This window comes from Leisingera sp. McT4-56, assembly GCF_020514995.1.
In the GTDB taxonomy this organism is placed as follows: domain Bacteria; phylum Pseudomonadota; class Alphaproteobacteria; order Rhodobacterales; family Rhodobacteraceae; genus Leisingera; species Leisingera aquaemixtae_A.
This window is the reverse complement of sequence record NZ_JAJALF010000011.1, coordinates 1-53,360: the sequence shown is the minus strand read 5'-3', so window position 1 is coordinate 53,360 and position 53,360 is coordinate 1. Positions and strand designations below refer to the sequence as shown.

Annotated in this window: 54 protein-coding genes, 1 other RNA gene and 1 riboswitch (1 of these 56 running past the window's edge); of the genes, 29 read left to right on the top strand and 26 right to left on the bottom strand. The window is 65.6% G+C overall.

Translation table 11 applies throughout. The annotated features are described in order from the left end of the window. Positions 1–162 carry the 3' portion of a hypothetical protein gene (locus LHL23_RS13615; RefSeq protein WP_226430255.1) on the top strand. It extends 384 nt beyond the left edge of the window, so 162 of the gene's 546 nt are visible here — the last part of the coding sequence; its start codon lies beyond the left edge, outside the window; its stop codon occupies positions 160–162. Between the two features lie 57 nt (positions 163–219). On the opposite strand, the gene LHL23_RS13610 is transcribed toward LHL23_RS13615, so the two are convergent. The 4 genes from LHL23_RS13610 to ald all read right to left on the bottom strand — a co-directional run bounded on the left by LHL23_RS13610 (position 220) and on the right by ald (position 4,168). Continuing rightward, a complete protein-coding gene (locus tag LHL23_RS13610) occupies positions 220–1,026 on the bottom strand; it encodes a mechanosensitive ion channel family protein (protein WP_226430254.1) in 807 nt (268 codons plus the stop codon). 196 nt (positions 1,027–1,222) lie between these two features. Beyond that, on the bottom strand, positions 1,223–2,134 hold the full coding sequence (locus LHL23_RS13605; protein WP_226430253.1) for a hypothetical protein: 912 nt from the start codon (positions 2,132–2,134) through the stop codon (positions 1,223–1,225). Positions 2,135–2,309: 175 nt separating this feature from the next. Then, positions 2,310–2,906 (bottom strand): LysE family translocator, encoded by a 597-nt coding sequence (locus LHL23_RS13600; protein WP_226430252.1) that lies wholly within the window; start codon positions 2,904–2,906, stop codon positions 2,310–2,312. 143 nt (positions 2,907–3,049) lie between these two features. Further along, the gene (ald, locus tag LHL23_RS13595; protein WP_222479882.1) at positions 3,050–4,168 is read right to left on the bottom strand and encodes an alanine dehydrogenase; all 1,119 of its coding nucleotides are present in this window, start codon (positions 4,166–4,168) and stop codon (positions 3,050–3,052) included. Between the two features lie 138 nt (positions 4,169–4,306). Here ald and LHL23_RS13590 point away from each other — a divergent pair, with 138 nt between their 5' ends. Next, the gene (locus tag LHL23_RS13590; protein ID WP_222479880.1) at positions 4,307–4,765 is read left to right on the top strand and encodes an Lrp/AsnC family transcriptional regulator; all 459 of its coding nucleotides are present in this window, start codon (positions 4,307–4,309) and stop codon (positions 4,763–4,765) included. Positions 4,766–4,822: 57 nt separating this feature from the next. Here LHL23_RS13590 and LHL23_RS13585 read toward each other — a convergent pair whose 3' ends face one another. Then, positions 4,823–5,662 carry a CPBP family intramembrane glutamic endopeptidase gene (locus LHL23_RS13585; RefSeq protein ID WP_226430251.1) on the bottom strand — a complete coding sequence of 280 codons (840 nt, stop codon included), beginning with the start codon at positions 5,660–5,662 and terminating at the stop codon, positions 4,823–4,825. 243 nt (positions 5,663–5,905) lie between these two features. Between LHL23_RS13585 and ppk2 the strand changes: the two genes are divergently transcribed. Continuing rightward, a complete protein-coding gene (gene ppk2, locus LHL23_RS13580; RefSeq protein WP_222479876.1) occupies positions 5,906–6,823 on the top strand; it encodes a polyphosphate kinase 2 in 918 nt (305 codons plus the stop codon). A gap of 67 nt (positions 6,824–6,890) precedes the next feature. On the opposite strand, the gene LHL23_RS13575 is transcribed toward ppk2, so the two are convergent. Then, positions 6,891–7,922 carry a CAP domain-containing protein gene (locus tag LHL23_RS13575; protein ID WP_226430250.1) on the bottom strand — a complete coding sequence of 344 codons (1,032 nt, stop codon included), beginning with the start codon at positions 7,920–7,922 and terminating at the stop codon, positions 6,891–6,893. 712 nt (positions 7,923–8,634) lie between these two features. Beyond that, positions 8,635–8,841 (bottom strand): 30S ribosomal protein S21, encoded by a 207-nt coding sequence (rpsU, locus tag LHL23_RS13570; RefSeq protein ID WP_005614280.1) that lies wholly within the window; start codon positions 8,839–8,841, stop codon positions 8,635–8,637. Positions 8,842–8,960: 119 nt separating this feature from the next. Between rpsU and LHL23_RS13565 the strand changes: the two genes are divergently transcribed. From LHL23_RS13565 to LHL23_RS13555, 3 genes are all read left to right on the top strand, one after another. Beyond that, entirely contained in the window at positions 8,961–9,662 is a 702-nt protein-coding gene (locus LHL23_RS13565) for a COQ9 family protein (RefSeq protein ID WP_226430249.1), read from the top strand. Between the two features lie 152 nt (positions 9,663–9,814). Beyond that, a complete protein-coding gene (locus tag LHL23_RS13560) occupies positions 9,815–10,630 on the top strand; it encodes a methyltransferase domain-containing protein (RefSeq protein WP_222479870.1) in 816 nt (271 codons plus the stop codon). 138 nt (positions 10,631–10,768) lie between these two features. Then, complete coding sequence (locus LHL23_RS13555) at positions 10,769–11,752, top strand: NAD(P)H-quinone oxidoreductase (RefSeq protein ID WP_226430248.1); 984 nt, start codon at positions 10,769–10,771, stop codon at positions 11,750–11,752. A gap of 71 nt (positions 11,753–11,823) precedes the next feature. On the opposite strand, the gene LHL23_RS13550 is transcribed toward LHL23_RS13555, so the two are convergent. From LHL23_RS13550 to LHL23_RS13540, 3 genes are all read right to left on the bottom strand, one after another. Then, positions 11,824–12,681 carry a DUF2189 domain-containing protein gene (locus tag LHL23_RS13550; RefSeq protein ID WP_226430247.1) on the bottom strand — a complete coding sequence of 286 codons (858 nt, stop codon included), beginning with the start codon at positions 12,679–12,681 and terminating at the stop codon, positions 11,824–11,826. Positions 12,682–12,970: 289 nt separating this feature from the next. After that, positions 12,971–13,507: a hypothetical protein gene (locus LHL23_RS13545; RefSeq protein WP_226430246.1), complete on the bottom strand. Its 537-nt coding sequence runs from the start codon at positions 13,505–13,507 to the stop codon at positions 12,971–12,973. Positions 13,508–13,581: 74 nt separating this feature from the next. Beyond that, on the bottom strand, positions 13,582–14,226 hold the full coding sequence (locus LHL23_RS13540; RefSeq protein WP_226430245.1) for a ribonuclease T2: 645 nt from the start codon (positions 14,224–14,226) through the stop codon (positions 13,582–13,584). 146 nt (positions 14,227–14,372) lie between these two features. Here LHL23_RS13540 and LHL23_RS13535 point away from each other — a divergent pair, with 146 nt between their 5' ends. Both LHL23_RS13535 and LHL23_RS13530 read left to right on the top strand, forming a co-directional pair. Then, the gene (locus tag LHL23_RS13535; protein WP_222479860.1) at positions 14,373–15,140 is read left to right on the top strand and encodes a DUF1013 domain-containing protein; all 768 of its coding nucleotides are present in this window, start codon (positions 14,373–14,375) and stop codon (positions 15,138–15,140) included. Positions 15,141–15,452: 312 nt separating this feature from the next. Continuing rightward, entirely contained in the window at positions 15,453–17,600 is a 2,148-nt protein-coding gene (locus tag LHL23_RS13530; RefSeq protein WP_226430244.1) for a hybrid sensor histidine kinase/response regulator, read from the top strand. 24 nt (positions 17,601–17,624) lie between these two features. Here LHL23_RS13530 and LHL23_RS13525 read toward each other — a convergent pair whose 3' ends face one another. Then, complete coding sequence (locus LHL23_RS13525; protein WP_226430243.1) at positions 17,625–18,512, bottom strand: LysR substrate-binding domain-containing protein; 888 nt, start codon at positions 18,510–18,512, stop codon at positions 17,625–17,627. A gap of 138 nt (positions 18,513–18,650) precedes the next feature. Here LHL23_RS13525 and LHL23_RS13520 point away from each other — a divergent pair, with 138 nt between their 5' ends. Together LHL23_RS13520 and ltaE are read left to right on the top strand one after the other, a co-directional pair. After that, entirely contained in the window at positions 18,651–19,328 is a 678-nt protein-coding gene (locus LHL23_RS13520; RefSeq protein ID WP_226430242.1) for a hypothetical protein, read from the top strand. After that, the gene (gene ltaE / locus LHL23_RS13515) at positions 19,325–20,374 is read left to right on the top strand and encodes a low-specificity L-threonine aldolase (protein ID WP_226430241.1); all 1,050 of its coding nucleotides are present in this window, start codon (positions 19,325–19,327) and stop codon (positions 20,372–20,374) included. The genes LHL23_RS13520 and ltaE overlap by 4 nt, the downstream gene beginning before the upstream one ends. Before the next feature lie 36 nt (positions 20,375–20,410). Here the strand turns inward: ltaE and recR are convergent, their stop codons facing one another. Further along, positions 20,411–21,010, bottom strand: a complete 600-nt coding sequence (gene recR / locus LHL23_RS13510) for a recombination mediator RecR (RefSeq protein WP_226430318.1) — start codon at positions 21,008–21,010, stop codon at positions 20,411–20,413. 136 nt (positions 21,011–21,146) lie between these two features. Here recR and LHL23_RS13505 point away from each other — a divergent pair, with 136 nt between their 5' ends. Beyond that, positions 21,147–21,650, top strand: a complete 504-nt coding sequence (locus LHL23_RS13505) for a GNAT family N-acetyltransferase (protein ID WP_226430240.1) — start codon at positions 21,147–21,149, stop codon at positions 21,648–21,650. 61 nt (positions 21,651–21,711) lie between these two features. Here the strand turns inward: LHL23_RS13505 and LHL23_RS13500 are convergent, their stop codons facing one another. After that, the gene (locus LHL23_RS13500; protein ID WP_222479849.1) at positions 21,712–22,056 is read right to left on the bottom strand and encodes a YbaB/EbfC family nucleoid-associated protein; all 345 of its coding nucleotides are present in this window, start codon (positions 22,054–22,056) and stop codon (positions 21,712–21,714) included. A gap of 280 nt (positions 22,057–22,336) precedes the next feature. Next, the gene (locus LHL23_RS13495) at positions 22,337–24,193 is read right to left on the bottom strand and encodes a DNA polymerase III subunit gamma/tau (RefSeq protein ID WP_226430317.1); all 1,857 of its coding nucleotides are present in this window, start codon (positions 24,191–24,193) and stop codon (positions 22,337–22,339) included. A 143-nt stretch (positions 24,194–24,336) separates the two neighbouring features. On the opposite strand from LHL23_RS13495, the gene LHL23_RS13490 reads away from it, so the two are divergent. Continuing rightward, positions 24,337–24,879: a protein-tyrosine phosphatase family protein gene (locus tag LHL23_RS13490; RefSeq protein WP_226430239.1), complete on the top strand. Its 543-nt coding sequence runs from the start codon at positions 24,337–24,339 to the stop codon at positions 24,877–24,879. 108 nt (positions 24,880–24,987) lie between these two features. Here LHL23_RS13490 and LHL23_RS13485 read toward each other — a convergent pair whose 3' ends face one another. Further along, positions 24,988–25,392 carry a hypothetical protein gene (locus LHL23_RS13485; protein ID WP_226430238.1) on the bottom strand — a complete coding sequence of 135 codons (405 nt, stop codon included), beginning with the start codon at positions 25,390–25,392 and terminating at the stop codon, positions 24,988–24,990. A 108-nt stretch (positions 25,393–25,500) separates the two neighbouring features. Next, positions 25,501–25,721, bottom strand: a riboswitch (cobalamin riboswitch). An 18-nt stretch (positions 25,722–25,739) separates the two neighbouring features. Then, positions 25,740–26,360: a TetR/AcrR family transcriptional regulator gene (locus tag LHL23_RS13480; RefSeq protein WP_226430237.1), complete on the bottom strand. Its 621-nt coding sequence runs from the start codon at positions 26,358–26,360 to the stop codon at positions 25,740–25,742. A gap of 70 nt (positions 26,361–26,430) precedes the next feature. Here LHL23_RS13480 and LHL23_RS13475 point away from each other — a divergent pair, with 70 nt between their 5' ends. Continuing rightward, positions 26,431–27,309, top strand: coding sequence for an alpha/beta hydrolase family protein (locus LHL23_RS13475; protein ID WP_226430236.1), 879 nt, complete (start codon positions 26,431–26,433; stop codon positions 27,307–27,309). A 23-nt stretch (positions 27,310–27,332) separates the two neighbouring features. Here the strand turns inward: LHL23_RS13475 and LHL23_RS13470 are convergent, their stop codons facing one another. Then, positions 27,333–27,800: an SRPBCC family protein gene (locus LHL23_RS13470; protein ID WP_222479837.1), complete on the bottom strand. Its 468-nt coding sequence runs from the start codon at positions 27,798–27,800 to the stop codon at positions 27,333–27,335. A 69-nt stretch (positions 27,801–27,869) separates the two neighbouring features. Then, complete coding sequence (nudC, locus tag LHL23_RS13465; protein ID WP_222479834.1) at positions 27,870–28,853, bottom strand: NAD(+) diphosphatase; 984 nt, start codon at positions 28,851–28,853, stop codon at positions 27,870–27,872. Between the two features lie 262 nt (positions 28,854–29,115). Between nudC and LHL23_RS13460 the strand changes: the two genes are divergently transcribed. Further along, the gene (locus LHL23_RS13460) at positions 29,116–31,044 is read left to right on the top strand and encodes a 5'-nucleotidase C-terminal domain-containing protein (protein WP_226430235.1); all 1,929 of its coding nucleotides are present in this window, start codon (positions 29,116–29,118) and stop codon (positions 31,042–31,044) included. Positions 31,045–31,107: 63 nt separating this feature from the next. After that, an RNA gene (ffs, locus tag LHL23_RS13455) (signal recognition particle sRNA small type) lies at positions 31,108–31,206 on the top strand. 211 nt (positions 31,207–31,417) lie between these two features. Here the strand turns inward: ffs and LHL23_RS13450 are convergent. Continuing rightward, positions 31,418–32,251 (bottom strand): prephenate dehydratase, encoded by an 834-nt coding sequence (locus tag LHL23_RS13450; RefSeq protein ID WP_222479832.1) that lies wholly within the window; start codon positions 32,249–32,251, stop codon positions 31,418–31,420. Positions 32,252–32,369: 118 nt separating this feature from the next. On the opposite strand from LHL23_RS13450, the gene LHL23_RS13445 reads away from it, so the two are divergent. Further along, positions 32,370–32,879, top strand: a complete 510-nt coding sequence (locus LHL23_RS13445) for a c-type cytochrome (protein WP_222479830.1) — start codon at positions 32,370–32,372, stop codon at positions 32,877–32,879. 86 nt (positions 32,880–32,965) lie between these two features. Here LHL23_RS13445 and LHL23_RS13440 read toward each other — a convergent pair whose 3' ends face one another. Beyond that, complete coding sequence (locus LHL23_RS13440) at positions 32,966–33,190, bottom strand: putative hemolysin (protein WP_226430234.1); 225 nt, start codon at positions 33,188–33,190, stop codon at positions 32,966–32,968. Positions 33,191–33,420: 230 nt separating this feature from the next. Between LHL23_RS13440 and LHL23_RS13435 the strand changes: the two genes are divergently transcribed. From LHL23_RS13435 to LHL23_RS13420, 4 genes are all read left to right on the top strand, one after another. Next, entirely contained in the window at positions 33,421–35,346 is a 1,926-nt protein-coding gene (locus LHL23_RS13435) for an extracellular solute-binding protein (protein WP_226430233.1), read from the top strand. Between the two features lie 9 nt (positions 35,347–35,355). After that, the gene (locus tag LHL23_RS13430) at positions 35,356–36,441 is read left to right on the top strand and encodes a microcin C ABC transporter permease YejB (protein ID WP_226430232.1); all 1,086 of its coding nucleotides are present in this window, start codon (positions 35,356–35,358) and stop codon (positions 36,439–36,441) included. Between the two features lie 3 nt (positions 36,442–36,444). Further along, complete coding sequence (locus LHL23_RS13425; RefSeq protein ID WP_226430231.1) at positions 36,445–37,551, top strand: ABC transporter permease; 1,107 nt, start codon at positions 36,445–36,447, stop codon at positions 37,549–37,551. Between the two features lie 142 nt (positions 37,552–37,693). Next, positions 37,694–39,283: an ABC transporter ATP-binding protein gene (locus LHL23_RS13420; RefSeq protein ID WP_226430230.1), complete on the top strand. Its 1,590-nt coding sequence runs from the start codon at positions 37,694–37,696 to the stop codon at positions 39,281–39,283. Positions 39,284–39,555: 272 nt separating this feature from the next. Here the strand turns inward: LHL23_RS13420 and hemN are convergent, their stop codons facing one another. Continuing rightward, positions 39,556–40,911: an oxygen-independent coproporphyrinogen III oxidase gene (gene hemN / locus LHL23_RS13415; RefSeq protein ID WP_226430229.1), complete on the bottom strand. Its 1,356-nt coding sequence runs from the start codon at positions 40,909–40,911 to the stop codon at positions 39,556–39,558. Positions 40,912–40,973: 62 nt separating this feature from the next. Between hemN and fnrL the strand changes: the two genes are divergently transcribed. Next, complete coding sequence (gene fnrL / locus LHL23_RS13410; protein WP_065269692.1) at positions 40,974–41,714, top strand: transcriptional regulator FnrL; 741 nt, start codon at positions 40,974–40,976, stop codon at positions 41,712–41,714. Positions 41,715–41,736: 22 nt separating this feature from the next. On the opposite strand, the gene LHL23_RS13405 is transcribed toward fnrL, so the two are convergent. Then, a complete protein-coding gene (locus LHL23_RS13405) occupies positions 41,737–42,609 on the bottom strand; it encodes a LysR family transcriptional regulator (RefSeq protein ID WP_226430228.1) in 873 nt (290 codons plus the stop codon). A 117-nt stretch (positions 42,610–42,726) separates the two neighbouring features. On the opposite strand from LHL23_RS13405, the gene glyA reads away from it, so the two are divergent. Then, a complete protein-coding gene (glyA, locus tag LHL23_RS13400; protein ID WP_226430227.1) occupies positions 42,727–44,046 on the top strand; it encodes a serine hydroxymethyltransferase in 1,320 nt (439 codons plus the stop codon). Between the two features lie 188 nt (positions 44,047–44,234). Then, positions 44,235–44,492, top strand: a complete 258-nt coding sequence (locus tag LHL23_RS13395; RefSeq protein WP_226430226.1) for a GlsB/YeaQ/YmgE family stress response membrane protein — start codon at positions 44,235–44,237, stop codon at positions 44,490–44,492. 81 nt (positions 44,493–44,573) lie between these two features. On the opposite strand, the gene LHL23_RS13390 is transcribed toward LHL23_RS13395, so the two are convergent. Further along, the gene (locus tag LHL23_RS13390) at positions 44,574–45,413 is read right to left on the bottom strand and encodes a universal stress protein (protein ID WP_222479810.1); all 840 of its coding nucleotides are present in this window, start codon (positions 45,411–45,413) and stop codon (positions 44,574–44,576) included. Between the two features lie 205 nt (positions 45,414–45,618). On the opposite strand from LHL23_RS13390, the gene ccoN reads away from it, so the two are divergent. Genes ccoN through ccoP form a run of 4 tightly spaced genes read left to right on the top strand, consistent with a single transcriptional unit; the run spans position 45,619 to position 49,056 of the window. Further along, complete coding sequence (ccoN, locus tag LHL23_RS13385; RefSeq protein ID WP_222479808.1) at positions 45,619–47,229, top strand: cytochrome-c oxidase, cbb3-type subunit I; 1,611 nt, start codon at positions 45,619–45,621, stop codon at positions 47,227–47,229. Positions 47,230–47,243: 14 nt separating this feature from the next. Continuing rightward, positions 47,244–47,972: a cytochrome-c oxidase, cbb3-type subunit II gene (gene ccoO / locus LHL23_RS13380; protein WP_222479806.1), complete on the top strand. Its 729-nt coding sequence runs from the start codon at positions 47,244–47,246 to the stop codon at positions 47,970–47,972. Between the two features lie 11 nt (positions 47,973–47,983). Further along, positions 47,984–48,190, top strand: coding sequence for a cbb3-type cytochrome oxidase subunit 3 (locus tag LHL23_RS13375; protein WP_222479804.1), 207 nt, complete (start codon positions 47,984–47,986; stop codon positions 48,188–48,190). Beyond that, positions 48,187–49,056 (top strand): cytochrome-c oxidase, cbb3-type subunit III, encoded by an 870-nt coding sequence (gene ccoP / locus LHL23_RS13370; protein WP_226430225.1) that lies wholly within the window; start codon positions 48,187–48,189, stop codon positions 49,054–49,056. The genes LHL23_RS13375 and ccoP overlap by 4 nt, the downstream gene beginning before the upstream one ends. A gap of 77 nt (positions 49,057–49,133) precedes the next feature. Here the strand turns inward: ccoP and LHL23_RS13365 are convergent, their stop codons facing one another. Further along, positions 49,134–49,697, bottom strand: coding sequence for an outer membrane protein (locus tag LHL23_RS13365; protein WP_226430224.1), 564 nt, complete (start codon positions 49,695–49,697; stop codon positions 49,134–49,136). Between the two features lie 421 nt (positions 49,698–50,118). Between LHL23_RS13365 and LHL23_RS13360 the strand changes: the two genes are divergently transcribed. Further along, positions 50,119–51,102, top strand: a complete 984-nt coding sequence (locus tag LHL23_RS13360) for a calcium/sodium antiporter (protein ID WP_226430223.1) — start codon at positions 50,119–50,121, stop codon at positions 51,100–51,102. A gap of 25 nt (positions 51,103–51,127) precedes the next feature. Here the strand turns inward: LHL23_RS13360 and LHL23_RS13355 are convergent, their stop codons facing one another. Both LHL23_RS13355 and LHL23_RS13350 read right to left on the bottom strand, forming a co-directional pair. After that, positions 51,128–51,820, bottom strand: coding sequence for a DUF2270 domain-containing protein (locus LHL23_RS13355; RefSeq protein ID WP_222479796.1), 693 nt, complete (start codon positions 51,818–51,820; stop codon positions 51,128–51,130). Between the two features lie 234 nt (positions 51,821–52,054). Continuing rightward, positions 52,055–52,255: a hypothetical protein gene (locus LHL23_RS13350; protein WP_226430222.1), complete on the bottom strand. Its 201-nt coding sequence runs from the start codon at positions 52,253–52,255 to the stop codon at positions 52,055–52,057. 97 nt (positions 52,256–52,352) lie between these two features. Here LHL23_RS13350 and LHL23_RS13345 point away from each other — a divergent pair, with 97 nt between their 5' ends. Next, positions 52,353–53,225, top strand: coding sequence for a LysR family transcriptional regulator (locus LHL23_RS13345; RefSeq protein WP_226430221.1), 873 nt, complete (start codon positions 52,353–52,355; stop codon positions 53,223–53,225). The last annotated feature ends 135 nt before the right edge of the window (positions 53,226–53,360 follow it).

Below are 53,360 nucleotides of genomic sequence, written 5' to 3'. Positions count from 1 at the left end.
GCAGCGCAGTGGGCCTTTGTGGATGAAGACGGGATGACAGTGCTGTGCGGCATGCCGCCTGCTGAGCCGGACGACAGGCGGCAGGAGCGGGCCCGCGCGGCCCGCACCCGCCAGGCGGAGGCCAAGGCCAGAACCGCCGCCCGGACGCCCCAGGACAGGTAAGCGCCCCGCCAAAGGCGGGATGCGGCCCCGGCAGGGGCCGAAGCCGGGCGGGGGCCCTCAGCCCGCTTTCTTGATTTCCACCGAATGCGGATAGGGGATCGAGATGCCCTTGGCATCGAAGGCTTCCTTCACACCCTGGGTCAGGGCGAATTTCAGCTCCCAGTAATCCTCGGCCTTGCACCAGACCCGCGCGGTCAGATCGACCGAGCTGTCGCCCAGATTGGTGACCCGGACCCAGGGTTCCGGATCCTGCAGCACCCGGGAATCGGCATTGGCCGCAGCCAGGATGATTGCCTTGGCAGTCTCGGCGCTGTCGCCGTAGTCGATGCCGAACACCATGTCGACGCGGCGGGTGGGGTGGTGCGAGAAGTTGGTGATGACAGAGCCCCAGGCCTGGCCGTTGGGAACGATGATCTGCACGTTGTCGGGCGTCGCCAGTTCAGTCACGAACAGGTTCACGTCCTTCACCGTGCCGGCGGTGCCGCCGATGTCGACATACTGGCCGATCTTGTAGGGGCGGAACAGGACCAGCATGAAGCCCGCTGCCAGATCGCTGAGCGTGCCCTGAAGCGCCAGGCCGATGGCCAGGGTGGCGGCGCCCAGCATCGCCACCAGGCTGGTGGCCTCGATCCCGAAGATGTTGAGGATGGCAACCAGCACTACCGCCAGCAGCGCCCAGCGGATCATGCTGGCGGCGAAATTGCCCAGCGTCGGGTCGATCTGCGGTGTCTTGTTGATGCGGTTGCGCACAGCGGCGCTGATCCAGCCGGTTGCGATCCAGCCGAGGATCAGCACCACCAGCGCCTTGACCCCTGCCACCAGCAGCGGCCACAGCGCGCCCGCCTGTTCGATAAGTTGTTCCATGTCCGCTGTCCCTAACGGTTTTTCTTGTGCGCCGGACTGTCGTGCAAGCAGAGCGCTGTGGCAATAGGGCGCAGCGGGGAAAGATCACGCGGATGCGGCTCAACCCTTTGGGGTGGAGCTGGACAGGATGCGGTGAACGATGCGTGCGCTGCCGCCCGGAGCCGGGCGGCAGGGTGGCCGGGCGCCCGCCTGCAGGTCAGGCGAGGTCGAACTCTTCCGCGTCCAGCTCTTCCTCGCCGGCCGGTTCCGGCTCTGCATAGTCGTCCAGGCTCAGCGCCGCCATCAGGTCCTGGCCGGACAGATCCTCAGTCCCTTCGAGCGCATCGTCATAGGCCGCCAGCAGCTCATCAGCGTCCTGGAAGCCGCCTTCCGGCGCCTCGATGCGGAACAGCTCTTCCGGATAGCCGTCCTCGCCGGTGCCATAGAAGACCACGCCCTGCACCGCGGCCAGATCGCCGCCGACCTCATCGGACAGGAAAAAGCTGAGGTAGTTCTCGAACACCGGCTCGGTGCCTTCGGGCAGGGCCAGGTTGCCATAGGGGTTCGGATCGGGCTCTTCGTCCAGAATGTAGGTGCCGCCCTGCGGGTCGCCGGACGCCGTGAACACCTCGCCGAAGAAGACCTTTTCAAAAGTGGGCTCTTCCGGGTCCTCCGGCTCTTCCGGTTCATCGGGGTCGTCGCTGACACCCTTGATGGAGCCTGCGTCGGTGCTGGTGGAGGTGGCGCGGATACCGAAGATGTCGATCTCGTCCAGGCTGCCGATGTCCAGGGAGACGGTCAGGGTGTCGCCGGTCTGCAGATAGGTTTCCTTGTCCTCGCCCTCCGGGCCAAGGCCGGGATCGCTGAGCGCTGTGGCCTCGTCCCACTGAACCTTCTCGCCGTCAAGACTGGCGCCGTTCATGTTCAGCGGCCCTTTTAGGGAGGCGCTGGAGCCGGAGAAATCATCGTCGCCGAAATAGATGGCGTTCACGTCCATGGCGCCTTCATCGACAGTGATATCGGCGAAAAACGCACCGTTTTCCTCATAAACGGTGACGGTGTAGGCGAGGCCATCCACCTCGTAGGTAAAGACTTTGGAGCTATCGGGCATCGGTGTGCTTTCAGTCATGACCGGAAAAAGCTGAACGGCCTTGCCCTGCCGGCCGGTGCTGTCCGGGCATGCCGCGTTTCACAAAATTGCCGCATTTTTAACAAAATTGGGGCGATCCAAAAACCGCTTGGCCGGGAACAAATCCTGCCGATTGTTGCTGCTGGGTGAACAGAGGATGCCCCGCCTTCCGGCCTCAGGACAGCAGCATCCAGACCGCAACCCCGGCCAGAATGACACCGAACAGGACGTTCAGGCTGCGGGCGCCGCCGGAGGTCCGGAACAGTTTTGCAAGGCTGCCGCCCGCCAGGGCCCAGACCGTGAAGGCCAGCAGGTTGTTGAGGGTGAACACGGTGGTGATCCACAGCACAGGCGCCGCGGTTCCCGGTGCATCCGGTTCCAGAAACTGCGAGAACATCAGGGCGATGATCACATACGCCTTGGGGTTCAGCACCAGCAGTGCGGCCCCGCTGGCAAAGCTGGCCGGCTGCGGCGCCTGCGCGCCCTTCAGCACTTCGGCCCGCAGCAGCTTCCAGGCCAGCCACAGGACATAGAGGGAGCCTGCCGTCTTCAGCACGGCAAAGAGTTGCGGCGCCCGGTCCAGCGCTGTGACGAAGCCAAAGCCGATTGCTGCCGTCACCACCCAGGTTGCCAGGTGGTACCCGGCATTGGCGGGCACCGTTGCAGCGAATCCGAAGCGCGCGGCATTGGCTGCAAAGAACAGGTTGCCGGGGCCGGGGCTGTAGGCGAGCGGGAACAGGAACAGGATCAGGGCGGCGGTTGTCTGGAGCATCTGGAAAACCTCTTGGTGCGGTTCCAGAAATGGCTTTTCTGCCGGCCGGGTCGATCCGGTTCTTGCGCAAAGGCAGGCAAGCAAAAAAGCCCCGCCGGATTGGCGGGGCTTTGCTGTCTGTTTTCACTGTCCGCGGCGCGGGCTTACTGCTTGAGCGCCTGCTCCGGCGCCAGCACGTCGAGGCCCAGGGCCTCGCCGACGGCGGCGTAGGTCAGCTTGCCGGCGTGCACGTTCAGGCCGTTCAGCAGGTGGCGGTCATCCGCGCAGGCCTGGCGCCAGCCCTTGTTGGCCAGGTTCAGCATGAAGGGCAGGGTGGCGTTGCCCAGGGCCTGGGTCGAGGTGCGCGCCACGGCGCCCGGCATGTTGGCCACGCAGTAGTGCATGATGCCGTCGACTTCATAGATCGGGTCGGCGTGGGTGGTTGCCTTGGAGGTCTCGAAGCAGCCGCCCTGGTCGATCGCAACGTCCACCAGCACCGCGCCCGGCTTCATTTCGGACAGCTGTGCGCGGGACACCAGTTTCGGGGCTGCCGCACCGGGGACCAGAACCGCGCCGATCACCATGTCGGCGTCGCGCACCAGTTCGGCGGTGGCGCCGGCGGTGGAGTACTGGTTCTTGAAGGTGCGGCCGAACACGTCGTCCAGGTATTTCAGGCGGGTCAGCGAACGGTCGAGGATGGTGACATCCGCGCCCATGCCGGCTGCGATTTTGGCTGCATGGGTGCCGACGACACCGCCGCCGATCACCACTACCTTGGCCGGGGCCACGCCGGGGACGCCTCCCATCAGCACGCCGCGGCCGCCGTTGGCCTTCTGCAAGGTGTAGGAGCCAACCTGCGGTGCCAGGCGGCCGGCCACTTCCGACATCGGCGCCAGCAGCGGCAGGCCGCCGCGGTCGTCGGTGACGGTCTCGTAAGCGATTGCAGTACAACCGCTTTCCAGCAGGTCGTGGGTCTGTGCCGGATCGGGTGCCAGGTGCAGGTAGGTGAACAGCAGCTGGCCTTCGCGCAGCATCTTGCGTTCAACCGCCTGCGGTTCCTTCACCTTGACGATCATGTCGGCGGTGGCAAAGATTTCCTCGGCGGTGTCCAGGATCGCGGCACCGGCGGAGACATAGTCCTCGTCGGTGAAGCCGGCGCCGAGGCCCGCGCCTTGCTGGATGACAACCTCGTGGCCGCGCAGGACGGCCTCGCGGGCCGCGTCCGGGGTCATGCCGACGCGGAATTCCTGCGGTTTGATTTCGGTGGGGCAGCCGATTTTCATGTGAGTATCTCCTCAAACTCTCTGCGGTCATATTGCCGCAGGCAGCGCAAAATGTGCTGCTTATTTGGGCAGAATAAAAACATGCGTTTCGAAGAATCTTCGCGTAATATAGCGGAACACAGCAAGGATCTTCGCAAAATGTCGCTGGACGAAACAGATCGTCGCATTCTCTCGGTGCTTCAAAAGCAGGGGCGCATCTCCAACGCGGACCTGTCGGAGCGGGTGAACCTGTCGGCCTCGGCCTGCCACCGCAGGGTGCAGCGGCTGGAGGCGGAGGGCTATATCCGCGACTATGTCGCGCTTCTGGATGCGCGCAAGATGAACGTGCCGTCGACGGTGTTTGTCGAGATCACGCTGCAGGGCCAGGCGGATGAGGTGCTGGACGCCTTCGAGAAGGCGGTGGCGCGGATCCCGGACGTGCTGGAGTGCCACCTGATGGCGGGGACCGCGGACTACATCCTCAAGGTGGTGGCGGAGAACACCGAGGATTTCGCCCGCATCCACCGCCAGCATCTGGCGCGGCTGCCGGGGGTGGCGCAGATGCAGTCGAGCTTTGCCCTGCGGACGGTGTTCAAGACCACGGCGCTGCCGGTCTGAGGCGGGATTTCGGGTGGTGGCACGCGTGCACCCCCTGTGCACCGGCTTGGGTGGCAATCAGGCCGGGCCGGGGTAGGTGAACAGCAGGAGGTGGGTGAGGTTGAACGCGAAATGCATCATCACCGGCACCCGGAACCGGCCCGCCCCCCAGTAGCCCAGCCCGCAGGCGAGCCCCAAAAACGTTGCGAATGCGGCCACCGCAGGCCCGGCGCCGATATGGGCGAGGCCGAACAGCAGACTGGCGGTGGCGATGCCCGCGGCTGGCCCGAAGCGGCGGCAAAGGCCCTGCTGCAGGTAGCCGCGGAAGAAGGCCTCCTCTGCCAGGCAGGTGAGCAGCAGGTTTGAGGCCATCCACAGGAGGGTCCACTCGGGCAGGCCGGGGTCCAGTCGCAGCGCGCCCGTCAGCAGGGCCAGCGGCAGCAACGCGGCGAGCAGCAGCAGGCCAGCGGCCAAGGCGGGGCGCCCCGCCGGGTCATTGCGTTGCAGCAGGGCGGGCCAGGCCAGCAGCAGTGAGAAGAACACCAGCGGTTTGTCGATGTTCAGATGCAGCGAGTAGGGGGCGCTGGCGGGGGTGGCCCGGACCTGGTCGAGGACAGACAGGTTCTGCACCCCCGGCAGCAGATGCGCGCCAAGGGCCAGCGACCACAGCACCAGCACGGCGTGGCCGATCAGCCCGGCGGGCCCGCGGGTTCTGGGAATGAAGGCGGCAAACAGCAAGCCTGTAACCAGCGCCATCAGCGCCAGCGGCGTCAGATGCCCGGACGCAACCGCGGCCCCGGCAAAGGCCGCAAGCAGGGCGAAGGCCAGCCCGCGCCGCCCGGCCCAGCCCGCGGTAAGCGCCGCCATCAGGATCAGCCAGGGCCAGGTTTGGGGCAGGGAGGTCAGAACAAAGCTCATGGCTGCAGATAATCCGCTCATCCGCCTGGTTTCCAGCGGGTTGTGCAGGTGGCCCGCGGCTTTTGCGCTTGAACCCGGCCGGGAATTCCGCTTGCCTTGGAGAAGGATGCTGCCGCGAGGCCATCAGGGGCCGGCGGTGCAGATGCAACCGCCAGCCGCCCGGCCCCCCGCGTGACATCACTCCGTCATATGGCGCTGCTAGAAGGCGGCGTTTGCACCACCTGACAAGGAAGGAACCCGTCTGTGACCCGCGAATATGAGACCGCCTCTCTGGACTGGCTGGAAGCGGAACTGCAGGACACGCTGGACGAAGACATCGAGATCGAGTTTTCCGAGCCGATGCTGAGCCAGGAGATCCGCAAGATCTACCGCGAGCAGCACCCGGAGATGCTCGACCGGCAGGTCTATTTCCGCAACCTCTTGCGGCTGCAGGCGGAGCTGATCAAGGTGCAGGACTGGGTGCAGCACACCGGCGCCAAGGTCTGTATCCTGTTCGAGGGCCGCGATGCGGCGGGCAAGGGCGGGGTGATCAAGCGGATCACCCAGCGGCTGGACCCGCGGGTGGCGCGGGTGGTGGCGCTGCCGGCGCCTAACCGCCGCGAGCAGAGCCAATGGTTCTTCCAGCGCTACGTGCCGCATCTGCCGGCAGGCGGCGAGATCGTGCTGTTCGACCGCTCCTGGTACAACCGCGCCGGCGTCGAGCGGGTGATGGGTTTTGCCAGCGACGACCAGGTGGAACAGTTCTTTCAGGACGTTCCGGAATTCGAGCGGATGCTGGTGCGGTCGGGCATCATCCTGCTGAAATACTGGTTCTCGATCACGGACGAGGAACAGCAGCTGCGGTTCATGATGCGCATCCACGACCCGATGAAGCAGTGGAAGCTGTCGCCGATGGACCTGGAAAGCCGGATCCGCTGGGAACAGTACACCAAGGCCAAGGAGGAGATGTTCAAGCGCACCAACATCCCCGAGGCCCCCTGGTATATCGTCGAGGGCAACGACAAGAAGCGCGAGCGGCTGAACTGCATTGAGCACCTGCTGACCAAGATCCCCTATGAAGAGGTGCCGGGCGAGAAGGTGGATCTGCCGGACCGAAAGTACAACCCGGACTATGAACGCCAGGTTCTGCCGGATGAGCTGTATGTGCCGAAGATTTACTGAGGGCTGATGCAAATGCTGAAAGGGGCGCGCCGCGGCGCGCCCCTTTGCTGTTTGCCCGGTGGGGATGTCAGAACAGGAAATCGCCTGACTGAAGCTGCTGCTCGGTGATGCCTGCCAGCAGCATGCTGTCGCCGTCGCCGTCGGTGATCAGCACCCCGTCAGCGGTCTGGCGGGTATGGTTGCTCATCAGGTCGCTGTAGCTGCTGATGCCGGTGGCCGCGCCCAGATCGATGACCTCGCCGCTGGCGTTCGGGTTGAAGTCGGTGACGGTATCGCTGCCGCTGCTGAAGACGAAGATATCACCGCCGTTCTTGCCGGTCAGCCTGTCGTTGCCGCTGCCGCCGTCCAAGGTATCTTTACCATAGCCGCCAAACAGCTTGTCATTGCCGCTGCCGCCGTTCAGGTCGTCCGCGCCGCCGTTGCCGCGCAGGATGTCGTTGCCCGAACCGCCGTTCAGCCCGTCACTGCCGGCCTTGCCCAGCAGTTTGTCGCGGCCGTCATTGCCGCTGAGGCTGTCGCCGCCGCTGCTGCCGGTCAGGGTGTCGTTGCCGGCCAGACCGTCCAGGCTGCCTGCGCTGCTGAGGGTCAAACTGTCATCGCCGGCGGTGGCGCCGCTGCCTGAGCCGCCGCCCGAACCGCCGGTGTCGAGCTGCAAGGGGGCGCTGGTCCTGGCGAAGTTCTGGGTCACCATCACCGCGTCCCAGCCGTTGAAGTTGCCCTGTTCGATGCCGATGCCGATCACCTCGACATTGGCGTTCAGGATGTTGGCGCGGTGGCCGGGGCTGTTCATCAGCGAATTGTGCAGGTCGATGACATCATCGGCCAGGCCGGGCGCGCCGCGCTCGCTTTGCCAGGCAATGTTTTCGGCCCAGGTCCAGCTGCCGGAAAAGACAAAGCCTGCGTCTTCCATGCGGTCGCCTGCGCTGGAGCCGCCCGCGCCGGTGTGGGAAAACACATCCTGCTGCAGCATCCATTCGCTGTGATCTTCGGAGGAATCGTTCAGCCGCAGCTCCAGCTGAACCGGGTTCAGCCCGCGCGAGGTGCGCTCTGCGTTGATCAGCTCGAGCATTTGCCGCTCGAGATCGCTTGCCTGTGACATCGTTTACTGCTCCGTGAGTGTTGCGCAGTCCGGTTACCGGAAACTGGCGGGGCCGGAAGCTCAGGGCCGGGAAAAGGCGGATTTACGGCAAAGCTCTGCCCGAAGTGCAGGGATGGGTACGCGGATTCCTGCGCGTTGCAGCTGTCTGGCGGCCTGGCGCCGGGGTCATGGCGGGCCGGGCGGAGGCCCGCCGCAAGGATCGGCAGCCGAATGGTAAGAGATTCGGCAGCGGCGCGGGCGGCAGGCTGGCGGGGCCGGCAGTTGGGAAAAGCGCCCGGACGCCGCCGGGGGGTGGCAGCGTCCGGAAGAAAGGGAAACCCGGGAGGCGAGCCTTGTTTGCAGGGACCAAGACCGGCGCCGGTAATCGGGGGGAAGCGCCGCCTGCCCAGGGTTTCAGGAAACCGGGTGTTCCAAGCCCGGCCGGCGGGGCAAGGGTTAGGGAAACGCAACCGGCCTGCCCAGCCGTGCTCTCTTAATAGCAGAGAGGCGGCATGAAATACACCCTAAAGATGTAATTCGAATTAATTCGCTATCGTTGCCTGTGCGCCTTTGGGTGCAACCCGCTAGGCCAGGGCGGGGCGCGGAGCTAGCCGAACGGGGTGCCGAAAATGACAAACCCCCGGGCGGGGCCGCGGGGGTCGTCTGAACGTATGTTCCGGCGGATCGGGAAGACCTGCCTTAGTGCTGTCCAAAGCTGGAGAGCCAGGTGTGCTTACAGCAGACCTTCGCGCTGGGCTTTCTTGCGTGCCAGTTTACGGGCACGGCGGATCGCTTCAGCTTTCTCGCGCGCTTTTTTCTCGGACGGCTTTTCGAAATGTTGCTTGAGCTTCATTTCGCGGAAGACGCCTTCACGCTGCAGCTTTTTCTTCAGGGCACGGAGCGCCTGATCGACGTTGTTGTCGCGAACACTAACCTGCATGTGGTATTCACCACCTTTCTAAGTTTTGAGTTGCAAGGAAATTGCAGGAAGTGGCCGTATAGCAAAGCGCGTATATTTTGTCTAGTAGGGTGTCAGGACGCTGCCAGCGGGAGGCTGAGATGAGTGAAGACCACGATCACGCACAGGATGACATCAAGGAAAAGCTGCTGGACGCGGCATTGATGCATGTGCCGTTTGACGGCTGGTCAGAGGTGACCTTCCGCGCCGCCTGCCACGATGCCGGCGTGCCGGAGGTGCTGGCCCATGCGGTGTGCCCGCGCGGCGGCGTCGATCTGGCGCTGGCCTATCACGCGCGCGGCGATTCGCGGATGCTGGAGCGGCTGGAGAGCGAGGACCTGTCGGGGCTCAGGTTCCGCGACAAGGTGGCGGCAGCGGTGCGCTTCCGGCTGGAGGCGGTCGATGACAAGGAAGCGGTGCGCCGCGGCACCACCCTTTTGACCCTGCCGCAATACGCAGGCGACGGCGTCAAGGCGATCTGGAACACCTGCGATCTGATCTGGGAGGCGCTGGGCGACGGCTCGGATGATCTGAACTGGTACACCAAGCGCGCTTCGCTGGCCGGTGTCTATTCCGCCACCGTGCTCTACTGGCTGGGCGATGACAGCCTGGACCACCAGGCGACCTGGGACTTCCTCGACCGGCGCATCGACAATGTGATGGATTTCGAGAAGCTCAAAGCCGGGCTGCAGAAGAACCCGCTGCTGAAACCCCTGCTGGCCGGGCCGAACTGGCTGGCGGAGCAGATCAAGCCGCCGAAGGCGCGCGATGATTTGCCGGGGTCGCTGAACCCGCGGCGGTAAGACCGTATCAGCCGGGCGGACTTGCCGCCTGCCGCTGGATGCAAAACTTGCTTCACCGGCCCGCGGGTGCTGCTGTGGACAGATTGCCGCTGTCATTCCAGAATTGGTGCCAAGCTCCCTTTGCTTGGCGTTCCAATCGGAAAGGAAGACCTATGGCGGATATATTTCAGTCGCTCGATCAGCTCGACAGTGAAAAACTGCAGATGGTCGTTGACCGTCTTGAGTACCGGGGAACCTATCCGGCGTTTGTCGCCATGCGCGAACGGTACTTTGACTCCTTGCCGCTGGAGCAGTGCCGTGAAGTGCTCGACATGGGGTGCGGAACCGGCGTAGTCACGCGGGCCTTGGCCGAAAGACTTACTGACGAGGCAAGTCTGACAGGGACCGACTTCTCCGCCGGGCTTATCGAGGTGGCCCGCCGCCTGGCAGCCGCAGAAGGCCTCGGCGGCCGGATCTCTTTCGAAGTTGCCGACAGTCACGGCACCAGGGAAAACCAGAACCAGTATGACCTCGTCGTAATGCATACACTGCTCAGCCACGTCACCAGCCCTGCCCAGGTCTTGAAGGAGGCCGCCCGCGTGACCGCGCCCGGAGGCCATGTCGTGGTCTTTGATGGCGACTACGCATCAATCACATTCGGCGCCGGCGATCCGGACTTGAACGATGCAGCGCTGCAGGCTCTGTTGAAGACAGTTGTTGCCCACCCGCGTGCGATGCGCCAGTTCCCCGAACTGGTCCCCGTGGCAGGACTGGAACTGGTGGGTTTTCTGCCTGAGATTCTCGCCGAGGCAGGCAAGGCGGAGTTTTTCGAGAGCATGCTGGACAGCTACAGGCCTTCGATGGTGGCGGCGGGGCATATCGGCGAAGAGGACGCACGGCGGTGGTCGGAGACGCATCACGCTGCCTCTGAGGCGGGAACCTTTTTCGGATCCTGCAACTTCGTGTCCTATATCCTGCGCAAGCCCTGACAACGGGGAAACCGTCCTGCTGATAAAGGGTCCCCGGACCGGGCTGTCCGCAAAGCGCACCAACTGCGGCGCCTTTGCTGTTTGCGCGCATCGGGGCTGATGCTAGGCAAGAGGCAAGGATCAGGAGGAAATCAGCCGATGACAGAGATGATGCGCGCGGTGGAGATCACCAAACCCGGCGGGCCGGAGGTGCTGCAGCTGTGTGAGCGCCCGGTGCCGCAGGCGGGCCATGGCGAGGTGGTGATCAAGGTGGCCTATGCCGGTGTGAACCGCCCCGATGCGCTGCAGCGCGCAGGTGCTTATGATCCGCCCAAGGGCGCCAGCGACCTGCCGGGGCTGGAGGCCTCGGGCGAGGTTGTGGCGGTGGGCGCAGGCGTCAGCGGCATCGCGGCGGGCGATCAGGTCTGCGCGCTGCTGCCCGGCGGCGGCTATGCGGAGTACGTGGCAACGCCCGCGGCCCATTGCCTGCCGGTGCCTGCGGGGCTGGACCTGAAACAGGCGGCCTGCCTGCCGGAAACCTTCTTTACCGTCTGGTCCAACGTTTTCACCCGCGGCGGGCTGAAAGCCGGGGAGCGGTTCCTGGTGCATGGCGGCTCATCCGGCATCGGCACCACCGCGATCCAGCTGGCCAAGGCGTTCGGTGCGCGGGTGTTTGCCACCGCGGGGTCGGATGAGAAATGCCAGGCCTGCCTGGATCTGGGCGCGGAGCGGGCGATCAACTACCGCGACGAGGATTTCGTCAAGGTGCTGCGGGACGAGGGCGGCGCCGATCTGGTGCTGGACATGGTTGGCGGCGACTACATACCGCGCAACGTCAAGGCGATGGCCGAGGACGGGCGGCTGGTGCAGATCGCCTTTCTGCAAGGGCCGAAGGTGGAGCTGAACTTTGCCCTGATGATGGTCAAGCGGCTGACCCTGACCGGTTCCACCCTGCGTCCGCAAAGCGATCTGGCCAAGGCGCAGATCGCTCAGGACCTGCGCGAAGCGGTCTGGCCGCTGATCGAGGCGGGCAAGGTGGCGCCGGTGATGGACAGCGAGTTCGCGCTGGAGGAAGCGGCAGCGGCCCACGCCCGGATGGAAAGCTCCGGCCATATCGGCAAGATCGTTCTGAAGGTCGGCTGATCTTCAGGGATGGCGTTCTGAAGAGGGCCGGCCTTGGTGCCGGCCCTTTTTTCGTGCTGTCTGCCGCGGCCTTAATCCACTGCGCGCCGGTACAGGTGCCAGGTCGCGTGCCCTAGCACCGGAACGACGATGATCAGCCCGGCCAGGAAGGGGATCGATCCGACGGCTATCGAGGCGCCGACAATAACGCCCCAGGTCATGCAGACCAACGGATTCTTGCGCAGCACCTTGATCGAGGTTGCCACCGCCACCGGCAGGCCCACATGGCGGTCCATCAGCAGCGGGAAGGACACCAGGCTCATCGCCAGAGCGGCAAAGGCAAAGACCGCGCCGACTGCGCTGCCGGTGATGGCCATGATCCAGCCCTCGCGGGTGGTTAGAACAGCGGCGGCGAAGCTGGCGATCGATTCCGGCGGCTCCGGCCCCAGGGTGCGGCTGTAGATCATGTCGGCTGCCACCAGCCAGATGATGAACAGCGCCGCCAGATACAGGCCGAGCACCAGAATGGCGCCGAATGCGGGCGAGCGGATGACGCCAAAGGCATCCATCCAGCGCGGTTCGAATCCGGCTTCGCGGCGCGACGACATCTCGTAAAGCCCGACCGCGGCCACCGGCCCCAGAATTGCAAAGCCCATGATCATCGGCACGATCAGGGGCAGGAGGTTCATCGACAGACTCATCACGATCAGGGCAATGCCGATGATCGGGTAAAACAGCACCAGGAACATGGCGTCGCTGCGGCAGGCGGCAAAATCCTCCAGCCCTGCGGCCAGCGAGTGGATGATGTCGTCCATGGTCAGCTTGCGCGCCTTGGGCATCGACTTAACGCCGTCGCTGCCCATTTCGCCCACGGTTTCGCTGATATGATGCCCGGTGGTCTCTGCACCCTGCAGAAGCCAGCTGAGCGGGTTACCGATTGTTTTTGCCATGCGCTTCCTCCTTCTCGCTGACCAAAACGGAAGTGCCGTTCAGGCAGGGCCGGGCGCGGCACGTGGGCTTATTGTAGCACGAAACGCGGCAAAGTCCGCTTCACAGGCCATTTACCGCCGTGAAACCGGGGAGGGCGCTTGGCAACGGCCGCTGGCGGGACCGGAAAGCGGAGGTGGCAGGCAAGTTTGCGCATGGGTTCAGGCGTGTGGAAATGCGGGCTGTTTCGGGCTTGCGGCACCAACTGCGTGGAAAGGCCGGAGGGCTGCCGGCCGGGCGGAGGTTTCCGGCCTAGTTCATCCCTCTCAGGCGGGCGAGAACCTCATCAACGGCGTCCACTTCCGTTTGGCAAAGCAGGTTCGTGACCTGTGTGTGGCGGCCCCCGACGAACGTCTGGACATAGTGGCCGCGCCAATCGGCTCCAGAGCATTTTTTCAGGAATAGCTGGTCGTTGCCGCTGTAGTTGATGTGATGGCGGGCAAAGGAGAACTCGCGGTAGTTCGACCTGAACTCCGCCACGTCTGTGAAGGGCGAGAAGCCTTTGAAACCCTGAGCCAGAAAAGGATCCTCGAAATAGACAGACTCGCGGTTTTCCTCCCGGAAGAAGACCTCCAGGCGGCCGGAGTGATCAAGCACGTATTCAAAGATCAAGGAAGCCTCAGCTGGAAGACTGCTGCTGCGCCCGTTCTTCATGCCGGATTGGGACCCGTCCGAGGCGACATAGTGGCTGCCATCCGCAAGACAGGTAATGCGGCCTGCGATCAGGCCGTCCTGCGCAGAAGATGGTGCCGCAGCAACAGACAGCAGAAGGGAAACGAGAACCCTCATCTTAGTTTCTCCTGCGCATACCTTATCAAATTTGCGCTGGAATGTCATTGGCGCGGCGCGGGCGTCCTGCAGGCTCAGCGGATTGGCGCAAAGTGCGCGTTCTTCAGCGTGCAGTCCCTGATCGCGTCCCGGCCGCAGGGCACCGGCTCCAGCGCTTTGGACAGGCAGATGCGGGCCTCCTGGATGGCGCCCTTCCGGCAGGTGATGGTGAGGCTGTCGGGGCTGAGTTGCGGATTGTCCTCGAGAAAGGCCTCCTCCACCACCGCGGCAGGCAGGGTGACGGGTTTGTCCAGCTTGCGGAACACCGCGGGGCGGGTGACGCGGCCATAGGCTTCGCGCATTAGAGTGTAGTAGGCCTGCGCGCTAAGGCCGGAGCAGGTGCCGTGTTTCTTCCACTGGTGCCAGGCGAGGCCTGGGCTGCCCATGATGTCTGCCATCCCGCGGCTCATGGCGCGGCTCGGCGGCGCCTCGGCGCTGCGGCAGTAGCTGGGCCAGCCGCGGTGGTACTGCGGCCAAAGCCCGTGCAGCGTCCAGCCATGGTCATGGCGGGCATCGCACTGGTCGGCGCCCCGGGCGTCGCCCTCCTGCGCGCACCAGTTCGGCGACCAGCTGAGCGACAGCACGTAATAGTCGAAGTCGCCGACCTGTTCGCCGTCCGCTGCGGCAAACGTGGCCCAACCGGCCAGAACGGCGGCAAACTCCAGCAATAACTTGCGCATTGGCCTCTTTCCTTATGCAATGAAGCCGACTATATAGGTCGCAAGTTCCCCGACAACGGAAACCTGCCCCGGATCGCCGGGGACGCCATTTCAGGCGGCGGGAGAGATGTATCCGGGGACCAGAGGTGTTTTAAGGAGATGAGCACATGGCAAAACCGTTGATGGCCAAGGCAACCGCCGTGTGGCTGGTGGACAATACCACGATCAGCTTCAAGCAGATTGCCGATTTCGTGGGCATGCACGAGCTGGAGATCCAGGGCATTGCCGACGGCGAAGTGGCGGTGGGCGTCAAGGGCTTTGACCCGGTGGCCAACAACCAGCTGACCCAGGACGAGATCGACAAGGCGCAGGCCAATCCGCTGCACAAGCTGAAGCTCAAGTTCAACCCGGCCGCAGCCGGCGAGGAAAAGCGCCGCGGCCCGCGCTACACCCCGCTGTCCAAGCGCCAGGACCGCCCCAACTCGATCCTGTGGCTGGTCAAGTTCCACCCGGAACTGTCGGACGGCCAGATCGCCAAGCTGGTGGGCACCACCAAGCCGACCATCCAGTCGATCCGCGAGCGCACCCACTGGAACATCGCCAACATGCAGCCGATCGACCCGGTTGCGCTGGGCCTGTGCAAACAGTCCGAGCTGGATGCGGCAGTCCAGAAGGCGGCAGCCAAGAAAGCAGCCGAAGGCGGCGTGATGAGCGACGACGAGCGCCGCAAGCTGGTCTCCACCGAGCAGTCGCTGGAGATGGAAGCCGAGCCGAAGATCCCGACCGCCATCGAAGGTCTGGAAACCTTCACCCTGGGCGGTGGCTCCAGCGCGGAAGACGAGAAGAAGGAAGACGACATCCTGGATGCCGACAGCTTCTTCAACCTTCCTGCCGGCAGCGATGACGACGAGGACGAAGAGGACAACCGGTACTGATCCGGGCCTGCCGGCCGGGCCGGCAAGCGCTAAATCATTAAAAAGCCGCAAATCCGATGCTCCGGATTTGCGGCTTTTTCTGTTAGAATTGAGTCCCAACCTTACAAGATGTTGACTGCGCGCCGGTTATTCGCGCAGCATGATGTTGCGGTGCAGCCGTGTTCCTGGCTGCCCGCAGGTTCGAGCACACGGAAAGCGCCCCCTGCCAGAAGGGGGCGGGCCGCGCTGCGACGGGGACGCAAAAGTTACTGAGTATTGCCAGCGGTCCTGCCTGGGAAGCCGGTCCGCGCAGGGATGGCAGGAGTATTGGTTATGGACGCATCGGGGGCGGCGGCGCTTGGCGAAAGAGGCCGCTTGAATCTGGGAGAGCTGGCAGCCTTGAACGGCCGGCAATTCTGTCAGGCATTTGTGGATCAGCTGGCACGGGGCTTCGGCGCCGATCTTGTCACTGTGGGCGAGCTTCAGCCCGGCGGGGGCGGCAGCATCCGGGTGCTGGCCAGCTGGTTCGACGGGCTGCAGCTGGGGGACTTCGAATACGACATGCGCGCGACGCCGTGCCACGATGTGGTGCAGAGCGGTGGCCCGCAGGTGTTCCTGCGGCAGGTGCAGGAGCGCTATCCCGAAAACGGGATGTTTGCCGAGGAAGGCATTCAGGCCTTTGCCGGACTGGCCCTGAAGAACGCTGCGGGCCGCACCGCCGGCCTGGTGCAGGCGGCCTGGCGCCGCGAAATCGGCGCTGGCCTGGCGGCGGAGATCACCGCTCAGATGCAGCAGTTCGCCCCGCGGCTGGGGGCGGAAATTGCCGGGCTGCAGACGCAGGCCGCGCTGGCGGCGCTGGCCAGGGGGCCGGGCAGCACATCGCCGCGCGCGGCCTTCCGCCAGCTGGCGGCGCAGCTGCAGGGCGCGCTGGGCGTGCGCACGGCCTTCATCGCCGAAAACACAGCAAGCCGGCCGGACCGGTTCCGGGTGCTGGCCTGCTGCACGGGCGGGCAGGCGGAGGCGGCGCTGGAGGACAGCCTTGTGGCTTACGCGGGCCGCCCCTGCGCCTTTCTGAAGGAGGGCGAGCGGTTCCTGGCACCGGAGGGGCTGCAGCAGGCGTTCCCGGCGCAGGCACAGTTCCGCGAGCAGGGCCTGCAGTCCTACCTCGGGGTGCCGCTGCGGGATGCCGAGGGGCAGATGATTGGCCATTTTGCGCTGCTGCACAGCCGGGAAATCCGCCTGGAGCCAAGTGAAAACAGCCTAGTGGAAGTGTTTGCCGCGCGGATCGCTCTGGAGCTGCGCCGCCGCCGGGCGGAGCGGCGGCGGCGCCAGGCAGAGCAGGCGCTGCTGCTGCGGCACAAGAGCGAAAGCCTGGGGCTGCTGGCGGGCACCATTGCGCATGAGTTCAATAATCTGCTGGCCTCGATGCAGGGCCGCAGCGAGCTGGCGCTGGCGCATCTGGGGGCGGCGCATCCGGCGCAGGCCCATGTCGCGGCGGTGGAGGAGGGGCTGCAGGCTTCGGCCCGGCTGATGCGGCAGCTGCTGGGCTATGCCAGGGGCGGCGGCAATCCGCAGCCGGAGGCATGCGACCTGAACTGCATCGTGCGCGATGCGCTGGCGCTGGTGCCGGTGGAGTGCCGGCTGGGCAAGGCGGTGGTGCTGGACCTGGCGGAGGGGGAACTGACGGCGCAGATGGATCCGGCGCAGGCGGGCCGGCTGCTGATGCAGGCGGTGCTGAATGCGGTGGAGGCGATCGGCCCGGGCGCGGGCACTGTCACGGTCGCCACCCGGCGCATCAGCCTGTCCGCAGCGGAACGCCGCCGCCTGTTGAAGGGGCGCAGAATGGCCCCAGGCCCCTGCCTGCTGCTGGAGGTGCGCGACACCGGCCACGGCATGGGCCGCGACACCCTGGCCCGGATGTTCGATCCCTTCTTCACCACCAAGCCCGGCGGCCGCGGCCTGGGGCTGGCGGCGGTGCTGGGGATCATCAGCCGTCACCGCGGCGGGCTGGCGGTAGACAGCCGCGAAGGCGGCGGCAGCACCTTCCGCTTCTACTTTCCGGCCTGCACGGCAACGGCGCCGCCGCCCCCCCGGGCAGCGGCTGCTGCGGCGCCGCCGCGCCGGGAGCAGCGGCGGCGGATCCTGGTGGTTGATGATGAGGACACCGTGCGCCGGGCTGTTGCGGGCTTGCTGCAGCTGCGCGGCTGCGAAGTGGCGCAGGCGGACGGCTATGACGCGGCGCTGGCGCTGCTGCAGGCGCAGGGGCCGTTTGACGGCGCAGTGATCGACATGAGCATGCCGGGCCGCGGCGGCTGGGAGACGCTGGCGCGGCTCCTGGATATGCAGCCTGGCCTGAACGCGGTGATGATGAGCGGCTTTGCCTTCAGCGCCGCGGAGGCCGGTTTCCCGGAGCTGGAGGGCGTGCAGGTGCTGGACAAGCCCTTCACCCGCGAAAAGCTCTACAAGGCGCTGTTCCGCTAGCGGCCTGCCGCCGGGCGGCGGCGCCTATCCGGCGGGCGCCTGTTCCAGCAGCCAGGCCCGGACCCGCTCGATCCGGCTGGTGCCGGCCTTGGCCTGCGGGGTCAGCAGGTAATAGGCGCTGGCGGGGGTGCAACGGTGCGGGTGGGCCAGGGCCAGCGTGCTATCCGCCAGTTCGCGTTTCACCAGCAGCTCCGGCAGGATGGCGACCCCGTGACCGTATTTCACCGCGTCGATCAGCATCTCGAACTGGCTGAACAGCGGCCCGGTGGGGCGGGCGGGCAGTGCCTGTTCCTGATCCTCGAACCAGATCTGCCAGCTGAGCGGGCGGGTGGTGTGCTGCAGCGCCGGATGCTCCAGCAGCCGGGCGGCGTCCTGCAGCGGTGCCTCCAGCAGGCCGGGCGCCGCCACCGCCACAAGGGTTTCCGGCATCAAGAGGTCGGCGCGGAAGCCGGGCCAAGGCGGATCTCCCTGCACGATGGCCAGATCCACCAGGCTGGCATCAACCTGCGCATTGTCCAGATAGGTGATGGTGTTGACCGTCAGCCGTGGCTGGTCCTGCGCCAGCCGCGCCAGTTGCGGCATCAGCCAGCGGCTGCCCAGCGTCGGATAGGTGCCGATGTTGAGCGCGCCATACGGATTGTCGCGGGTGCGCAGCCGGTAAAACGTGGCCTCCAGCGCCTCCAACTGCGGCGCCAGCTCCTGCAGCAGCATCCCGCCCGCGCCGGTCAGCTGCACCCGCTGGCGTTCGCGCTTGAACAGGGTCTGGCCGGTCTGCGCCTCCAGCCCCTGGATCTGGCGGCTGAAGGCGCTTTGCGACAGGTTCATCGCACGGGCGCCTGCGGCAAAGCTGCCGGAGCGGGCGGCGGCCTCGAAACACAGCAGGGCGGAGATGGGCGGGATCTTGCGGCGCATGAGGATACCCTGCCAGGTGTTGCAAATTTTGCAACATGCATTGCGAAAGCCCGGCTTTATTTTGGGAAAACAGCCTGCGACCATGGCGCTGAATGCATCACCACTCACGATAAGCACGAAAATTTGGGAGCGCGCGGCATGACATTTGTTCCGCAGATCAACGACGCCGATGCCGGGTCCGTGGCCCGGGCCATGCAAACCATGCCCGATTCCGCCACAGTGGCGGAGTTTGTGCCTGGGCCGGGCATCCAGCGGCTGGAGCTGAAGTTTGACGTCCGGCTGCTGCAGGAGGCGCTGGCGGAGTGCCTGCGCCGCGAGGAGTTCATGGGCGGCATGCAGGACCAGGGATTTGCCGCGCTGCCGCTGACCCAGCGCCCGGGGCAGACCGAGTGGACCGCCAACGACCTGTCGGGCCGCTACTGGCTGCGCGCCGACGACCGTTATGTCGAGGAGCCGCGCGAGGATCTGGTGCCGGAGGTGGAGTTCTGCGAGTTCAATCCGAAGTTTGCGGGCACCTATTTCGAGCATGTGCATGCCGAGCTGGCGAAACGCTTTCCGATCGGGCGCACGCGGGTGCTGTCCAAGGGCCTTTATAACTGCAACTCCTGGCACCGCGACCCGGAGCCGCGGCTGCATATCCCGGTGCTCACCAACCCCGGTTCCCTGTTTATCGTCAATCATCACGTCACCCACTTGCCAGCGGACGGCTCGGTCTATTTCACTGACACCCGCGGCTATCACACCGCATTGAACGGAGGCGAAACCCGGCGCGTCCACATCGTGGCGGCGCTGGCTTATGAGCAGGTGACGGAATGAGCCAATACACAGGGCTGGCGGGCGCAGGGCGCGATGGACCCCTTTGCGATCTGCGCAGCGATACGGTGACGCGGCCCGATGCGGGCATGCTGCAGGCGATGGCTGCGGCAGAGCTGGGCGATGACGTCTTTGGCGAAGACCCTTCGGTCAACCACCTGGAGGCGGAGCTGGCCGAGCGTCTGGGCAAGGAGGCCTGCCTTTTCCTCCCCACAGGCACGATGAGCAATTTTACCGCCCTGCTGGCCCATTGCCAGCGCGGCGAGGAGGTGATCTGCGGCCGCGGTTATCACGTTTACGCCTATGAGGCCGCGGGCGCGTCGGTGCTGGGCGGCATTGCCCTGTGCCCGGTGGCGGTGCGCGCGGACGGGGCGCTGGACCCGGCGGAGATAAGGGCTGCGGTGAAGGAGGATGATCCGCACCTGCCCATCAGCCGCCTGTTGTCACTGGAGAACACCCATAACGGGCTCGCGGTGCCGCTGGCGGATATGGCCGCGGCGGCAGAGGCCGGGCGGGCCGCAGGGCTTTCCGTGCATCTGGACGGGGCGCGGTTCTTCAATGCGATCACCGCGCTGGGGTGCACGGAAACAGATCTGGCCGGGCTGGCCGATACGGTCTCGGTCTGCCTGTCCAAGGGGCTGGGCACGCCTGCGGGATCGGTGCTGGCCGGGCCTGCGGATCTGATCGCCAAGGCGCGGCGCTGGCGCAAGATGCTGGGCGGCGGCATGCGGCAGGCGGGGGTGCTGGCTGCCGCCGGGCTTTATGCGCTGGAGCACAACGCGGGGCGGCTGGCAGAGGATCACGCGCGCGCGGCGGAATTGGCTGATGTGTTGCGGGGCTTGGGCGCGGGCGAGGTCGTGCAGGCCACCAACATGGTGTTCTTCACACCCGCTGACGGGCGCAATGATGATCTGCGGGCGCATCTGGCGGCAGAGGGCGTGGCAATCGGCGGCAGCAGCTCCGGCGCCATCCGTTTGGTGCTGCACAAGGATGTGGAGGATGCTGCGCTGGCGCAGGCGTTGCAGGGGCTGAAAAGCTTCTACGCCTGAAGAACGCAGGACCGCTGCAACACTAGGGCCGCGCCGTCAGATTTCCTTGCGTGCGCTGAGTGCCGCGGAAATGGTGCCGTCATCGAGGTAATCCAGCTCGCCGCCGATCGGCACGCCCTGGGCGAGGGAGGTCAGTTTCACCTGCCCCTGCAGCTGGTCGGCGATGTAGTGGGCGGTGGTCTGGCCGTCGATGGTGGCATTGAGGGCCAGGATCACCTCGCGGACGCCCTCGGTCGCCACCCGGTCGATCAGCCGCGGGATGCGCAGATCCTCCGGCCCCACTGCATCCAGCGCCGAGAGCGTGCCGCCGAGCACATGGTAACGGCCCTTGAACACGCCCGAGCGTTCCATTGCCCAGAGGTCGGCCACATCCTCGACCACGCACAGCTCGCCGTTGCCGCGCACCTCGTCGGTGCAGATCGGGCAGATCTCGCTGGTGCCCACGTTGCCGCAGTTAAGGCATTCGCGGGCTGTCGCGGCCACCTCGCTCATCACATCCGCCAGGGGCGTCAGCAGCAGTGCCCGCTTGCGGATCAGATGCAGCACCGCACGCCGGGCCGAGCGCGGTCCCAGCCCCGGCAGCTTGGCCATCAGGGCAATCAGGTCTTCGATGTTGGTGGTGGAGTTCTTGATCATGCCGCGGGCCTTAGGGTTCCTTGCCATATAGGCCACCCGGGGCCACGGAGCGCAAGGGCCGTGCGGTAAAATGTTCGGGGTTTGTTTTTCTGGCGCCCCGGGGGTATGCCTTGCCTGAAAATGCGGAGGGTTCGGGATGGGCGGCGAGATAGCGCGGGAAGCAGGAATTTCTCCCCAGTTGCGTTTCGGTCGGCTGACGGAGGTAACGCCGCAGGAAATTGCCCGCCACATGTCAGACCCGCGGATGGCGGAGCATATGCCGTTGCTGACCGGGGCATGGGATGAGGCCGCGGCGAGGGATTTCGTGGACTCCAAGGAGGCCTGCTGGCAGCGCGACGGGCTGGGCCATTGGGCTTGCTTGCGCGGTGATGCTTACCTTGGCTGGGGCGGCTTCCAGAAAGAGGGGGATGAGTGGGATTTCGGGCTGGTGCTGCGCCCGGACTGCTTCGGCCTTGGCCCCGCCATCGCCCGCAAGGCGCTGGAATTTGCCCGCGCGGACGCGCGTATCCCCTATGTCACCTTCCTGCTGCCGCCGACACGGCGGCATCTGCGGCCGCTGATGCGGCTTGGGGCGGTGCAGACCGGGGCGGTGCAATACGAGGGGCAGCGGTTTTTGAAGTTCCGGCTGGAGACGGGCTGAGACGGGCAAAAGAAAAGGCGGCTCCTGACGGGCCGCCTTTTGCAGGGGAATTTCGTGCAGCTCAGAACGGCAGCTTGATGTCCTTGGGCAGGCCCATGCTTTCAGTCAGCTTGGCCATTTCTTCCTGCGCCTTTTCCGCCGCCTTGGCCTGGGCGTCCTTGATGGCGGCCAGGATCAGGTCCTCGACCACTTCCTTGTCGTCGCCGTTGAAGATCGACGGGTCGATGTCCAGCGCCTTGAGGTCGCCCTTGGCAGACGCGGTTGCCTTGACCAAGCCGGCGCCGGCCTCGCCGGTCACCATGACGTTGTGCAGGTCTTCCTGCATCTGCGCCATCTTGGTTTGCAGTTCCTGTGCCGATTTCATCATCTTGGCCATGTCGCCAAGACCGCCGAGGCCTTTGAGCATGTGGTTTCTCCTGAGATTCCGAGTTTGGGGCACAGATACGGGCCGCGGGACCGCGAAACAAGGGGCAGGATTGTCTTCGTGGAGCGGTTTAGCGCTCTTTCGCCCGTCCGATAGGCCGGGCAGCGCCCGTCCCCTCCCCCCATCAAACCGAAGGTTTGCCTCCGGCAAAACGGTGGCGGGCGCTTCGCTTCCCGCCCCGCCGGGACGGGCGCTGCCCTAAGTGGCTGAAAAAATCAGTTCTTTGAGGCGGAGGGAGTGCCAAGCCAACCGCAGTAAAGCTTTAACCGTCCTCGAACGGATCCCATTCGTCCTCCACCTCGGGCAGGGCCTCGGCGGCAACCTCGGCGGCCAGTTCCTCGGGCGTGCGGATGCGGGTGATCTTGGCCTTGGGAAAGCTTTCCAGCACCGCCTGCACCAGCGGATGCGCCGTGGCCTTCTCGCGCAGGGCGTTCTCGGCCGCGTCGCGGACCTCGGCAATGGTGGGCGCATCGCCGTCCGGCGCGATAGACACCACCCAGCGCGCGCCGGTCCAAGTCTGCAGCGCCGAGCCGAGCCGGGCGGCCAGGTCGCGCGGTGCTTGGGCCGAGGGGGTGAATTCGATCCGCCCGGGCTGGTAGGAGACCAGCCGCACGCCGGTTTCCACTTCGACCAGCAGTTTCACGTCGCGGTTCACCCGGATCAGTTCGACCACATGTTCAAAGGACGGATAACGGGCCAGCGCGGAGCTGACCTGAGGTGCCAGCGCCGCCACCGTGCCGCCGCCGCCATGGGCTACCGGCGCGCCGCCTTGCGGGCCGCCGTGCGGCGCAGCGCCAGCGGGTGCGCCGCCGCCAAGCGCCGGGGCGCCCATGCCCTGCATCGGCACACCGCCGCCGGGGCCGCCGGGACCGGGGGGCGGCGGAGGCGGGGTGTCCTGCAGCTTGCGGATCAGCTCTTCGGGGCTCGGCAGGTCGGCCACATGGGTGAGGCGGATCACCGCCATTTCGGCGGCCATCATCGCGTTCGGTGCGGCGGCCACTTCCTCCAGCGCTTTCAAGAGCATCTGCCACATGCGGGTCAGCACCCGCATCGCCAGCGCCTCGGCCATTGCTTGCCCGCGGGCGCGCTCATCGGGGCTGACAGTGGGGTCCTCTGCCGCGTCCGGGGTGATCTTCACGACTGAGACCCAATGGGTGATCTCCGCCAGATCGCGCAGCACTGCCAGCGGGTCGGCGCCCTCTGCATATTGCGCGCTGAGCTCGGTCAGCGCCGCCGCCGCATCGCCGCGCAGGATCATGTCCATCAGGTCCAGCACCCGGCCGCGGTCGGCAAGGCCCAGCATGGCGCGGACCTGATCGGCGGTGGTCTCACCGGCGCCGTGGGAAATCGCCTGATCCAAGAGCGAGGTCGCATCCCGGGCGGAGCCTTCGGCGGCGCGGGTGATAAGCGCCAGCGCGTCCTCGGCAATCTCGGCGCCCTCGGCGGCGGCGATCTTGCGCAACAGGGCGATCATCACCTCCGGTTCGATCCGGCGCAGGTCGAAGCGCTGGCAGCGCGACAGCACCGTCACCGGCACCTTGCGGATCTCGGTGGTGGCGAAGATGAATTTCACATGCGCAGGCGGCTCCTCCAGCGTCTTCAGCAGCGCGTTGAAGGCGGAGGTCGACAGCATGTGAACTTCGTCGATGATGTAGATCTTGTAGCGGGCCGAAGCGGCGCGGTACTGCACCGAGTCGATGATCTCGCGGATGTCGTTGACACCGGTGCGCGAGGCCGCGTCCATCTCCATCACGTCGACATGGCGGCCTTCCATGATCGCCACGCAATGCTCGCACTTGCCGCAGGGATCGGTGGTGGGGCCGCCCTGGCCGTCCTCGCCAACGCAGTTCATGCCCTTGGCTATGATCCGGGCGGTGGTGGTCTTACCGGTGCCGCGGATGCCGGTCATGATGAAGGCCTGGGCGATGCGGTCGGCGGCAAAGGCGTTCTTCAGCGTCCGCACCATCGCATCCTGGCCCACCAGATCGGCAAAGGTTTCGGGCCGGTATTTGCGGGCCAGAACCTGGTATTGGGATTGGGTGGTGCCGCTGGGAGTATCGTTCATGGTGTCTCGTGCCGGATTCGGTTTGCGGGGGGCGCTGCGTTCCGCGCAGGGTATTGAAGCGCAGCCCGTTCGTCCACCGCAGATGGCAGCATTCCCCGGGCAGTAAAAGCGCTTTGGCTTTGCGCGGTTAGCGGCTAGGCTGAGGGGGAGGGGAAAAAGCGGGGGAAGTGCAGGAACGCAGCGTCCAGGGAGGCGGTATGCGAACTGAAGACACTTCAAAGCCTGCCGTGCAGGAAACTGCGGCGCAGGCCGGCCTGACCATCCACGCGCTGTCAGCAGGCGGCGGCATCCTGGCGCTGTGCCGGCTGCCGGGCGGCGAGGGCGATTACCGCAGCGACCTGATCCAGATCTATCAATGGAGGCCGGGGCTGGTGATCTCGATGACCACGGAGGCCGAGCACGTCGCCGCCGGAGTGCCGCGGCTGGGCGTCGATATCCAAAGCATGGCCAGCCGCTGGATCCATCTGCCGGTGCCGGATTTCCAGGTGCCGCCGCCCGGTGTGAACGCAAAATGGGCTGCCGCCAGCAAATCGGCGCGGCAGGCGCTGGCGGGCGGCGGCCGGGTGCTGGTGCATTGCAGGGGCGGCTGCGGCCGGTCCGGCATGGCGGTGATGCGGCTGATGATCGAATGCGGCGAGGACCCGGCGCAGGCGCTGGCGCGGCTGCGCTCGGTGCGGCCCTGCGCGGTGGAGACCGACGAACAGCTGGACTGGGCCTGCGACGGCAGCAAGGCCTGTTAGGCTGGTTTCATTCTAAACGTTCTGCCCGGCTGACAGGCCGGGCAGCATCCGTCCCCTTCGAAAAGGGGTGCTGCCGTTGCCGTGATGCCAAACCTTGGGGTGCCTTGCCTACAGCGCCAGCATCTGCTCGGCCTGGCGCGCCTCTGCCGTCTTTGGCAGCGCCTCCATCAGCGCGCAGGGGCGGACGTCCAGCCGCGAGGCGGCAAAGCCGATGCCGTCGCGGCTGAGGATCGCATCGGCAAAGCGGTCCAGCCCGTCGCGCGGCGCCTCTTCGCCGACGCCGCAGAACAGCCGGATCCGGTCGTGGCTGGCGGCAAACTGCGCCGGGCAGTTGCGCGGGCAGCCGTCCAGCGCGGTGGTGCCGGTGATTTCGAAGTCCTCCTGGGTCAGCGGCTTGGCCTTGGTCATCGCCTCGGCCAGCTTGGCGATCATCCGCTCTGCCGCGGGGCAGGGCCGCCCCAGGTATTTGCAATCCGTTGCCGCATAGAAATGCGTCTGGTCCGTCCACATCATGTTAGCGCCCTCCGCGCGTGGCACGGGGGTCATGGCGACAAGAGACCGGATGAGATAGCGGAAGTCCCGCGCTGCCATCAGACCCTGTCCGGACACCCCGCCCGGGTTCGAGTTTCACTTCCGATGGCAGGTCTCCTGACTTGCGGGTCGTCGCTTTCCCGATCCTTCCCGGCCTATTCGGGCCAGTGGCTCTATCGGGGTCGCTCGCCGCTTACAGTTGCGGGGGCAGTCGCGGAGTTGGCCTTGCGCTGGGCGGGGCCGCACCGTGTTCCCTTTTCATCCCGGACACAAGATTCTGTGGCGCGGGAACCATCGCTACAAGCGGTAGCGGCTGGCCCCCCGAGTCGTCAATCGTTTTTCTGCGCCTGCAAGGCTGCGGGCCCGGGGGTGTGCATCTGCAGGTGCAAGCCCCGGATCACATCCGAATCGCGCCGCACCCGGGCCAGCTGCCAGCCGCCCTGCAGCAGGATATAGAAATTCTCTGCGGCTGCGCGGGCCTCGCGCTCGGCCAGGCCTAGACGCCGGGCATGGGCAGCGGTCTCGGTGATCCAGCCCTCGAACAGCTTGGCGGCGTGCTGGTGGAAGGCCTCGTTCTCCGGCCCCTCGAACAGGGTGGCGGAGACCGGGCAGCCGCTCCATTTTCCCTGTTTGTCGAACAGTTTGGCCAGCTTGTAGCAGACCGTCTTGGCGCCTTCCCGGAAGCTGGGCGCAGGGTCAAAGGAGGCGGCGATCAGCTCCAGCATCTGCTCGGAGGCCCAGTCCGCCGCGGCCAGGGCGAGGTCGGATTTGCCGTTCGGGAAATGGTGGTAGAGCGAGCCCTTGGGCGCCTCTGCCGCGGCCAGCAGTTCGGCCAGGCCGGTGCCGCTGTAACCCTTGTTGCGGAACAGGCCGGCAGCCGCGCGCAGCAGCCGCTCGCGGGTCGGGGCGGGGCTGTCCGGGCCGGGCTGGGGTGTCGTCACGTCAGTCATGGCGGCAGGTTGACAGCATTAGACCGATTGGTCCAGAGGTGGAGTAGACCAATCGGTCTAGGAGGGTGCCATGCTCGACAGCCATGTAGAACACACTGCGGATATCCGGGTGCAGGAGCTGCGCTTTGCCGCAGGCGATGCGGTGCTGGCCGGGCGGCTCTATCACCCGGCGGGACCGGCCAGGGCAGCGGTGGTGCTGAACGGCGCAACCGGGGTGCCGCAGGGCTATTACCGGCATTTTGCGCGCTGGCTGGCGGCAGAGCGGCAGATGGCCTGCCTGACCTATGACTACCGGGACTTTGGAGCCTCGGCGCGCATGCACCCGCGCCGGTCACAGGCCACCATGGCCGACTGGGCGCTGGCCGATCAGCCGGCCGCCCGGACAGAAATGCAGCGGCGCTATGCGGGCGTGCCGCTGCTGGTGATCGGCCATTCGCTGGGGGCAATGCTGATGCCCCTGCAGGATGGCCTGACGGACGTCGCCCGCATGATCGTGGTTGCGGGCGGCTTGGTGCATCACCACGATCATCCCTGGCCCTACCGCGCGCTGGCGCTGGCTTTCTGGTTCGGCCATGTGCCGCCGCTGGTCCGTGCCTTGGGCTACCTGCCCGGGCGCGCGGTGGGGTTCGGGGCCGATTTGCCGGCTGGCGTCTACTGGCAATGGCGGCGCTGGTGCACCACGCCGGGCAGCTACCTGCCGGAAACCGGCAGCAGCCTGCCGCAGCCGAAATGGCAGGGCAGCGGTATCCCGGTGGATCTGTTTGCGATGGCGGATGATGATGTGGTGCCGCCTGCCGCGGTCTGGCGGCTGGGCGATGTCTTTGGCGGCGTGCCGCAGCGCAGGGTGGTTCTGGACCCGCAAGAGGCAGGGGTGCGCAGGATCGGCCATCTGGGCGCCTTTGCCCTTGCCAATGCCGCCCTGTGGCCGAAGCTGGTGCCGCAGGCGTAGCGCAGTGCGCTCAGCCTGTGCGCTCAGGCGGTGCGGCTCAGCCGTTCTTCAGTGATACGGGCGAAATCCGCCAGACGCAGCTTGAACCGGCGGTTCAGATTGCTGCGCGCCAGTTTCAGCGATTGCACCATCAGCCGCCCGGTCAGGCTGGTGGGGGCCAGTTTCAGCTGCACCGACATCCGGGTCCGCTGCGGTGACAGCGCCAGCAGGTCGATCCCCATCTGCCCGTCCAGGCCGCTGCCGCTGCCCGCCAGGGCCATCCCGGTGTCCGGCGAATAAGACGCCAGCGTCAGCGCGATATCGCGCTGCTTGCCGCGGAAGCTGAAGGACAGATCCCAGGCCAGCCCGCCCGCCGGATAAGCGGTGTCGCCGGTGCGCTGCAGGTCTATGCCGCGCCGCAGGGCAGAGCGTTCCAGCGAGTCGAAATCGGAGATTGCCTGGAACACCTCGGCAATCGGGGCCTCGATATCTTCGCTGCTCTTAAATTCCATCTTCGCCTGCCTCAGTTGCCTTGCCGGTGCGTTGCCGGGCTGCTGCGCCGTTTCCAGATCATATGCGCGTTAGTCTAGTGTGTCTGCAAGCCAGTTCTTCAGCAAAAACTGCGCAATCGCCCCTTTGCGCGCCGGTTTCAGAACCGGGTGCTCACCCGCAAAGACCGTCATCATTTCCTGGCGGCTGACCCACAGCGCATCCTCGATCTCTGCCGGGTCGATGGTGATCTCGCGGCTCAGCGCCTCGCCGGCGCAGCCGAACATCAGTGACATCGGAAAGGCCCAGGGCTGGCTTGACAAGTAGCTTACCGCGCCGACCTGAACGCCGGTTTCCTCCAGCACCTCGCGGCGCACCGCCGCCTCCAGCGTCTCGCCGGGCTCCACGAAACCTGCAAGCAGCGAATACATGCCCTCGGGCCAGCCGGGCGAGCGGCCCATCAGCACCGCGTCGCCGTGGGTGATCAGCATGATCACCACCGGGTCGGTGCGCGGGAAATGCGGCGCCTTGCAGGACGGGCAAACCCGCTGCCAGCCTGCCTGCGCCATATCGCTGGGCGCGCCGCAGCAGGCGCAGAAGCGGTGGCTGCGGTGCCAGGCCAGCATCGCCTTGGCGGTGGCGGCCAGCTCTGCCTCGAGCGGGGTGAGACGGGTCATCACCCGGCGCAGCTCGGCAAAGACACGGCCTTGCGGCAGATCCGGATGCTGCTGCTCGCTGGCGTCGGCAAAGCTGTTTAGGGCGTCCTGGTCCAGGCTGTCGGGCTGCCAGCTGCTGATATCGCAGGCAAAGCAGGGCGCGCCGCCGCTGCCGAGGCCCAGAAACAGCGCCTCATCCCTGCGGGCGGCGGCCAGCGGATGCGTCGGATCGGTCCAGGCCAGGCCGCAGGGCAGTTCCGCCTCCGTTTCGCGCCGGGTCAGCGGCTTGCCGCGCCACAGCAGCAGCACCCGGGTGTCCGCGCTGGCCCAGGCGGCGTCCAGCGCGGCTGCGTCGCTGCGCAGATGCGCGGCCCGCTCCAGCCCGCCGCTGCCGAATGTCACCTGTTCTGCGCGTTTCATGGCGGCTCTCCTAATGACTGGCGGCCGGGCCGCCGGGCTCAACGCTTGGAATGCGGCAATGCATGACAGTGTGCCGCAGCCGTTGCCAGCAATCGGCCGCGATCCGCGCTTGCCTGTCACCGCGCGGCCACACCTGCGCGGTTGAGGCGCGCGCATTTTACAGCAGAACAGGGCGGAACAAGGCCGGCGCGGCCGCGCCTCTGTGAAAAAGTTAACAGGCAGCGAAAAGGATTCTTTGCAAATCGTTAAAACGCTGATTCAAATGGCCGCAACAAAGAATGGCGCTGAATGGCGCCGCAAGGAGTGGCGGGCAGGCGGTGTCAGCTGGAATTCGGACATGACCGGCGGGGCAGGGGCCTCGGACCCCCGGACCGCCGGGGCAGTGCACGTGCTGGCCACCACGGACCTGCACTGCAATCTGTTGAGCCATGACTATTATGCCAACCGGCCTGACCCGGCTATCGGGCTTTCGCGGGTGGCGACCTTGATCGCGCAAGCGCGCGCCCGCGCGGCGCGCGAGGGCGCCGCCGCCCTGCTGGTGGACAACGGCGACGGGTTCCTGGGGGCGCCGCTGGGAGACATCCAGCCGGGTGCGGCGGGGCCGCATCCGCTGGTGCGTGCATTTCAGGTTTTGGAATATGATGCGGCGGGCCTCGGCAATCACGATTTCGATTTCGGGCTGGAGGCGCTGGCGGAAGTGCTGCAGGACGCGCCCTGTCCGGTGCTGTGCTCCAATCTGACGGCGGCGCAGCCGGGGCTGCGGCTGCCGTTTGCGCCTGCGGCGGTACTGGAACGGCAGATCCCGACATGCCTGGACCTGCCGCCGGTGCGGATCGGTCTATTGTCGGTGCTGCCGCCGCAGACGCTGACATGGTGCCGCCAGGTGCTGGCGGGGCAGCTGCAGGCCACGGGCATCGTCGAGGCGGCAGCGGCGCAGGCGCGGCAGCTGAAGGCGCAGGGCTGCGATCTGGTGCTGGCGCTGGCGCATACCGGGCTGGCGGCTGCAGGCGGGGAAAGCAGCGAGAACGCATTGGAGCAGCTTGCCGCGCTGCCGGACATCGATGCCCTGGTCGGCGGCCATACCCATCTGACCCTGCCGGATCCGCAGCATACCTTTGCCAAGCCGGTGGTGATGCCGGGGGCGCATGGCTCGCATCTGGGGGTGATACGGCTGGAGCTGGAGTACACGGGCAACGGCTGGCGCCCGGCCGGCGGCAGCGCCAGCCTGCAGCCGGTGGCGCAGCAAACGCAGGCCCGCGCGGTGCAGCCGCTGGCGTCCGAAGACCCCGGCCTGGTGCGGGCGCTGGCAGAGGATCACGCGCGCACGCTGGAAAGGATGCGGGAGCCTGCGGGCCACAGTCCGGTGGCCATGCATTCCTATTTCACCTTCTTTGCGCCGGACCGCGGCCTGGCGCTGGTCGGCAGCGCCCAGGCGGCGGCGGCGCGGCTGCTGCTGCAGGGTACCGCAGCGGAAGGCCTGCCGCTCTTGTCGGCAGCGGCGCCCTGCAAATTCGGCGGCCGCTCAGGCCCTTTTTTCTATACCGATATCGCCGCCGGAGTGCTGTGCAACCGCAATATCGCCGACCTGCAGATCTTTCCCAATGAGCTGCGGGTGATCCTGGTCAGCGGCGCGCAGCTGCGGGACTGGCTGGAAATGTCCGCCGGGCTGTTCAACCGGATACTGCCGGGCAGCTCCGGCAGGCGGCTGACTGATCCTCATCGAGCCGGGCACAATTTCGATGTGATCTTCGGGCTCAGCTACCAGATCGACCTGACCCGGCCGCCGCGGTTCTCAGCTGCCGGAGAGCGGCTCAGCCCGGAGGCCTGCCGGATCGCGAACCTCAGCTGGAACGGCAGGCCGGTGGCACCGGACCAGCGCTTTGCGGTTGCGGTGAACAGCTACCGGGCCAGTGGCGGCGGCCGGTTCCGGATGCTGCAGGCGGCAGAGGAGCAGCCGGTGCCGCCGGTCCGGATCCGCCAGGCGATCCGCGACTATATTGCCGGACGGCTGCCGCCGGAGCCGCTGGCGGAGGCGCCGTACCCGTGGCGGCTGGCGCCGGTGCCGGGCGCCAGCGCGGTGGCGGTGACTGGCCCCGGCGCAGCGGAGCACATGGAGGAGCTGCCCGCCGGGCTGGCCACGCCCCGCGGCTTCAGCAGCAGCGGCTTCTGGGAGCTGGAACTGCAGCTTTGACTGCCTGAAAACGCAGCCGGAGCGGCCCTTGCCATTCCCGGCAGCGGTCCTTATATCGGGATTCGAGAGGTTGGCGCGGGCAAGCGCCTCGCCAACCTGGTCAGGTCCGGAAGGAAGCAGCCACAACGAGCCCCGCTTGGGTCGATGTCCAGCCTCTCACTTATCTCCCCGAACAACTGAATAGACCTTGAGAAGGGGAGAATCTCCCGCCCGCCCTGCAGCGGTCAGAGATTGCCCCGGCGCCGCTGGGCCGGGCGCCACGCCGGCGTGCGGCGGGGGGGGCCTCTTCATCTGGCCGGAAATATCCTGGGGTGAATTGGCCGCACGGCCAAGAGGGGCAAAGCCCCGCCTGGGGCAGTCTTGCGAACCGTGTTCAGAACCGGCCGTTGTCCGCCGGATAGACGCCGAGGATTTCCACATTTGTGGTGAAATAGCTCAGCTCGTCCATCGCCAGCTGCACATTGGCGTCGTCCGGGTGGCCTTCGATATCAGCATAGAACTGGGTCGCGGTGAACGACCCGTCCACCATGTAGCTTTCCAGCTTGGTCATGTTGATGCCGTTGGTGGCAAAGCCGCCCATCGCCTTGTAGAGCGCGGCGGGGATGTTGCGTACCTGGAACACGAAGCTGGTGATCATGTTGTGGGCGCCGCGGCGGGTGTAATCAATGTCCTTGGCCATGATCAGGAACCGGGTGGTGTTGTCGCCGTTGTCCTCGATATGGCGGGCCAGCACTTCCAGCCCGTAAATCTCGCCCGCCAGCTCGCTGGCCAGGGCGGCGGAGTGGATGTCGCCCGCGTCGGCCACGTCGCGGGCGGCGCGGGCATTGTCGGGGCTGACGCGGCCGCGGATGCCGTGCTCGCGCAGGAAGGTTGCGCACTGCGGCAGCAGCACCAGATGCGAATGCGCCTCGCGGATGTCTTCCAGTTTCGCCCCTGGCACCGCCAGCAGGTTGATATGCACCCGCACAAACGCCTCGTCGATGATGTGCAGCCCGCTGTGCGGCAGCAGCCGATGGCTGTCGGCCACCCGCCCGTAGGTAGAGTTCTCCACCGGCAGCATTGCCTGTTCCGCTTCGCCGCTGCGCACCGCCTCCAGAATGTCCTCGAACGTGCGGCAGGGCAGCACCTCCATGCCGGGGCGGGCGATGCGGCAGGCCTCGTGGCTGTAGGAGCCAAGCTCCCCCTGAATGGCGATTTTGCGGCTCATGGGTGTGTTCCCCGTGCAAAACTTCAATATTTGGGCGTTTCGTCGCGCTGTCTATACCTTGCCACTTGGGAGGGGAAGCCTTAGACACCCCTGCAGACAGCTAAATGGACTCGCGATCATGTTTGACACGATGACCCTCACCAAAGCGACCGCAGGCGTCTGCGGCGCGTTCCTGGTATTCCTTCTGGGCAAATGGGGCGCAGAAGTACTGTATCACATGGACAGCCACGGTGAGGCTTCCTATGTGATCGAAGTCGCCTCTGCCGAAGATGCCGGCGGCGATGAGCCGGAAGTCAGCTTCGAAGAGCTGATGGCCTCCGCCGACGCCGCCAAAGGCGCCAAAGTCTTCAAGAAATGCTCTGCCTGCCACAAGCTGGAAGACGGCGCCAACGCCACCGGCCCGTATCTGTACGGCGTGGTCGGCCGCGATATCGCCTCTGCTTCGGGCTTCGGTTACTCCGGCGCTCTGACCGGCCTGGCCGGCAACGCCTGGACCCCAGAAGAGCTGGATGCCTTCCTGGCCAAGCCGTCGGCCTATGCGTCCGGCACCACCATGTCGTTCTCCGGCCTGAAGAAACAGGCGGACCGGGTGAACCTCATCGCCTATCTGGACAGCCTGGACGGCTAAGCCCGGCCGCTGTCCCAGCTATCCAAATGAAAAAGCCGCTGCGATATGCAGCGGCTTTTTTTGATGCGCGTCTGAGTGCCGTTGGCTCAGGCCGGGTTGTTTTCCCGGTAATAGGCCAGCGCATCGCGCTCCGTGCCGTCGGGCAGGATGCAGACGCCGATGGTGCCCGCCTTGCCGCTGCGCAGCACGTACTGGCCGCCGGTTTGCACGCAATAGGCCTCTTCCGGGCTGGTGTAGACCACTTCCTCTTCCTGCTGGGCGCAGGCGCTGAGCGCGGCGGCCCCGGCAACCGCGAGAGCGGCAAGTTTCATTGACTTCAGCATCGGCAGACTCCCTCGTTTCATAACGCAATAGTGATCTGAGGCTGGCAGGCAATTTTATTTCGCGCAAGCGCGGCTCTGCGCAGGCCCTTGTTTCGGCTGCTTTTTGCCCAGAAGCGGGCCTGCATCACCTAATCTCAACTTGAATGTTACCGCCCCCGGACATTAGCTTGGGGGCGAAAAACCCGGGCTCCAGTTCCGGGCAAAGGAGGTCATGGCAGATGAACACCGCCAAAGCTGCGGCGCGCGCACGCGCGAAGGACGACGTGAACCCGCTGCAGGCCGCCGCCGTGCTGGCTCAGGCCATGATGCTGGGGCTGATCCTGACGCTGGCCGCCGCAACGCTGGCCAAGGCGGAAGAGACCATCATCAAGGCGCATGGCTTTGCCGAGTTCGGCGAGCTGAAATACCCCGAAGGCTTTGCCCGTTTCGAATACGTGAACCCGGAGGCGCCCAAGGGCGGCGAACTGTCGATTTCCGCGGTCGGCACCTTCGACAGCATGAACCCCTTTACCCGCAAGGGCCGGGCAGGGATGCTCGCCTCCAGCCACTACGAGAGTCTGCTGGTGGAATCCTATGACGAGCCCGGATCCTACTACGGTCTGGTTGCCGAAAGCCTGGAATACCCCGAAAGCCAGGACTGGGTGATCTTCAACCTGCGTCCCGAAGCAAAGTTCTCCGACGGAACGCCGGTCACCGCCGACGATGTGGTGTTTTCCCACAACATCCTGCTGGACCAGGGGCTGAAATCCTATGCCGAGGCGGTGCGCAAGCGCATCCCCAAGGCAGAGGCGCTGGGCCCGCACCGGGTGAAATTCCATTTCTCCCCGGATTTCCCGCGCCGGGCGATGATCACCCAGGTCGGCGGCACGCCGGTGTTCTCCAAGGCCTGGTTCGAGGCTGATCCGGAAAACCGCCGCATCGACCAGCCGCGGCTGGATCCGGGCATCGGTTCCGGCCCCTACATTCTGGAAAGCGCCGATGTGAACCAGCGCATCGTCTACCGCCGCAACCCGGACTATTGGGGCAAGGACCTGAACGTGAACGTCGGCCGCCACAACTATGACCGCATCCGGGTCGAGTATTTCGGCGATGCGATTGCCGCGATGGAAGGCTTCAAGGCGGGCGTTTACACGCTGCGTTCGGAAAGCAACTCGAAAAGCTGGGCAACCGCATATGACTTTGCCGCGGTTGAAAACGGCCAGGTGATCAAAGCGGAAATTCCCGATGGCAACGTGCCTGCCGCCGGCGGTTTCGTTATGAACCTGCTGCGGCCCAAGTTCCAGGACATACGCGTCCGCGAGGCAATGCAGCTGGCGTTCAATTTCGAATGGACCAACGAAAGCCTGCAATACGGGCTGTTCCGCCACCGCTCCTCCTTCTGGCAGGATTCGCCGCTGGCCGCCGAAGGTCTGCCTGAGGGGCGCGAGAAGGAGGTGCTGGAGGCGCTGGGCGATCAGATCGACCCGTCCATCCTGACGTCTGAGCCGGTGATGGCGCATGCGTCCAAAGCCTCCCGCCCCGGCGATCGCAAGAATCTGCGCCGGGGGATGAAGCTGCTGGATGAGGCCGGCTGGACCGTAGGCGATGACGGTATGCGCCGCAATGCGGCTGGCGAGCTTCTAAAGATCGAATTCCTTGTGGATAGCCCGACTATTGAGCGTATCGTGCAGCCTTATGTCTCCAACCTGCGCACCATGGGGTTGGATGCGGTGGTGAACCGGGTCGACTACGCCCAATTCACCAGCCGCCGCCGGGAGAAGGAGATCGATATGATCTTTTCTGCTTTCCCGATGTCGCTGGAGCCGTCGACGGGCCTGCAACAGTACTTCGGGTCCGAGGCGCATGAATATTCGGTTTTCAATCCGGCAGGGCTGGCCGATCCGGCGGTGGACGCACTGATTGACGGCGTCGTTGAGGCCAAATCCCTGGAAGACCTGCGTGCCAATGTGCGTGCACTGGACCGGTTGCTGCGCGCCAAGCGTTTCATGGTGCCGACCTGGTATCTGGACGTGAACTGGGTCGCCTACTGGGACATGTACCGCCAGCCGGAAAACCTGCCGCCCTATGACACCGGCCTTCTGGACCTGTGGTGGATTGATGCGGTACGCGAGGCGGAGCTCAAAGCCGTCGGCGCGCTGCGGTAAGGGACGGACATGGCTGCCTATATCCTTCGGCGCTTGCTGCTGGTGATCCCGACTCTGTTCGGCATCCTGCTGGTGAACTTTGCCCTGGTGCAGTTTGTGCCCGGCGGCCCCGTCGAGCAGATCATCGCCCAGCTCGAGGGCGGCGGCGACGTGTTCGAGGGCTTTGCCGGCGGCGGCGGCGACACCGGCACCGAGGCGATCAGCGCCAACGAGAACTACGCCGGCCGCCAGGGCCTGCCGCCGGAGCTGATCGAGGAACTGGAAGAACAGTTCGGCCTCGACAAGCCGCCGCTGGAGCGCTTCCTGACAATGCTCGGCAACTACGCGCGCTTTGACTTCGGCGAGAGCTATTTCCGCAAGATCGGCGTGACCGAGCTGGTGCTGGAGAAGATGCCGGTCTCGATCTCGCTTGGCCTTTGGTCGACGCTGATTGCCTATCTGATCTCGATCCCGATGGGCATCCGCAAGGCGATGCGCGACGGCTCGCCCTTTGATACCTGGACCAGCGGCGTGATCATCGCCGCCTATGCGATCCCGGGTTTCCTGTTTGCCATCATGCTGCTGGTGCTGTTTGCCGGCGGTTCCTACTGGCAGATCTTCCCGCTGCGCGGCCTCACGTCGGATAACTGGGAGAGCCTCAGCCTGTTCGGCAAGATCGCGGATTATTTCTGGCACATCGCGCTGCCGGTCACCGCCTCCACCATCGCGGCCTTTGCGACGCTGACGCTGCTGACCAAGAACTCCTTCCTCGATGAGATCAAGAAGCAATATGTAATGACCGCCCGCGCCAAGGGCCTCAGCGAGAACCGGGTGCTCTACGGCCACGTGTTCCGCAATGCGATGCTGATCGTCATTGCAGGCTTCCCGGCGGTGTTCATCGGTGTGTTCTTCGCAGGCTCCCTGATCATCGAGACGATCTTCTCGCTCGACGGCCTTGGCCGGCTGGGGTTTGAGGCCGCGGTGGCGCGCGATTACCCGGTGATGTTCGGCACCATGTATATCTTTGGCCTGATGGGGCTGGTGGTCGGCATCGTCTCCGACCTGATGTATGTGGTGGTCGATCCGCGCATCGACTTTGAAAAGCGGGAGGGCTGATCCATGACGCTCTCCCCCCTGAACCAGCGCCGCTGGCGCAACTTCTGCCGCAACCGCCGTGCCTATTGGTCCCTGTGGATCTTTGCGGTGCTGTTCGGCCTGTCGCTGTTTGCCGAGTTCATCGCCAACGACAAGCCGATCCTCGTGAGCTACCGCGGCGAGGTCTATGCGCCGGTGTTCAAGTTTTACCCGGAGACCCAATTCGGCGGAGATTTTCAGACAGAGGCGGTCTACAGCGATCCGGAGGTCGAATGCCTGATCCGCTCCGGCGGGGTGGAGGACTGCTTTGACGAGCCGGAGACCATCCTGGAGGAGATCGCCGCTGGCACCTATGCGGCGGATGATTTCCACGAAGGCTGGACCCTCTGGCCGCCGATCCCCTACAGCTTTGACACCACGGTGGACCGCCCCGGCGCGGCACCGCTGCCGCCCGGCGGGCTGAACCTGCTGGGCACCGATGATACCAAGCGCGATGTGCTGGCGCGGGTGATCTACGGCTTCCGCCTGTCGATCCTGTTCACCCTGATGGTGACTGGCGCCGCCAGCCTGATCGGCATTCTGGCAGGCGCGGTGCAGGGCTATTTCGGCGGCCTGACGGACCTGGTGTTCCAGCGGGTGATTGAGGTCTGGGGCTCGGTGAACTCGCTTTATGTCATCATCATCATGTTTGCGATCTTGGGCCGCAGCTTCTGGCTCCTGGTATTCCTCATGGTGCTGTTCGGCTGGACCGCGCTGGTCGGCGTGGTCCGGGCCGAGTTCCTGCGCGCCCGCAATCTGGAATACGTCCGCGCCGCCAAGGCGCTGGGGGTCGGCAACCTGACCATCATGTTCCGCCACATGCTGCCCAATGCAATGGTGGCGACGCTGACGATGCTGCCCTTCATCATCACCGGCACCATCGGCCTGCTGGCGGGGCTGGATTTCCTTGGCTTCGGCCTGCCGTCCTCGGCACCGTCGCTGGGGGAGCTGACGCTGCAAGCCAAGCAGAACCTGGAGGCGCCCTGGCTCGCCTTCACCGCCTTCTTCACCTTCGCCATCATGCTGTCGCTCTTGATCTTCATCTTCGAGGGCGTGCGTGATGCCTTTGACCCGCGGAAGACGTTTTCATGAGGATTAGGAACATTAGGGTCGCCCCCGGCCCGAGGGTGGGGGCAAATCGCCCCCGCCCTGGGGGGCGGGTCGGGGGCGATCCGGGCTGCTGCGCACCCCGGTTAGTTCTTAAAAGCTGGGCTTCAAACTTTCGGACGTTCTCATGACCAAAACCTCCCCCCTCCTGAATGTCCAGAACCTCCGCGTCTCTTTCCGCCAGGACGGCAAGGTGACCGAAGCGGTGCGCGGCGTCTCTTTCTCCGTCGGCCGCGGCGAAACCGTTGCGCTGGTGGGCGAAAGCGGTTCCGGCAAATCGGTCTCGGCACTGTCCACTGTGTCGCTCCTGGGCGACAGCGCCATGATCGAAGGCTCCGTCACCTATGACGGCACCGAGATGGTCGGCGCCAGCGAGCGCCACCTGATGCAGGTGCGCGGCAATGACATCAGCTTCATCTTCCAGGAGCCGATGACCTCGCTCAACCCGCTGCACACCATCGAACGCCAGCTGGAGGAATCCCTCGCCCTGCACCAGGGGCTGGCCGGCAAATCCGCGCGCGCGCGCATTCTGGAGCTGCTGGAGAAGGTCGGCATCCGCGACGCCGAAAACCGGCTGACGTCTTATCCGCACCAGCTGTCGGGCGGGCAGCGGCAGCGGGTGATGATCGCCATGGCACTTGCGAACAAGCCCGACATCCTGATCGCGGATGAGCCCACAACGGCGCTGGATGTGACCATCCAGGCGCAGATCCTCGACCTTCTGGCGGAACTCAAGGAAAGCGAGGGCATGGGGCTCTTGTTCATCACCCATGACCTCGGCATCGTGCGCCGTATTGCCGACCGGGTCTGCGTGATGAAAAGCGGCGAGATCGTCGAGGAAGGTCCGGCGGCAGAAATCTTTGCCAATCCGCAGCACCCCTACACGCAGAAACTGCTGGCGGCGGAACCCTCCGGCCAGCCGCAGCCGGTGCCGGAAACCGCCGAGGAACTGGTGGCGGCCAGGGACCTGAAGGTCTGGTTCCCGATCCAGCGCGGCTTGCTAAAGCGCACCGTCGGCCATGTGAAGGCGGTGAACCCGATGTCGGTCTCGGTCCGGGCAGGTGAAACCCTGGGCATCGTGGGGGAATCGGGGTCCGGCAAGACCACGCTGGCGCTCGCCATCATGCGGCTGATTGCATCCGAGGGCGCAGTTGAATTTCAGGGCCAGGACCTGCGCAAATGGTCTACCCGCGATCTGCGCGCCTTGCGCAAGGACATGCAGATCGTGTTCCAGGACCCGTTCGGTTCGCTCAGCCCGCGGATGACCTGCGCCCAGATCATCGCGGAGGGGCTGGCGATCCACAAGGTGGACCAGCACCGCGACACCCGCGAGCTGGTGGCGGAGGTGATGCAGGAGGTGGGCCTCGACCCGGCAGCGATGGACCGCTACCCGCATGAGTTCTCCGGCGGCCAGCGCCAGCGGATTGCGATTGCCCGCGCCATGGTGCTGCGGCCCAAGCTGGTGGTGCTGGATGAGCCGACCTCGGCGCTGGACATGACGGTGCAGGTGCAGATTGTCGAACTGCTGCGCGATCTGCAGACGCGCTATGGCCTCGCCTACCTGTTCATTTCCCACGACCTCAACGTGGTGCGGGCGATGTCGCACAAGGTGGTGGTGATGAACCAGGGCGACGTGGTGGAGACCGGCGCGGCAGAGGAGCTGTTCGCCAACCCGAGAGCCGAGTACACCCGCAAGCTGCTGGCCGCCGCGGGTTAACTTGCCAGTTAACCCGCTGTCAGGTTTTGCAGCATCTATGCGTTCGCGGCCCGCTCAACGCCCACAAGTTGCGGCAGCGCATTTGACCAAATGTTTCGCGCGCGAAACATTCAGGCAGCAGTGCTGACCTAATGGGTGTCACCTGGGAAACAGCAGACTCCTCCCGCGCCCGCAGGTGCCACGGCTGCGCCGGAACCCCTCGCCCAACCGGAGCGCTGCGCCGCAAGGCGCGGCGGCGACGGGCGGGAGCGCGCTTGTTCCTTTGGAAAAGGTCAGATTGCGGTGCTGTGGCCGGCCTGGCTCAGGTCATAGGCGTCAAAGCTGCGGGCGATCATCCGGGTCAGCGGGTGCGCCTCCTCGCGGATGGCAAGGCCTTTTGCCGACACAGCCAGCATCCCCGGAAAGGCCGCGCTGGCCGCTTCAAACATCCGCTCCAGCCGGTCTTCAGGCACCGCAAACCGCGACAGGATCTCCTCCCGGCAAATCCGGAAATCGCACATCAGCGCCTCGATCAGCCGCGCCCGCAGCAGGTCCTCGCCGCCAAAGGCATGGCCGCGGGCGGTTGCGAACTGGCCGTCGCGGATGGCGCGGACATAGTTCGACGTGCCCGGCGCGTTCTGCGCATAGCCCTGCGGGAAGCGCGAGATCGCGGAGGCGCCGATGCCGATCAGCACCTCTGCCGGATCGTCGGTGTAGCCTTGGAAATTGCGCCTGAGCCGCCCGGTTTGCTGCGCCACCGCCAGCCCGTCGTGGGGCCGCGCGAAATGGTCGATGCCGATTTCCCGGTAGCCGTCCCACAGGAACAGCTGGCGGGCCGTCTCAAACAGCTCCAGCCGCGATTCGGGGGTGGGCAGCGCATCGGAGCGGATCATGCTTTGGCGCCCGGCCATCCAGGGCACATGGGCATAGCCGTAGACCGCCACCCGGTCCGGTGTCAGCGACAACAGCTTCTGCACGCTTTCGGTCATGATGGCCGGCGTCTGATGCGGCAGGCCATAGAGGATATCGGCATTGAGGCTGGTGATGCCATGCGCGCGCAGCTGCTCAATGGCGGCGCGCGTGGATTCGAAGCTCTGAATGCGGCCGATCGCCTGCTGGATTGTGCTGTCGAAATCCTGCACCCCGACAGAGGCGCGGTTCATGCCTGCTTCGGCCAGCGCATCCAGGCGCCGGTCGCCGATTTCATTCGGGTCGATCTCAACCGAGAATTCCGCCCGCGGCGCCAGCGGAATGGCTTCGGTGATGGCGGCGGCGAGGCCGCGGATCAGATCCGCGCTGAGGAGCGTCGGAGTGCCGCCGCCCCAATGCAGGCGCGACAGGGTGATGCCCTCGGGCAGCTGCGCCTTCAAGAGCGCAATCTCGGCTTTCAGGACCTCTGCATAGGCCTCCACCGGGGCGTCGGAATGAGTGCCCTGCGTGCGGCAGGCGCAGAACCAGCACAATCTGCGGCAGAACGGCACATGCATATAGAGCGAAATGCTGCTGCCGGGGGAAATCTTTGAAATCCAACTGGAAAACTGCGCAGAATCAGTCTCTTTGCCGAAGTGCGGCGCGGTTGGATAACTGGTATAGCGCGGCACTTTGGCGTCGAACAAACCAAGTTCGGCCAATTGAGCTTTCTGTTCCATTCAATTAGCGTTATGGGAACCCGCGAACCTGAGCCTTGACCCAGATCAAACCGGACCAACGAATGAACGCTCCTGTACTTTCCCATTCCAGATGCGGCGACTGCCCGATCCGTCACCGGGCCGTCTGCGCGCGCTGCAACGCTGATGAGCTGGAGGAGCTGGACGCTATCAAATACTACCGCACCTACGAGGCGGGCCAGCCGATCATCTGGTCCGGCGACGTGATGAATTTCGTGGGCTCTGTGGTCTCCGGCATCGCCTCCCTCACCCAGACGATGGAGGACGGGCGCACCCAGATGGTTGGCCTGCTGCTGCCCAGCGATTTTGTCGGCCGCCCGGGCCGCGAAGGCGCGGCCTATGATGTGGCGGCGACCACCGACGTGGTGATGTGCTGCTTCCGCAAGAAGCCGTTCGAAGAGCTGATGGAGCGTACCCCGCATATCGCCCACCGGCTGCTGGAAATGACTCTGGATGAGCTGGACGCCGCCCGCGAGTGGATGCTGGTCCTAGGCCGCAAGACCGCGCGCGAGAAGATCGCCAGCCTCCTGTCGATCATCGCCCGCCGCGATGCCTCGCTGACGCCGGGCGGTGCCACCAACCGGATGGTGTTCGATCTGCCGCTGACGCGGGAGGCAATGGCCGACTACCTGGGCCTGACGCTGGAAACCGTGAGCCGCCAGATCTCGGCGCTCAAGCGGGACGGCATTATCGAGCTGGAAGGCAAGCGGCATGTGACCGTGCCCGACATGCGCCGCCTGATGGAAGAGGCCGGCGACGACAGCGACGGCGGCTTCCTGGGCTGAGGCCGCCTGTTCCACGCAATTCCTAACTGTTCTCTGCCAGCCAGCGCGCCACCCGTGCTGCCGGGCTGCGCGGGCCGGAGGGGCGCAGGCTCCACAGCCGCAGGCCGCGCGGCAGGCTGGCCTTCTGTGCGAATGGCGCCACCAGCCTGCTGCTGTCCAGCAGCGGTGCCACCAGCGCCTGATGGCCGATCAGAACGCCCGCGCCATTGATGGCCTCCTCTACCGCCAGCGAATAGAGCGAGTACTCCGGCCCCCGCAGGTGCAGGGTCTTGCCCGGGCAGGCGGCTTGCAGCCAAAGCTCCCAATCCTGCGCCCAGACCGCGTCTGACAGGCAGGGCACATTCTGCAGATCAGCGTGAGTGCGCAGTTGTGCTGCAAGCGACGGCGCGCAGACCGGGAAGATCACGTCCTGCTCTATGACCTCTCCCTGATCGCCGCCGAAGAACAGGCACAGGTCATAGGGCGTGCGCTTGAGGTTCGGGGGTTCCTCGGTGGCGGTGACCGAAACCACCATCTCCGGCATCGCGGCGCGCAAGGCAGGCAGGCGCGGCGACAGCCAGAACTGCGCAATCGCGGGCAGGGTGGCGATATGGACAGTGCGTGGCTGGGCTTCTTCGCGCAGGAGCCTTGTGGCGGCGTTGAGCTGGTCAAAGGCGGCGGTGAAGCCCGGCAGCACCCGCGCGCCAAGCGCCGTCAGCGTGACCTGCTTCGGGCGCCGGATGAACAGCTGTGCTTGCAGCGCGTCTTCCAGCGACTTGATCTGGGCCGAGACCGCGCCGGGCGTCACGCCCAGCTCTTGCGCGGCGGCGGAGAAGCCGCCGAGCCGGGCGGCAGCTTCGAACGCGCGCAGGGCGGTCAGCGGCAGGGATTGGGCAGGGGGCGGGGAAACAGCCATGTTTGAGCCTCAATTTTTCTAGCCCTAGTTTTCTGGAAAACTGATTTGCGGGCAAGGGGCCATCGGCGCTTTGATGGGGGCAGAGAGAAACCCGCCACTGCGCGAAGGAGACAGACCATGACAGAGCTTGCCCGCCGCAACTGGGTGCCCGCCGCCTGCGAAGACTACGTGCAGATGGTGGCCGCCAGAACCGCCGGTTCAACCAGCGCAGAGACTGCCGCGCGTCTGACCGCGCTGGCGGACCGCAATGCGGAGATTCACGATCGCGATTGCTTCAACCTGAACCCGGCCACCAATGTGATGAACCCGGCGGCAGAGGCGCTTTTGGCCACCGGTCTCGGCAGCCGCCCGTCGCTGGGCTATCCCGGCGACAAATACGAGATGGGGCTGGAGGCCATCGAGGAGATCGAGGTGATCGCCGCAGAACTGGCGGCCAAAGTGTTCAAGGCGCGGTACGCGGAGATCCGGGTGGGCTCGGGCGCGCTGGCGAACCTTTACGGCTTCATGGCGCTAACCAAGCCGGGGGATGCCATCATTGCGCCGCCTGCCGCTGTGGGCGGCCATGTTACCCATCACGCGGGCGGCTGTGCCGGCCTTTACGGGCTTCAGACCCATCCGGCGCCGGTGGACGGCGACGGCTATACCGTCGATCTGGATGCGCTGCGCGATCTGGCTCTGAAAGTGCAGCCCAAGCTGATCACCATCGGCGGCAGCCTCAACCTGTTCCCGCATCCGGTGCCGGAGATCCGGGCGATTGCCGATGAGGTGGGCGCCAAGGTGCTGTTCGACGCCGCCCACCAGTGCGGCATGATCGCGGGCGGCCATTGGGGCAACCCGCTGGAGCAGGGCGCGCATCTGATAACGATGAGCACCTACAAGAGCCTGGGCGGCCCGGCAGGCGGGCTGATCGTCACCAGCGATGCGGAAATCGCCGAGCGGCTGGATGCCATTGCCTTTCCCGGCATGACCGCGAACTTTGACGCGGCCAAGTCGGCGGCGCTGGCGATGAGCCTGCTGGATTGGGTGGAGCACGGCGCGGAGTATGCCAAGGCGATGGCGGATCTGTCGCTGGCCCTGGCCGAGGCGCTGGCGGGGCAGGGGCTGCCGGTCTTTGGCGCTGCGCGAGGGATCACGCAGTCGCATCAGTTCGCACTGGAAGCGGCAGCGTTCGGCGGCGGCCAGGCGGCGTCGAAACACCTGCGCAAGGCGGGCTTCCTGGCCTGCGGCATCGGCCTGCCCATTGCGGAGGTGCCAGGCGACATGAACGGGCTGCGTATCGGCACCCCTGAGCTGGTGCGCCGCGGCGTCACCGTGGCACATGCGCCGAAGCTGGCGGAACTGATCGCCCGCGCCCTGCGGGCACAGGATCCGGCGGCCATGGCGGCGGAGGTTGCGGAGTTCCGCGCCGCCTTCCAGGGCATGCACTTCGTCCGCTGAGGTCTGGGCGCTCTCCCGCGCCCGCGCATGCCCGGCTGAGCCGGACCCGCTGGCCCAACGGTCGGACGCTTTTCGTCAGAGAGCCGGACGACGGGCGGGAGAGGTTCTCCTTCCGGTCCTGACGGCGGCGGGTGACCTGGCCCCAAGGTTGTGCTCTACTGTTTCGGCAACAACAAACGGAGGCGGCAATGCAGTTTGGAAGCCTGATCGGGATGCTGATCATCGGGGCGCTGGCCGGGTGGCTGTCGGGCAAGATCATGCAAGGGCGGGGCTTCGGCATCCTCGGCAATATCATCGTCGGCGTGGTCGGTGCCTTCCTGGCCGGGACGATCTTTCCGGCGCTGGGGTTTGCCGCGGGCGGCGGCTTTTTCTGGACGCTGATCCATGCCACCCTGGGTGCGGTGATCCTGCTGTTCCTGATCGGCCTGATCCGCAAGGCGCGGTAGCTCGTCCGGAACGCGCACGAAAAAGGCGCCCTGCGGGGCGCCTTTCTGTGTGTCAGGCCGGGAGACGACCGGGCGGGAGTGTCAATGCGCCATCAGCAGCGGCACCTTGGCTTGTTCCAGCATATTGCGGGTGGCGCCGCCGAGAATGGCCTCGCGGAAACGGGAATGGCCGTATGCCCCCATCACGATCAGATCGGCCGCGGTGTCGGCGGCATGGCGGTTGAGAATATCGGACACCCGGGTCATCGTCTTGCTGAGCACGTCGATTTCGCATTTCACCCCGTGGCGCGACAGCATCTGCGCCAGCATGCCGCCGGGGTCGGAGCGTTCGGGGCCGTGCTGCGGCGGGTCGATCACCGCAATGCGGACCAGATCGGCGGCGGTCAGGAACGGCATCGCCCGGCGGATCGCGGTCATTGCCTCGATGCTCTCGTTCCAGGCCACCAGCACGGTCTGGGGGCGGTGCAGCGGCGCGCCCTTGTCCGGCACCACCAGCACCGGGGCGCGGCCCTCGAACAGCGCGGATTCAACAATCGGCTCCGCCTCCGCGCGCTTGCCCTGACCATAGGGCTGGCCCAGCACCACCAGGTCGGAGAACCGCGCCTGGCGCGCCACGTGGCGGCCGATATCGGCAATCTGCGCAACGCCGCTGTCGGTGCCAAAGGTCACGCCGGCCTGTTTCAGCGCGGCTTCGGCCTGGGCCTGGACCTGTTCGGCCTCTTCCTGCGCGCGGGCCAGGGTTTCCTGCAGCACCATGGCGTTGGCACCGGCGTAGTAGTACCCTGTCTGGGTGCGGTCGACACCAAGGCAGAGAGCATCGGCATGGGCGCCGAATTCCTCCGCCAGGGCCGCAATTTGCGCCAAAGGCGCCGCTGCGGTATCCGCAGCTGTGAGTACGGTAAGCAAGGACTTGTAGGACATTGACACCTCTCGGCGGAAAGAGCACCGCAGGCCCGGATGGCGCGGGTGCTTTGAGTTTCACTGCACGGGAAGAAGTGTCACATGTCGCCGGGATTTGTCTTGATGCAGATCAAGGCAGTGAAAGGGCGCGTTTTGCATGAAGAGCGCGGTCTAATAACGTCCCCGTATCCGCAGGATTCGCGGGGGCATGGCAAAGGGACGCAAGATGTCTAATTATATCAAGCTGATAGCGCTTGGTCTGGTCACGCTGTTTGCGATGATCGGCACCAACTACGCGCGGGATCTGGCTTACCAGGTGCACGCGATCATCGTGATGATCGTGGCTGGTGGTCTGTTCCTGTACACTTTGCGCGGCACCGACGAGCCGAAACGGGCAGTCGCCGGTGTAGAAAACGAGTATTTCGACAGCGTGATCCGCGCTGGCGCGATCGCAACCGCCTTTTGGGGCGTGGTAGGGTTCCTGGCGGGGACCTTCATCGCGTTTCAGCTGGCGTTTCCGGTGCTGAATTTCGAATGGGCAGAGGGCTTTGCCAATTTCGGCCGCCTGCGCCCGCTGCATACCTCGGCCGTGATTTTCGCCTTTGGCGGCAACGCGCTGATCGCCACCTCCTTCTACGTGGTGCAGCGGACCTCCGCGGCGCGGCTGTGGGGCGGCAACCTGGCGTGGTTCGTGTTCTGGGGCTACCAGCTGTTCATCGTGCTGGCGGCAACCGGATACCTGCTGGGCGGCACCCAGTCCAAGGAATACGCTGAGCCCGAGTGGTACGTCGATCTGTGGCTGACGATCGTCTGGGTTGCCTATCTGGCGATCTTTCTGGGCACCATCATCAAGCGCAAGGAGCCGCATATCTATGTGGCGAACTGGTTCTACCTGTCCTTCATCGTTACCGTGGCGATGCTGCACCTGATCAACAATATGACCATCCCGGTCTCGATCTGGGGCTCCAAGTCGGTCATCGTGTGGCCGGGCGTGCAGGATGCGATGATCCAGTGGTGGTACGGCCACAACGCCGTGGGCTTCTTCCTGACCGCGGGCTTCCTGGGCATGATGTATTACTTCATCCCCAAGCAGGCCGAGCGTCCGGTTTTCTCCTACAAGCTCTCGATCATCCACTTCTGGGCGCTGATCTTTCTGTACATCTGGGCCGGTCCGCACCACCTGCACTACACCGCGCTGCCGGACTGGGCCTCGACCCTGGGCATGGTGATGTCGGTGATCCTGTGGATGCCCTCCTGGGGCGGCATGATCAACGGCCTGATGACCCTGTCAGGCGCCTGGGACAAGCTGCGCACCGACCCGGTGATCCGGATGATGGTGATCTCGCTGGGCTTCTACGGCATGTCCACCTTTGAAGGCCCGATGATGTCGATCCGTGCGGTGAACTCGTTGTCGCACTACACCGACTGGACCATCGGCCACGTGCACTCCGGCGCGCTCGGCTGGAACGGCATGATCACTTTCGGCGCCCTCTACTACCTGGTGCCGGCGCTGTGGAAGCGCGAGAGCCTCTACAGCCTGCGGCTGGTCTCCTGGCACTTCTGGCTGGCCACCCTCGGCATCATTCTCTACGCCGCTTCGATGTGGGTGACCGGTATCATGGAAGGCCTGATGTGGCGTGAAGTGGACGCCAACGGCTTCCTGGTGAACTCCTTTGCCGACACCGTGGCAGCGAAGTTCCCGATGTATGTGGTGCGCGGTCTTGGCGGGGTGATGTTCCTCGCGGGCTCGATCATCATGTGCTACAACCTGTGGATGACTGTCCGTAAGGCGCCGGCCAAAGAAGCCAGCCTGTCGGTCCCGGTCCCGGCTGAATAAGGAGCCAGGAAGCTATGTCTATTCTCGACAAACATAAGATCCTCGAGACCAACGCGACCCTGCTGCTGATCTTCAGCTTCCTGGTCGTGACCATCGGCGGCCTGGTGCAGATCGCGCCGCTGTTCTACCTGGAAAACACCATCGAAAAGGTGGAGGGCATGCGTCCCTACACCCCGCTGGAGATGGCGGGCCGCGAGGTCTACATCCGGGAAGGCTGCTATGTCTGCCACAGCCAGATGATCCGCCCGATGCGCGACGAGGTCGAGCGTTACGGCCACTACTCGCTGGCGGCGGAGTCGATGTATGACCGCCCGTTCCAGTGGGGCTCCAAGCGGACCGGGCCGGACCTGGCCCGCGTCGGCGGCCGCTACTCGGACGAGTGGCACGCCGACCACCTGCGCGACCCGCAGGCGGTGGTGCCGGAATCGGTGATGCCGAAATACGGCTTCCTCGAGGAGAAGATGATCGACGGCAAGTACATCGGCGACATCATGGCCACCAACGCGCTCCTGGGCACGCCCTACACGGACGAGATGATCGACGCCGCGCAGGCAGACTTCCGCGCCCAGGCCGATCCCGACAGCGACTATGACGGGCTGCTGGAGCGCTACGGCGAGGACATCAACGTGCGCAACTTCGATGGCAACCCGGGGATCTCCGAGGCCGACGCGCTGATCGCCTATCTGCAGATGCTGGGCACGCTGGTCGATTTCTCGACCTTCACCCCGGACGCGAGCCGCTGAGGGAGGATGGTATGGAACTTTATACACTCCTCAGGCAGTTCGCCGACAGCTGGATGCTGCTGTTCCTGTTCACCTTCTTCATCGGTGTGATTGTCTGGGCGTTCCGCCCGGGCAGCACCAAGGCATACCAGGACACCGCAAACATCCCGTTCCGGCATGATGACGCACCCGCGCCCAGCCAGGGCCAACCCGCCGCGAATAAGGAGGCGAGGGCATGAGCAAGAAATCGCAGAAATTCGAGGGCGATCCGAACACCACCGGCCATGAGTGGGACGGGATCGAGGAATTCGACAACCCGATGCCGCGCTGGTGGCTGTGGACCTTCTACGCCACCATCATCTGGGGCGTTTTCTACACCATCGCCTATCCGGCCTGGCCGCTGGTGAACTCTGCCACGGCGGGGATCCTGGGCTGGTCGACCCGCGGCGACGTGGCGGCAGAGATTGCCGCCGTCGAGGAAGCCAACGCGCCGATCAACGCCAAGCTGGAAGCGGCCGAGCTGACCGCCATTGCGGAAGATCCCGAACTGGGCTCCTACGCGGTGTCTGCCGGTTCCGCCGTGTTCAAGACCTGGTGCGCCCAGTGCCACGGGTCCGGGGCGGCCGGCGCCAAGGGCTATCCGAACCTCTTGGACGACGACTGGCTCTGGGGCGGCTCGATGGAGGATATCCACGCCACCGTCACCCACGGCATCCGCAACGAGGACAGCGACGAAGCGCGCTATTCCGAGATGCCTGCCTTCGGCCGCGACGAACTGCTTGAGAAGGAAGAGATTTCCCAGGTGGTCAACTACGTGATGTCGCTGTCGGGCGAGGCGCAGGATGCCTCCAAGGTTGAGGCCGGTGCCGTTGTCTTTGCCGACAACTGTTCCTCCTGCCACGCCGAGGACGGCACCGGCGACCGCTCGCAGGGCGCGCCGAACCTGGCTGATGCAATCTGGCTCTATGGCGGCGACTACGAGACGCTGACCGAGACCGTGAGCAACTCGCGCTACGGCGTGATGCCGGCCTGGAACACCCGCCTGACCGAGGCGGAGATCCGTGCGGTGTCCTCCTACGTCCACCAGCTGGGCGGCGGCGAGTAACCAGCACCAGCACCGGAAACAGCAAAGGGGCCGCGGATTGCGGCCCCTTTTCGTTTGCGCACTGTGGCGCCAGGGGATCAGAACCTGAACATGGCCCGGATGTGCAAGGTGCCGAAGTCGACGTCGTTGCCGTCGGTGCCGAAGTCGTCGAACTTATGGTACTGGTATTCGCCGCCGATCACCCACTGGTCGTTGATCTGGTGGTCGTAGCCGAAGCCGATGACATAGCCGGGGTCGTCGAAGTCGATGTCGTCCACGCCCGACAGTCCGTCAAAGTTGGTGTAGGCAAAGCCGAGGCTGCCGTAGAGCAGCCCGTTGCCCAGGTCGTAGCCGGCACGGAGTTTCAGCCGGGCGATCCCGTCGAAATCGCCGGAAGCCCCGCCGGATTCGATCGACAGGTCGGAGAAATCGTACTGCAGTTCGGGGCCGATCGCCCAGTCGCCCACTTCCCACAGGTAGCCGATGGTGAAACCGCCCACGGCGCCATCGGTGTCGAGGTCGGTCAGCGTGCCGAGGTCAAAATCCCCGGAGCCGTAACCGATCTGGCCGCCCACATAGGCGCCTTCCCAGTTGCCGGCAAATGCAGACGTAGCAGTGACGGCGGAGACGAGGAACAGGGCGGATAAACATTTGCACTTCATAACACACATACCTTTCAACAGAAGGAGCCGCTAAACCGGCTGCCGCACACGTGAAACAAGATAACTCAGCTTGTGCACAGGAAAGGGCTGCGGGAACGGAGGGCGGCTCATCCGCTTACGGCAGGCGGTCTTTTGCCATTCTACAGCAAATTTGCGCCGGTTTCCGCTCAAATCACCCGCCGCTGCCTGCCCCGCACAGCCAGGGGCCGCAGATTTCCCGCAAATGGCAGGCCGCAATCCGAAACAGGCCCGGCGGGGGGGGAATATTTCGCCTCGCGCCTCTTGAAACCGGAGGTGGTGCGGTCTCATTTCCGTGGCGGACGCGCTTGGCGCAGCCCGCGGCCCGGTTCCGGCCGGCAGGGCAGGGCGGCGAGTGCTGGCGCACCGGGCAGGCCGGACGCCGTTTTCGGAAAGGTCTCAAGTGTTTGACATCTGGCTTCCGCTTCTGGGCGGGCTTGCGCTGCTGATCCTGGGCGGCGAGTTTCTGGTGCGCGGCGCGGTGCGTGTTGCCGAGCGGTTCGGGATTTCGCCGCTGGTGATCGGTCTGACCCTGGTGGGGTTCGGCACCTCGGCGCCCGAGCTGGTGACCTCGGTCCGCGCGGCGCTGTCCGGGGCGCCGGGGATCGCCTATGGCAATATCACCGGTTCGAACATTGCCAATATCCTGCTGATCGCCGGCCTGTCGGCTCTGATCGCGCCGATTGCGGTGCAGTCGGCAGCGCTGCGTCGGGACGGCGGGGTCATGCTGGCGGCCACGGCGGTTTTTGCAGCGCTTGCGGCAACCGTGCCGGTGACACGGCTGGCGGGCCTGAGCTTTGTCCTGGTACTGGCGGCCTATGTCTGGTTCGCCATCCGGCAGGAGCGGACAACGGCGGCAGACCACGGCGCGCTGTACGACAAGGCCGCCGCGCTTGAGGGCGTGGACCCGGCAATAACGCCTGAAAGCACGGCCAGGCGGCCGCTGTGGCGCCCGCTGGCCACCGCTCTGGGCGGGCTGGCGCTGGTGATCGGCGGCGGCGGTATGCTGGTGGACGGGGCGGTTGAGCTGGCGCGCATGATGCAGGTGTCCGAAACCGTGATCGGCCTCACCATCGTTGCCGTGGGCACCTCGGCGCCGGAGCTTGCGACCTCTGTCGCAGCAGCGCTGCGGCGCCAGGGCGAGATGGCCTTTGGCAATATCATCGGCTCCAACATCTACAACCTCTTGGGCATCGGCGGGGCCACGGCGCTGATCGCGCCTTCGCAGGTGCCGGACCGCATCGCCGGGTTCGACAACCCGCTGATGCTGCTGGTGACCGTTGCCTTCCTGGGGCTGGCCTGGACCGGGCTGCGAGTGTCGCGGCGCGAGGGCGCGGCGCTGCTGGCGGGCTATGGCGCTTATGTCTGGTGGCTGTGGCCGGCCTGAGCGGCCGCCGGTCTGCCTGCGGGGCTCAGCCCATCGAGGTCATCGACTTGCGCTTGCGGGCGCGGGCGGCGTCGGTCCTGGCGCTCCACCAGGCGATGCCGCCCCACAGCAGCACGTAGAATGCGCCGGTTGCCAGCACCAGCTCGCCGGGGAAGGGGCCAATGTCGGCCCGGCCCAGTGCCTGCTGCCAGCTGGTCACGCCCGTGGGATGCACGGCCAGCTTGCCCGCATAAGCCATCGACTGGATCAGCAGGACCCAGAAGTAGTTGCGCCGGATCCGCCGGCCGATCGCGGTCATCACGCCAACATGGTATTCCGGGCGCAAATAGTCGGCGGCCAGCACGTCCTGCCAGTGTTCTTCCAGGTGCAGGTCGCCCTCCACCAGCATCGGGGTGTAGAAATGCGTCTCCAGCCAGCGGGCGCGAGCGCGGAACACGTTGAAATAGCGGTAGCGCCGGGCCTCCAGCATCAGGAAGAAGATGATCAGCACCCCGACCAGGATCAGCGGCAGCGGCGAGGCCTCCGGCGAGGCATAGGAGATCGACAGCGCCACCCCCAGTGTCACCACCGACCAGTTGGTGGTGGTGTCGAGCCGGGTGCGCCAGACCGTGCTGCGGTAGATTTCGCCGCGGTACAGATGCGCAAGCGCGCCGACTTCCTCCGCCGACAGCGGCGCACGGGCGCCGCCTGCAGTCTGTTCGCGCTCTAAACTGGTCATGAACTGAGAGTAGTTTTCTGCTGCAACCGGGCAAATTATTTGCGCCAGTTTGATCCGCATCAAACTGCGGGCGCCGCAGGCGGGGTAAAACCGCAGTTGAAAGAGTTTGCTGCTTGGCCAATACCCCCTCCTGGGCAGCAAGAAATCCCGCGAGGCCGACGTGCAGGCCAGACGGGCCATGCGCCGGTTTTCCGATCTGTTCGCGCGTTTCCTGGAAAACCGGCGCTTTTTTCGTCAAATCTCTTGCGGATTGATGCAGCAGGCCTGCGGCGGCCGGCCGCGCAGCCAAGCGGTGAGCCTGGCCAGCAGACCCGGTTTGCGGGGCGGCGCCTGGTAGGCGCGCGGCAGCGGTTTGGCGGGCGGCAGATCGCGCAGCCGCACGCAGTCCTGCCGGGCGGCGGTCACCATTGAGCGGGCATAGATGTCAATCAGCATATCGGGGCCTCCTGTTCTGGCGTCTGACCTGACTCTTGCCTGGCGGGGCGATTCCTGCGAGTTAAGAAAAATCACATTGTGTAAGTTGAGGTAACATATGGACTGGCTGCACATGCCGCCGCTTGCGGCGCTCAGGGCTTTTGCTGCCTTTGCGGAGACGGGGAATGTGGTGCAGGCGGGGGCGGCGCTGAATGTCAGCCACGCTGCCATCAGCCAGCAGCTGCGGGCGTTGGAGGCGCATCTGGGGGCGGCGCTGTTGGACCGCAGCGGCCGGGCGCTGGCACTGACCGCGGACGGTGCCCATCTGGCGCGGGCGCTGCAGCTGGGCTTCGGCGCGATCGAGGCTGCGGTGCAGGAAATCTCCGCCGCCGGAGCCGCCCGGCCGCTGCATGTCACCTGCACGCCGATGTTTGCCGCCCATTGGCTGATGCCGCGGCTGGCGGAGTTTCAGGCCAGCCACCCGGAGATCGACCTGGTGCTGGATCCGCGGGGCGAGGTGGTTGAGCTGAAGCCGGGCGGCATCGACATTGCGATCCGCTATGGCGATGGCGCCTGGCCTGGCCTGGAGGCCCGGATGCTGCTGCAATCGCCGATGGTGGTGATTGCAGCAGACAGCCTGCTGGGCGGGCGCCGGGTGGTGGCGCCGGAGGATCTGCTGGATTTGCCTTGGCTGGAGGAGCTGGGCACCACCGAGGCCTCGCGCTGGCTGGAATCGCGGGGCGTCACGAACAGCCTCCGCGGCCCGCGCACCCGGCTGCCGGGCAACCTGCTGATGCAGGCGGTGCGTGCGGGGCAGGGGGTGGCGGTCAGCGTCCAGGAGTTTGTCGCGGAGGATCTGCAAACCGGCCGCCTGCACGCCTTGTTCACTGAGGGTCACGGCAAGGGCTACCACATCGCCACCCGCCCCGGCGTGCTCCGCCCCGAAGCCCGCAGCTTCGCGGCCTGGCTGCAGCGTCAGGTCAAGAAATGACGCACTGGCCGTTTTGAAGGAGTCTGCATGTTGTGTGAGAGGCCGATGGCTGGGGTGGTAGGAGACCATCAGTTCCGAGTCTCTTCATCATCTTTGCCGATCCGCTAGAGAAACTGGGGCGGTTTCTGGGGCATT

Excerpts from the sequence above, each read along its gene's own strand:
- LHL23_RS13610 (WP_226430254.1), bottom strand. The coding sequence starts at position 1,026 with ATGGAACAACTTATCGAACAGGCGGGCGCGCTGTGGCCGCTGCTGGTG.
- LHL23_RS13605 (WP_226430253.1), bottom strand. The coding sequence starts at position 2,134 with ATGACTGAAAGCACACCGATGCCCGATAGCTCCAAAGTCTTTACCTAC.
- LHL23_RS13600 (WP_226430252.1), bottom strand. The coding sequence starts at position 2,906 with ATGCTCCAGACAACCGCCGCCCTGATCCTGTTCCTGTTCCCGCTCGCC.
- ald (WP_222479882.1), bottom strand. The coding sequence starts at position 4,168 with ATGAAAATCGGCTGCCCCACCGAAATCAAACCGCAGGAATTCCGCGTC.
- LHL23_RS13590 (WP_222479880.1), top strand. The coding sequence starts at position 4,307 with ATGTCGCTGGACGAAACAGATCGTCGCATTCTCTCGGTGCTTCAAAAG.
- LHL23_RS13585 (WP_226430251.1), bottom strand. The coding sequence starts at position 5,662 with ATGAGCTTTGTTCTGACCTCCCTGCCCCAAACCTGGCCCTGGCTGATC.
- LHL23_RS13575 (WP_226430250.1), bottom strand. The coding sequence starts at position 7,922 with ATGTCACAGGCAAGCGATCTCGAGCGGCAAATGCTCGAGCTGATCAAC.
- rpsU (WP_005614280.1), bottom strand. The coding sequence starts at position 8,841 with ATGCAGGTTAGTGTTCGCGACAACAACGTCGATCAGGCGCTCCGTGCC.
- LHL23_RS13565 (WP_226430249.1), top strand. The coding sequence starts at position 8,961 with ATGAGTGAAGACCACGATCACGCACAGGATGACATCAAGGAAAAGCTG.
- LHL23_RS13560 (WP_222479870.1), top strand. The coding sequence starts at position 9,815 with ATGGCGGATATATTTCAGTCGCTCGATCAGCTCGACAGTGAAAAACTG.
- LHL23_RS13555 (WP_226430248.1), top strand. The coding sequence starts at position 10,769 with ATGACAGAGATGATGCGCGCGGTGGAGATCACCAAACCCGGCGGGCCG.
- LHL23_RS13550 (WP_226430247.1), bottom strand. The coding sequence starts at position 12,681 with ATGGCAAAAACAATCGGTAACCCGCTCAGCTGGCTTCTGCAGGGTGCA.
- LHL23_RS13545 (WP_226430246.1), bottom strand. The coding sequence starts at position 13,507 with ATGAGGGTTCTCGTTTCCCTTCTGCTGTCTGTTGCTGCGGCACCATCT.
- LHL23_RS13540 (WP_226430245.1), bottom strand. The coding sequence starts at position 14,226 with ATGCGCAAGTTATTGCTGGAGTTTGCCGCCGTTCTGGCCGGTTGGGCC.
- LHL23_RS13535 (WP_222479860.1), top strand. The coding sequence starts at position 14,373 with ATGGCAAAACCGTTGATGGCCAAGGCAACCGCCGTGTGGCTGGTGGAC.
- LHL23_RS13530 (WP_226430244.1), top strand. The coding sequence starts at position 15,453 with ATGGACGCATCGGGGGCGGCGGCGCTTGGCGAAAGAGGCCGCTTGAAT.
- LHL23_RS13525 (WP_226430243.1), bottom strand. The coding sequence starts at position 18,512 with ATGCGCCGCAAGATCCCGCCCATCTCCGCCCTGCTGTGTTTCGAGGCC.
- LHL23_RS13520 (WP_226430242.1), top strand. The coding sequence starts at position 18,651 with ATGACATTTGTTCCGCAGATCAACGACGCCGATGCCGGGTCCGTGGCC.
- ltaE (WP_226430241.1), top strand. The coding sequence starts at position 19,325 with ATGAGCCAATACACAGGGCTGGCGGGCGCAGGGCGCGATGGACCCCTT.
- recR (WP_226430318.1), bottom strand. The coding sequence starts at position 21,010 with ATGATCAAGAACTCCACCACCAACATCGAAGACCTGATTGCCCTGATG.
- LHL23_RS13505 (WP_226430240.1), top strand. The coding sequence starts at position 21,147 with ATGGGCGGCGAGATAGCGCGGGAAGCAGGAATTTCTCCCCAGTTGCGT.
- LHL23_RS13500 (WP_222479849.1), bottom strand. The coding sequence starts at position 22,056 with ATGCTCAAAGGCCTCGGCGGTCTTGGCGACATGGCCAAGATGATGAAA.
- LHL23_RS13490 (WP_226430239.1), top strand. The coding sequence starts at position 24,337 with ATGCGAACTGAAGACACTTCAAAGCCTGCCGTGCAGGAAACTGCGGCG.
- LHL23_RS13485 (WP_226430238.1), bottom strand. The coding sequence starts at position 25,392 with ATGATGTGGACGGACCAGACGCATTTCTATGCGGCAACGGATTGCAAA.
- LHL23_RS13480 (WP_226430237.1), bottom strand. The coding sequence starts at position 26,360 with ATGACTGACGTGACGACACCCCAGCCCGGCCCGGACAGCCCCGCCCCG.
- LHL23_RS13475 (WP_226430236.1), top strand. The coding sequence starts at position 26,431 with ATGCTCGACAGCCATGTAGAACACACTGCGGATATCCGGGTGCAGGAG.
- LHL23_RS13470 (WP_222479837.1), bottom strand. The coding sequence starts at position 27,800 with ATGGAATTTAAGAGCAGCGAAGATATCGAGGCCCCGATTGCCGAGGTG.
- nudC (WP_222479834.1), bottom strand. The coding sequence starts at position 28,853 with ATGAAACGCGCAGAACAGGTGACATTCGGCAGCGGCGGGCTGGAGCGG.
- LHL23_RS13460 (WP_226430235.1), top strand. The coding sequence starts at position 29,116 with ATGGCCGCAACAAAGAATGGCGCTGAATGGCGCCGCAAGGAGTGGCGG.
- LHL23_RS13450 (WP_222479832.1), bottom strand. The coding sequence starts at position 32,251 with ATGAGCCGCAAAATCGCCATTCAGGGGGAGCTTGGCTCCTACAGCCAC.
- LHL23_RS13445 (WP_222479830.1), top strand. The coding sequence starts at position 32,370 with ATGTTTGACACGATGACCCTCACCAAAGCGACCGCAGGCGTCTGCGGC.
- LHL23_RS13440 (WP_226430234.1), bottom strand. The coding sequence starts at position 33,190 with ATGAAACTTGCCGCTCTCGCGGTTGCCGGGGCCGCCGCGCTCAGCGCC.
- LHL23_RS13435 (WP_226430233.1), top strand. The coding sequence starts at position 33,421 with ATGAACACCGCCAAAGCTGCGGCGCGCGCACGCGCGAAGGACGACGTG.
- LHL23_RS13430 (WP_226430232.1), top strand. The coding sequence starts at position 35,356 with ATGGCTGCCTATATCCTTCGGCGCTTGCTGCTGGTGATCCCGACTCTG.
- LHL23_RS13425 (WP_226430231.1), top strand. The coding sequence starts at position 36,445 with ATGACGCTCTCCCCCCTGAACCAGCGCCGCTGGCGCAACTTCTGCCGC.
- LHL23_RS13420 (WP_226430230.1), top strand. The coding sequence starts at position 37,694 with ATGACCAAAACCTCCCCCCTCCTGAATGTCCAGAACCTCCGCGTCTCT.
- hemN (WP_226430229.1), bottom strand. The coding sequence starts at position 40,911 with ATGGAACAGAAAGCTCAATTGGCCGAACTTGGTTTGTTCGACGCCAAA.
- fnrL (WP_065269692.1), top strand. The coding sequence starts at position 40,974 with ATGAACGCTCCTGTACTTTCCCATTCCAGATGCGGCGACTGCCCGATC.
- LHL23_RS13405 (WP_226430228.1), bottom strand. The coding sequence starts at position 42,609 with ATGGCTGTTTCCCCGCCCCCTGCCCAATCCCTGCCGCTGACCGCCCTG.
- glyA (WP_226430227.1), top strand. The coding sequence starts at position 42,727 with ATGACAGAGCTTGCCCGCCGCAACTGGGTGCCCGCCGCCTGCGAAGAC.
- LHL23_RS13395 (WP_226430226.1), top strand. The coding sequence starts at position 44,235 with ATGCAGTTTGGAAGCCTGATCGGGATGCTGATCATCGGGGCGCTGGCC.
- LHL23_RS13390 (WP_222479810.1), bottom strand. The coding sequence starts at position 45,413 with ATGTCCTACAAGTCCTTGCTTACCGTACTCACAGCTGCGGATACCGCA.
- ccoN (WP_222479808.1), top strand. The coding sequence starts at position 45,619 with ATGTCTAATTATATCAAGCTGATAGCGCTTGGTCTGGTCACGCTGTTT.
- ccoO (WP_222479806.1), top strand. The coding sequence starts at position 47,244 with ATGTCTATTCTCGACAAACATAAGATCCTCGAGACCAACGCGACCCTG.
- LHL23_RS13375 (WP_222479804.1), top strand. The coding sequence starts at position 47,984 with ATGGAACTTTATACACTCCTCAGGCAGTTCGCCGACAGCTGGATGCTG.
- ccoP (WP_226430225.1), top strand. The coding sequence starts at position 48,187 with ATGAGCAAGAAATCGCAGAAATTCGAGGGCGATCCGAACACCACCGGC.
- LHL23_RS13365 (WP_226430224.1), bottom strand. The coding sequence starts at position 49,697 with ATGAAGTGCAAATGTTTATCCGCCCTGTTCCTCGTCTCCGCCGTCACT.
- LHL23_RS13355 (WP_222479796.1), bottom strand. The coding sequence starts at position 51,820 with ATGACCAGTTTAGAGCGCGAACAGACTGCAGGCGGCGCCCGTGCGCCG.
- LHL23_RS13350 (WP_226430222.1), bottom strand. The coding sequence starts at position 52,255 with ATGCTGATTGACATCTATGCCCGCTCAATGGTGACCGCCGCCCGGCAG.
- LHL23_RS13345 (WP_226430221.1), top strand. The coding sequence starts at position 52,353 with ATGGACTGGCTGCACATGCCGCCGCTTGCGGCGCTCAGGGCTTTTGCT.